General features: G+C 46.2%; 50 protein-coding genes and 1 tRNA gene (1 of these 51 running past the window's edge). 49 read left to right on the top strand and 2 right to left on the bottom strand.

Going from position 1 to position 57671, the window contains the following annotated elements:
- Positions 1 to 414 carry the 3' end of a diaminopimelate decarboxylase gene (locus ACLTOH_RS10860; protein WP_117467367.1) on the top strand. The gene continues 864 nt to the left of window position 1, outside the view, so only the last 414 of its 1278 coding nucleotides appear in the window; the start codon falls outside the window, past its left edge; its stop codon occupies positions 412 to 414.
- A 448-nt stretch (positions 415 to 862) separates the two neighbouring features.
- Complete coding sequence (locus ACLTOH_RS10855) at positions 863 to 1906, top strand: S66 peptidase family protein (protein WP_412224116.1); 1044 nt, start codon at positions 863 to 865, stop codon at positions 1904 to 1906.
- A 368-nt stretch (positions 1907 to 2274) separates the two neighbouring features.
- On the opposite strand, the gene ACLTOH_RS10850 is transcribed toward ACLTOH_RS10855, so the two are convergent.
- Positions 2275 to 2357, bottom strand: a tRNA-Leu gene (locus ACLTOH_RS10850).
- Positions 2358 to 2532: 175 nt separating this feature from the next.
- Between ACLTOH_RS10850 and ACLTOH_RS10845 the strand changes: the two genes are divergently transcribed.
- The 7 genes from ACLTOH_RS10845 (at position 2533) to ACLTOH_RS10815 (ending at position 11274) form a co-directional block, all read left to right on the top strand.
- A complete protein-coding gene (locus ACLTOH_RS10845; RefSeq protein WP_022311862.1) occupies positions 2533 to 2853 on the top strand; it encodes an anti-sigma factor family protein in 321 nt (106 codons plus the stop codon).
- A 50-nt stretch (positions 2854 to 2903) separates the two neighbouring features.
- Positions 2904 to 5621 carry a DNA polymerase I gene (gene polA / locus ACLTOH_RS10840; protein WP_118731461.1) on the top strand — a complete coding sequence of 906 codons (2718 nt, stop codon included), beginning with the start codon at positions 2904 to 2906 and terminating at the stop codon, positions 5619 to 5621.
- A complete protein-coding gene (coaE, locus tag ACLTOH_RS10835; protein WP_022311864.1) occupies positions 5622 to 6227 on the top strand; it encodes a dephospho-CoA kinase in 606 nt (201 codons plus the stop codon).
- Positions 6215 to 8455 carry a cell division protein FtsA gene (locus ACLTOH_RS10830; RefSeq protein ID WP_022311865.1) on the top strand — a complete coding sequence of 747 codons (2241 nt, stop codon included), beginning with the start codon at positions 6215 to 6217 and terminating at the stop codon, positions 8453 to 8455. Before coaE ends, ACLTOH_RS10830 begins: the two co-directional genes overlap by 13 nt.
- A gap of 73 nt (positions 8456 to 8528) precedes the next feature.
- A complete protein-coding gene (locus ACLTOH_RS10825; protein WP_022311866.1) occupies positions 8529 to 9329 on the top strand; it encodes an MBL fold metallo-hydrolase in 801 nt (266 codons plus the stop codon).
- 253 nt (positions 9330 to 9582) lie between these two features.
- A complete protein-coding gene (locus ACLTOH_RS10820) occupies positions 9583 to 9855 on the top strand; it encodes an ACT domain-containing protein (RefSeq protein ID WP_412224115.1) in 273 nt (90 codons plus the stop codon).
- A 54-nt stretch (positions 9856 to 9909) separates the two neighbouring features.
- The gene (locus ACLTOH_RS10815) at positions 9910 to 11274 is read left to right on the top strand and encodes a PFL family protein (protein ID WP_412224114.1); all 1365 of its coding nucleotides are present in this window, start codon (positions 9910 to 9912) and stop codon (positions 11272 to 11274) included.
- A gap of 464 nt (positions 11275 to 11738) precedes the next feature.
- Here the strand turns inward: ACLTOH_RS10815 and ACLTOH_RS10810 are convergent, their stop codons facing one another.
- Positions 11739 to 12974, bottom strand: coding sequence for a nucleotidyltransferase (locus tag ACLTOH_RS10810; RefSeq protein ID WP_182427189.1), 1236 nt, complete (start codon positions 12972 to 12974; stop codon positions 11739 to 11741).
- A 297-nt stretch (positions 12975 to 13271) separates the two neighbouring features.
- On the opposite strand from ACLTOH_RS10810, the gene pta reads away from it, so the two are divergent.
- The 40 genes from pta to ACLTOH_RS10610 all read left to right on the top strand — a co-directional run bounded on the left by pta (position 13272) and on the right by ACLTOH_RS10610 (position 57600).
- On the top strand, positions 13272 to 14273 hold the full coding sequence (gene pta, locus ACLTOH_RS10805) for a phosphate acetyltransferase (protein ID WP_117467447.1): 1002 nt from the start codon (positions 13272 to 13274) through the stop codon (positions 14271 to 14273).
- A 116-nt stretch (positions 14274 to 14389) separates the two neighbouring features.
- Complete coding sequence (locus ACLTOH_RS10800) at positions 14390 to 15586, top strand: acetate kinase (RefSeq protein ID WP_117467445.1); 1197 nt, start codon at positions 14390 to 14392, stop codon at positions 15584 to 15586.
- 132 nt (positions 15587 to 15718) lie between these two features.
- Positions 15719 to 16948 (top strand): 6-phosphofructokinase, encoded by a 1230-nt coding sequence (locus ACLTOH_RS10795; RefSeq protein ID WP_022312761.1) that lies wholly within the window; start codon positions 15719 to 15721, stop codon positions 16946 to 16948.
- A gap of 53 nt (positions 16949 to 17001) precedes the next feature.
- The gene (locus tag ACLTOH_RS10790) at positions 17002 to 18150 is read left to right on the top strand and encodes an FG-GAP repeat protein (protein ID WP_022312760.1); all 1149 of its coding nucleotides are present in this window, start codon (positions 17002 to 17004) and stop codon (positions 18148 to 18150) included.
- Positions 18150 to 18806: a response regulator transcription factor gene (locus ACLTOH_RS10785; protein WP_227733333.1), complete on the top strand. Its 657-nt coding sequence runs from the start codon at positions 18150 to 18152 to the stop codon at positions 18804 to 18806. The genes ACLTOH_RS10790 and ACLTOH_RS10785 overlap by 1 nt, the downstream gene beginning before the upstream one ends.
- 43 nt (positions 18807 to 18849) lie before the next feature.
- Positions 18850 to 20280 (top strand): sensor histidine kinase, encoded by a 1431-nt coding sequence (locus tag ACLTOH_RS10780; protein WP_022312758.1) that lies wholly within the window; start codon positions 18850 to 18852, stop codon positions 20278 to 20280.
- The gene (locus tag ACLTOH_RS10775; protein WP_117467433.1) at positions 20273 to 21100 is read left to right on the top strand and encodes a hypothetical protein; all 828 of its coding nucleotides are present in this window, start codon (positions 20273 to 20275) and stop codon (positions 21098 to 21100) included. The genes ACLTOH_RS10780 and ACLTOH_RS10775 overlap by 8 nt, the downstream gene beginning before the upstream one ends.
- A 514-nt stretch (positions 21101 to 21614) precedes the next feature.
- Positions 21615 to 23093, top strand: a complete 1479-nt coding sequence (gene trpE / locus ACLTOH_RS10770; protein ID WP_337545189.1) for an anthranilate synthase component I — start codon at positions 21615 to 21617, stop codon at positions 23091 to 23093.
- The gene (gene trpD / locus ACLTOH_RS10765; protein WP_412224113.1) at positions 23090 to 24685 is read left to right on the top strand and encodes an anthranilate phosphoribosyltransferase; all 1596 of its coding nucleotides are present in this window, start codon (positions 23090 to 23092) and stop codon (positions 24683 to 24685) included. The genes trpE and trpD overlap by 4 nt, the downstream gene beginning before the upstream one ends.
- 15 nt (positions 24686 to 24700) lie before the next feature.
- Complete coding sequence (trpC, locus tag ACLTOH_RS10760; protein ID WP_118539986.1) at positions 24701 to 25477, top strand: indole-3-glycerol phosphate synthase TrpC; 777 nt, start codon at positions 24701 to 24703, stop codon at positions 25475 to 25477.
- 79 nt (positions 25478 to 25556) lie between these two features.
- The gene (locus tag ACLTOH_RS10755; protein ID WP_412224112.1) at positions 25557 to 26168 is read left to right on the top strand and encodes a phosphoribosylanthranilate isomerase; all 612 of its coding nucleotides are present in this window, start codon (positions 25557 to 25559) and stop codon (positions 26166 to 26168) included.
- A 56-nt stretch (positions 26169 to 26224) separates the two neighbouring features.
- Positions 26225 to 27409, top strand: coding sequence for a tryptophan synthase subunit beta (gene trpB / locus ACLTOH_RS10750; protein ID WP_119623648.1), 1185 nt, complete (start codon positions 26225 to 26227; stop codon positions 27407 to 27409).
- Between the two features lie 126 nt (positions 27410 to 27535).
- Entirely contained in the window at positions 27536 to 28315 is a 780-nt protein-coding gene (gene trpA, locus ACLTOH_RS10745; RefSeq protein ID WP_227733339.1) for a tryptophan synthase subunit alpha, read from the top strand.
- Between the two features lie 232 nt (positions 28316 to 28547).
- Positions 28548 to 29219, top strand: coding sequence for a helix-turn-helix domain-containing protein (locus ACLTOH_RS10740; protein ID WP_118539988.1), 672 nt, complete (start codon positions 28548 to 28550; stop codon positions 29217 to 29219).
- 16 nt (positions 29220 to 29235) lie between these two features.
- A complete protein-coding gene (locus ACLTOH_RS10735) occupies positions 29236 to 29589 on the top strand; it encodes a hypothetical protein (protein WP_118539989.1) in 354 nt (117 codons plus the stop codon).
- A gap of 487 nt (positions 29590 to 30076) precedes the next feature.
- A complete protein-coding gene (locus ACLTOH_RS10730; RefSeq protein ID WP_262594958.1) occupies positions 30077 to 31372 on the top strand; it encodes a hypothetical protein in 1296 nt (431 codons plus the stop codon).
- 13 nt (positions 31373 to 31385) lie between these two features.
- On the top strand, positions 31386 to 33452 hold the full coding sequence (locus tag ACLTOH_RS10725) for a hypothetical protein (RefSeq protein ID WP_412224111.1): 2067 nt from the start codon (positions 31386 to 31388) through the stop codon (positions 33450 to 33452).
- 10 nt (positions 33453 to 33462) lie between these two features.
- Positions 33463 to 34338: an ATP-binding cassette domain-containing protein gene (locus ACLTOH_RS10720; protein WP_227733341.1), complete on the top strand. Its 876-nt coding sequence runs from the start codon at positions 33463 to 33465 to the stop codon at positions 34336 to 34338.
- Between the two features lie 502 nt (positions 34339 to 34840).
- Complete coding sequence (locus tag ACLTOH_RS10715; RefSeq protein ID WP_412224110.1) at positions 34841 to 35686, top strand: hypothetical protein; 846 nt, start codon at positions 34841 to 34843, stop codon at positions 35684 to 35686.
- 1 nt (position 35687) lies between these two features.
- A complete protein-coding gene (locus ACLTOH_RS10710; protein ID WP_118539882.1) occupies positions 35688 to 36512 on the top strand; it encodes a hypothetical protein in 825 nt (274 codons plus the stop codon).
- A gap of 1 nt (position 36513) precedes the next feature.
- Complete coding sequence (locus ACLTOH_RS10705; RefSeq protein WP_118539883.1) at positions 36514 to 37158, top strand: ATP-binding cassette domain-containing protein; 645 nt, start codon at positions 36514 to 36516, stop codon at positions 37156 to 37158.
- Positions 37155 to 37820, top strand: coding sequence for a hypothetical protein (locus tag ACLTOH_RS10700; protein ID WP_412224109.1), 666 nt, complete (start codon positions 37155 to 37157; stop codon positions 37818 to 37820). The genes ACLTOH_RS10705 and ACLTOH_RS10700 overlap by 4 nt, the downstream gene beginning before the upstream one ends.
- Positions 37810 to 38094, top strand: a complete 285-nt coding sequence (locus ACLTOH_RS10695; protein WP_412224108.1) for a type II toxin-antitoxin system antitoxin SocA domain-containing protein — start codon at positions 37810 to 37812, stop codon at positions 38092 to 38094. Before ACLTOH_RS10700 ends, ACLTOH_RS10695 begins: the two co-directional genes overlap by 11 nt.
- A gap of 73 nt (positions 38095 to 38167) precedes the next feature.
- A complete protein-coding gene (locus tag ACLTOH_RS10690; protein WP_412224107.1) occupies positions 38168 to 39187 on the top strand; it encodes a hypothetical protein in 1020 nt (339 codons plus the stop codon).
- A 146-nt stretch (positions 39188 to 39333) separates the two neighbouring features.
- Positions 39334 to 39858 (top strand): YceD family protein, encoded by a 525-nt coding sequence (locus tag ACLTOH_RS10685; RefSeq protein WP_412224106.1) that lies wholly within the window; start codon positions 39334 to 39336, stop codon positions 39856 to 39858.
- A gap of 2 nt (positions 39859 to 39860) precedes the next feature.
- A complete protein-coding gene (rpmF, locus tag ACLTOH_RS10680; RefSeq protein ID WP_022154380.1) occupies positions 39861 to 40040 on the top strand; it encodes a 50S ribosomal protein L32 in 180 nt (59 codons plus the stop codon).
- Positions 40041 to 40248: 208 nt separating this feature from the next.
- Positions 40249 to 41277, top strand: coding sequence for a phosphate acyltransferase PlsX (gene plsX, locus ACLTOH_RS10675; protein ID WP_337414879.1), 1029 nt, complete (start codon positions 40249 to 40251; stop codon positions 41275 to 41277).
- Between the two features lie 32 nt (positions 41278 to 41309).
- A complete protein-coding gene (gene acpP, locus ACLTOH_RS10670; RefSeq protein WP_117466971.1) occupies positions 41310 to 41540 on the top strand; it encodes an acyl carrier protein in 231 nt (76 codons plus the stop codon).
- 357 nt (positions 41541 to 41897) lie between these two features.
- Positions 41898 to 42611, top strand: a complete 714-nt coding sequence (gene rnc, locus ACLTOH_RS10665; RefSeq protein ID WP_022154377.1) for a ribonuclease III — start codon at positions 41898 to 41900, stop codon at positions 42609 to 42611.
- A complete protein-coding gene (gene smc, locus ACLTOH_RS10660; RefSeq protein ID WP_118539888.1) occupies positions 42592 to 46152 on the top strand; it encodes a chromosome segregation protein SMC in 3561 nt (1186 codons plus the stop codon). Before rnc ends, smc begins: the two co-directional genes overlap by 20 nt.
- 118 nt (positions 46153 to 46270) lie before the next feature.
- The gene (ftsY, locus tag ACLTOH_RS10655; RefSeq protein ID WP_337545584.1) at positions 46271 to 47263 is read left to right on the top strand and encodes a signal recognition particle-docking protein FtsY; all 993 of its coding nucleotides are present in this window, start codon (positions 46271 to 46273) and stop codon (positions 47261 to 47263) included.
- Positions 47264 to 47323: 60 nt separating this feature from the next.
- Entirely contained in the window at positions 47324 to 48535 is a 1212-nt protein-coding gene (ilvA, locus tag ACLTOH_RS10650; RefSeq protein ID WP_117569170.1) for a threonine ammonia-lyase, read from the top strand.
- 90 nt (positions 48536 to 48625) lie between these two features.
- A complete protein-coding gene (locus ACLTOH_RS10645) occupies positions 48626 to 49531 on the top strand; it encodes a YitT family protein (RefSeq protein ID WP_242993723.1) in 906 nt (301 codons plus the stop codon).
- A 239-nt stretch (positions 49532 to 49770) separates the two neighbouring features.
- A complete protein-coding gene (locus ACLTOH_RS10640) occupies positions 49771 to 51135 on the top strand; it encodes an MATE family efflux transporter (RefSeq protein WP_412224105.1) in 1365 nt (454 codons plus the stop codon).
- 187 nt (positions 51136 to 51322) lie between these two features.
- Positions 51323 to 51616, top strand: a complete 294-nt coding sequence (locus ACLTOH_RS10635) for an autorepressor SdpR family transcription factor (RefSeq protein ID WP_412224103.1) — start codon at positions 51323 to 51325, stop codon at positions 51614 to 51616.
- Complete coding sequence (locus ACLTOH_RS10630) at positions 51591 to 52616, top strand: SdpI family protein (RefSeq protein WP_412224102.1); 1026 nt, start codon at positions 51591 to 51593, stop codon at positions 52614 to 52616. Before ACLTOH_RS10635 ends, ACLTOH_RS10630 begins: the two co-directional genes overlap by 26 nt.
- 105 nt (positions 52617 to 52721) lie before the next feature.
- Positions 52722 to 54191 (top strand): polyphosphate:AMP phosphotransferase, encoded by a 1470-nt coding sequence (gene pap / locus ACLTOH_RS10625; RefSeq protein WP_412224101.1) that lies wholly within the window; start codon positions 52722 to 52724, stop codon positions 54189 to 54191.
- Between the two features lie 129 nt (positions 54192 to 54320).
- A complete protein-coding gene (locus ACLTOH_RS10620) occupies positions 54321 to 55421 on the top strand; it encodes a type IV toxin-antitoxin system AbiEi family antitoxin (protein ID WP_412224100.1) in 1101 nt (366 codons plus the stop codon).
- On the top strand, positions 55393 to 56226 hold the full coding sequence (locus ACLTOH_RS10615; RefSeq protein ID WP_337418365.1) for a hypothetical protein: 834 nt from the start codon (positions 55393 to 55395) through the stop codon (positions 56224 to 56226). The genes ACLTOH_RS10620 and ACLTOH_RS10615 overlap by 29 nt, the downstream gene beginning before the upstream one ends.
- Before the next feature lie 87 nt (positions 56227 to 56313).
- Positions 56314 to 57600, top strand: a complete 1287-nt coding sequence (locus ACLTOH_RS10610; RefSeq protein WP_118505306.1) for a homoserine dehydrogenase — start codon at positions 56314 to 56316, stop codon at positions 57598 to 57600.
- Positions 57601 to 57671: the final 71 nt, after the last annotated feature.

Below are 57671 nucleotides of genomic sequence, written 5' to 3'. Positions count from 1 at the left end.
GTCATCCATGAGAAGCATACTCATAAGGAATACATCGGTGTGGATGCCTGTGCCGTGAATCTGATGCGTCCCGCCATGTACGGCGCTTACCATCACATCACTGTACTGGGCAAGGAAAACGAGCCCTGCGACCACAAGTACGATGTGACCGGTTCCCTGTGCGAGAACAACGACAAATTCGCCATCGACCGGATGCTGCCGAAGATCGATATCGGTGACTATATTGCCATCCACGATACCGGTGCACACGGTTTTGCCATGGGTTACAATTACAACGGTAAGCTGAAATCCGCAGAGCTTCTGCTGAAGGAGGACGGCAGCGTGGAACTGATCCGCCGTGCCGAGACACCGAAGGATTATTTTGCAACCTTTGACTGTTTCGATATTTATAATAAGATTAATTTTGACGCATAACACTTACCCATAGGAGGTTGGCGTGACTGCTTGCAGGCAAAGCAGACCTCCTATGAGGGAAGTGAACGAACATGAGCAAGAAGGGCGATAGCCCGGAATGCGAATGGGAGTACCCATAGGAGGTTGGCGTGACTGCTTGCAGGCAAAGCAGACCTCCTATGAGGGAAGTGAACGAACATGAGCAAGAAGGGCGATAGCCCGGAATGCGAATGGGAGTACCCATAGGAGGTTGGCGTGACTGCTTGCAGGCAAAGCAGACCTCCTATGAGGGAAGTGAACGAACATGAGCAAGAAGGGCGATAGCCCGGAATGCGAATGGGAGTACCCATAGGAGGTTGGCGTGACTGCTTGCAGGCAAAGCAGACCTCCTATGAGGGAAGTGAACGAACATGAGCAAGAAGGGCGATAGCCCGGAATGCGAATGGGCGATATAGGAGGATACGAAGCAATGAAATATCCGAAACATATACAGCGGGGAGGGACCATTGGATTTGTGGCCCCTTCTTTTGGCTGTCAGATAGAACCTTATTACACTGCCTTTGGCAATGCCCAGAAGAAATTCCGGGAAATGGGCTATCAGTTACAATTAGGCCCCAACTGTTATGCCGGAGAGGGCATCGGTATCAGTAACACCCCCGAAAAATGCGGGCAGGAGCTGACGGATTACTATTGCAGCCCGGAAAATGACTGTCTGATCTCCTGCGGTGGCGGAGAACTGATGTGCGAGACCATGAGCCATGTGGATTTTGAGCGTCTGCAGGCAGCAGAGCCCAAGTGGTATCTGGGGTATTCTGACAATACCAACATGACCTATCTGCTGGCAACCATCTGTGATACCGCCTCCGTCTACGGCCCCTGCGCGGCCGCTTTTGGCATGGAGCCCTGGCATGCATCCCTGAAAGATGCCTTCGGAATATTGACCGGAGAGACCAAAGAGGTGCATGGATATGACAAGTGGGAAAAGGAGTCTCTGAAAAATGAAGAACAGCCTCTGTTGCCCTATAACACCACGGAATCCAGAGTGCTGAAAAAGTATCTTGGCAGACAGACAGCAGAAGAGGAACCGGAGATCCGCTTTTCAGGTCGGTTGCTGGGCGGCTGTATGGATTGTCTGGTGAATCTACTGGGAACCCGGTTTGATAAAACACAGGATTTTCTGGAAAAGTATAAAGAGGACGGAATCATCTGGTTCCTGGAAGCCTGTGACCTGAATGTTTTTGCCATCCGCAGAGCCATGTGGCAGATGGAGGAAGCCGGATGGTTTCAGTATGTCAAAGGTTTTCTCATCGGAAGACCGTTGTGTTTCGGACAGGAGATGATGAGACTGGATCAGTACCAGGCAGTTCTGGACGTGGCGGGAGAGAAGAATGTTCCCGTGATCATGGATGTGGATCTGGGACATCTGGCACCCATGATGCCGATTGTCACCGGAAGCTGTGCGGAAGTACAGGTACAGGGCAATGATGTCACCCTCCGTTATGACTATCGGTAAAATGTATAAATTCATAGAAAAAGTGTAGAAATAAGAAAAGGCTCATCCCAAACGGGAGAGCCTTTTCGTGCGTCTATGGAACGCTCTATTCGTCGAAAACGATATTAGCAGCCAAAATTGAAGTAGCCGCAGAATGCATTCAACCACTGAGAACAGTTAATGAATTTGAAACACATACTTTCTTCCTCCTTTTCCTGTTGCCTGGTGTTCGGTTACGTCTGTGTTAGCTAAGCACAAATGAATTGTAACAATTTTGTAACAATTAATCCATAGGAGATGATTGGAAAAAAATTAGAAAAAGCAGGAAATGCGATGTGGTTATAAAAATACAAAAAGAAAGCGCAGAACCGATTTGATTCTGCACTAACTGCCGGCAATGGGACTTGAACCCATACGGTGTTGCCACCAACAGATTTTGAGTCTGCCTCGTCTGCCATTCCGACACGCCGGCATTCAAACACTCACAACAGAGATTATCTTATCATAGATTAAAAAAGTTGACAAGAGTTTTTTTCTGGAATCTTGCTACTATTTTTCTAGTCTTTTTACACAAGATGTTGTATAGTAGAAGTGTATGAGTATATGGGAACGCAATCTGTAGAACTGTTTTGGAATAGGGTGGAAGCATGAATTGCAAAGAATTTGAAAAGAATATTCCTGATTTCATTGCAGGAAAACTGGATTTTCAGACCTTGCAGGAATTCGGGGAGCATATGCGGGAATGCCCGGGCTGCAAGGAGGAATTGGTGATTCAGTTCCTTGTAACGGAAGGTATGCAGCGTCTGGAAGACGGCGATGCTTTTGACCTGCAGAGAGAACTGGAACTGAGACTTGCGGAAGCAAAGCGCAAGGTAAGATTTCATATGGCTTTTCTGAAGACAGGGGCCGTACTGGAAGTGCTGACGGTGATTTTTCTTATGGGATTTCTGGGATGGATCATCTCTTAGCGACACCTGATAGAATCAAGAGGACAGAATTAAGATAGGATAGACAGAGTATGAGTCAGAAACTGGTATTGATCGACGGACACAGTATATTGAACCGGGCATTCTACGGAGTGCCGGATCTGAGTAATGCAGAGGGACTGCACACAAATGCCATTTATGGTTTTTTGAATATTATGTTTAAAATTCTGGAGGAGGAAAAGCCGGAATATCTGGCAGTGGCTTTTGATGTTCATGCACCGACTTTCCGCCACAAAATGTATGAGGCTTACAAGGGAACGAGAAAGCCTATGCCGGAGGAATTGCGGGAGCAGGTGCCCGTCATGAAGGAAATCCTGAAGGCCATGCATATTACCATTATGGAGCAGGCGGGACTGGAAGCAGATGACATTCTTGGAACGCTGGCCAAAAAAGCAGAGCAGGCCGGATTGGAAGTATCACTGGTCTCCGGTGACAGAGATCTGCTGCAGATTGCCACGGATCATATCAAGATCCGGATTCCGAAGACGAAGCAGGGCAGAACGGAGATCGAGGATTATTATGCCGCAGATGTACTGGCTGCCTATCAGGTGACTCCGTTACAGTTTATCGAACTGAAAGCCCTGATGGGAGATACCGCCGATAATATTCCAGGAGTGCCGAAGGTGGGGGAGAAAACCGCACAGGCACTGATGGTGGAGTACGGTTCTCTGGATAATATTTATGCCCATGTGGAAGAAATCTCGAAAAAAAGTATCCGGGAATCCCTGATCGAGCATAAGGATCTGGCAGATCTGAGCAAGACGCTGGCAACGATCAAGACCGACTGCGAATTGCAGTTGGATTACGAACAGGCCAGAGCAGAGGGGTTCTATACCCCGGAAGCCTATACCTTGTGCAAACGTCTGGAATTCAAAAATCTGTTGGGAAGATTTGAAAAAGATGCCGCCGCCAATGACAGCAAGATCGCAGAAAGCTTCCGACAGATTGAAGATAAAAAAGAATTTTTACAATATCTGAAAAAAGCGCAGAAACAGAAGGAGATCGGCCTGTGGCTGATCACGGAACCAGTGGATGCTACTACGAAAAAAGAAGAATTGCTGGGGGTGGCATTGTCTATGTCCGATGAGGAGACGGTATTTTATGCCCTGACACATGAAAAGGAACCGGAAGGGCAGTTAAGTCTGTTTGCGGAAGCGGTGGAATCTGTGGATGACACCGCAGAGATCACGGAAGCTCTACAGGAACTTTCCGCAGGTACGGATACACAGATCGCTACCTTTGATGTGAAGCACCAGTATGACTATCTGGACCGCAGCAGTACAGAACAGTATTTTGACGTATTGATCGCGGCGTATCTGCTGAATCCTCTGAAGAATGATTATGACATGGAGGCCATTGCTTCGGAGCATCTGGGAATTCTGATCCCGGGCAGAGCGGAAGTATTCGGCAAGAGAGATTTTCGGACACTGCTTTCCGAGGACGCCGGGAAAGCCATGGAGTATGCGTGCTACGGAGCCTATGTCTCCCGGAAAGGCAAAAAAGTCCTGAAGGACAAGCTGGAGGCAGCAGGCATGAAATGTCTCATGGAGGAGATGGAGATGCCTCTTTCACTGGTACTGTATGACATGCAGAAAGAAGGTGTGGCTGTAAAGCGGGAGGAACTGAAGGCTTATGGGGATGCACTGGTGGCCCGCATTGAGGAACTGGAACAGTCCATTCACACACAGGCAGGAACAGAGTTCAATATCAATTCCCCCAAGCAGCTGGGCGAGGTACTGTTTGAGACCATGCAGATCCCCGGCGGCAAGAAGACCAAGACCGGATATTCCACAGCTGCGGATGTGCTGGAAAAGCTGTCGGCGGATTACCCTATTGTAAGAGATATCCTGGAATACAGAGGTCTGACCAAGTTAAAGTCCACCTATGCAGACGGACTGGCAGCTTTTATTGAAGAGGACGGCAGGATCCATACGAATTTCAATCAGACCATTACTGCCACGGGGCGTATCAGCTCTACAGAGCCGAATCTGCAGAACATTCCCATGCGTATGGAACTGGGCAGACAGATCCGCAAGGTATTTATCCCCAGAGAAGGCTATGAATTCATGGATGCGGACTATTCCCAGATCGAACTGCGTGTGCTGGCTCATATGTCCGGAGACGAACAGCTGATTGATGCTTACAGACAGGAAGAGGATATTCACCGGATCACGGCATCCAAGGTATTCCATACTCCTTTCGAGCAAGTCACGGATCTGCAGCGCCGGAATGCCAAGGCAGTCAATTTCGGTATCGTCTACGGTATCAGTTCCTTTGGACTGAGTCAGGATCTGAGTATCAGCAAAAAGGAAGCGGCACAGTACATTGAACAGTATTTTGCCACTTACCCGAAGGTGAAGGAATTCATCGACAAACTGGTGGCGGATGCAAAGGAAAAGGGCTATACGGAGACCATGTTTGGCAGAAGACGCCCTATCCCGGAACTGTCGTCCTCCAATTTCATGCAACGGTCCTTCGGCGAGCGAGTGGCCATGAATGCCCCTATTCAGGGAACGGCGGCGGATATTATCAAGATCGCCATGATCAAGGTATGGAAAGCATTGAAAGAGGAAGGGTTAAAATCCCGTCTGATCCTGCAGGTGCATGACGAACTGTTGATCGAGACCGCACAGGAGGAAGAGGCAAGAGTCCGTGAGATCCTTACGGAAAATATGAAGTCCGCGGCAGATCTGGCGGTGACGCTGGAAATCGATCTGCACACGGGCAATAACTGGTATGAGGCGAAATAAATGCGTTTTATAGGTATTACCGGCGGTGTGGGTGCCGGAAAAACAGAGATTTTAAAATATATCGGACAGCATTATAAATGTGAGATCTATCTGGCGGATGAGATCGGGCATAAAGTCAAGGAACCGGGAACCGAAGGCTATCATGCGCTGGTAGCGCTGATGGGAGACGGAATCCTTGCACCGGACGGACAGATCGATAAGCCGGCAATGGCGGCAAAGATTTTTGCAGATCCGACACTGTTGGAGCAGGTGAATGCCATCATTCATCCTGCGGTAAAAAAATATCTGGCGGATCGTCTGGCAGAGGCAAAGAATAAGGGCGATGTGGAACTGTTTTTTGTGGAAGCGGCACTTTTGATCGAGAGCGGGTATGAACATATAGTGGATGAAATGTGGTATATCTACGCCAGAGAAGATGTACGCAGAAGAAGACTTTCGGAAAGCCGCGGTTACACACCGGAGAAGATAGAAAAGATCATAGCATCACAGCTTTCGGAGGAAGAATTCCGGCAGCATTGTGATTTTGTCATTGATAACAGTGACAGTCTGGAAGACAGCTACAGACAGATCAGACAGAAACTGGAGGCATATTCATGGAAGGAGTAAAAGAAAAACAGGGACAGTTGGTATTCGGACTGGATATCGGTACGAGAAGCATCGTAGGTACGGTAGGATACTTAAATGGCGGGAAGTTCCATGTGCTGGCACAGCGCTCCAAGGAGCATGAGACCAGAGCCATGCTGGACGGACAGATCCATGACATCGGCAAGGTGGGAGAGACTATTTCTCAGGTAAAGGAACAGCTGGAAGCGGATCTGGGCAGAGAACTTACGGAAGTATGTATCGCAGCTGCAGGCCGTGTGTTGCGTACCGTCACTACCTATGTGGAGCACAGCTTTGAGAGTGACCGGGAGATCACGCAGGAAGATGTGTATTCCTTGTGTACCATGGGCGTGGAGAAGGCTTACGAGGAATTCCAGAACAGCAATACGGATACAGATATGAAATTCTACTGTGTGGGTTATACGGCCATGCGGTATTACATGAATGGCTACCAGATGGGTAATCTGGAGGGACATAAGGCAAAAAACATTGCAGTGGATCTGATCGCCACGTTTCTGCCGGATGATGTAGTGGACGGTCTGTATAAGGCAGTAGAACTGGCGGGCCTGCATGTGGCGAATCTGACACTGGAGCCTATTGCTGCCATTCAGGTAGCAATTCCGGAGAAGTTCCGTATGTTAAATATGGCATTGGTGGACGTGGGTGCAGGCACCAGTGATATTTCCATTACCAAAGAGGGAACCATCACAGCCTATGGCATGATCCCCGTAGCAGGAGACAGCCTGACGGATATTCTGGTACAGCATTGTCTCGTGGAATTCGAGGTGGCCGAGCAGATCAAGAGAAAATGCAGAACCCAGGAGACTATCGAATACGAAGATATCATGGGACTGCCCCAGACCATCAAAGCCAGCGAAGTGCTGGAACTGCTGGATCCGGAGATCGAACGTATGACCCAGCTGGTATCCGATACCATCAAAGAACTGAACGGGGACAAACCGGTCAGTGCCGTGTTCGTGGTAGGCGGCGGTGGAATGGTGCCCGGTTACACGGAGAAGCTGGCAGAAAAGCTGGGCATCGTGAAGGAACGTGTGGCAATCCGGGGACAGGAAGTCATGCAGACCATTACATTTGAACTGGAAAATGCCAGAAAGGATGCCATGATGGTAACACCTATCGGTATCTGTTTAAGCTATTATGTACAGAGCAATAATTTTATTTTCGTGGAATTCAACGGAGAGCGGGTAAAGCTCTATGATAACGGCAAATTATCCGTGACAGATGCCGCTATGCAGATGCAGTTCCCCAATGACCAGCTGTTCCCCAGAAAAGGGGAAGCCCTTCTGTTTACTGTCAATGGTAAGACCCGTATGGTGCGGGGCGAACAGGGAGAGGCAGCAGTCATCCGGGTCAACGGAGACGAGGCGGATATGTATACCCAGGTACATAATGGGGACCGCATTGTGGTAACACCTTCCACGGAGGGCGAACCGGCGGTGTTGGAGCTGGGAAAACTCTCTGAACTGGGGGATGCACTGCAGGTCTATGTGAACGGTAAACAGATCAGTCTGCCGAAGACAGCGGAAGTCAACGGTCACAGAGAGAATGAATTCTACCGGATCGGCCAGAACGATGATATTCGGATTCGGAATTCTTATACTGTAAAGGAAATCGCAGAATTTCTGGATGTGCCTCTCGGTGCGGATATCAGGGTCAATGATACAGCGGCGCAGCCGGATACCAGAGTTTATGAGCATTTCACCGTAAGCTGGGATATGAAGAACCCGCTGCCGGAAGGGAGTTATGCAGACCTGCCGGATGAGGACACAGAAGAGGATGCCTATAGAGAAGAGCCTGTTTATGGAGAAGGGCCTGTGATGCAGAAGGCAGAGGCTGTGGCAGGAGAAGCGGCGATGACACAGGGGACAGAGACTGCAGCAGAAAACGGGACGGCTTCCGTGACAACGCAGGGGACTTCCGGGAAGCAGGACGAAAAGTACGAAAGCGTGGAACAGACGGCACAGAGCCAAAGCGTGTCACCACAGGGGCCGCATCCATTAACAGTGATCGTGAACCATTCCCCCATCACCATGCAGGGTAAGGCTTCCTATGTATTTGTGGATGTGTTTGATTATATTGATTTTGATCTGGGATCCTCCGCATCCGCAGGCAGATCCATTGTGACGAACTTAAATGGACGCCCGGCACAGTTCATGGAACCTTTGAAAGAGGGAGATGTGATCGAGATCTACTGGAAAAGCATGCACTAGTATGCATTAATGCCGAAGATGGAAAACGGAAAAGAGTAAGACAGAAGTAAGATAGAAAAGAGATTAAGAAGTTATGAGATTATGTAGTATTGCCAGCGGCAGCAGCGGCAACTGTATTTATGTGGGATCAGAGGCCACGCATCTGCTGGTGGACGTGGGAATCAGCGGCAAAAAGGCGGAGGCCGGGCTGAACAGTCTGGGACTCACCGGAAGAGATCTGGATGGCATCCTGGTGACCCACGAACATATGGATCATGTGGCGGGACTGGGTGTCATGGCGAGAAAATATGAAGTGCCGATCTATGCCACAACGGGAACCCTGGAAGAAATCCAGAAGATGGGGAATCTGGGCAAGATCAATCCAGCCCTGTTTCGGGAAGTGAAGGAAGATGTGAAACTGACTATCAAGGATCTGACTGTCAATCCCATGAAAATCTCCCATGATGCGGCACAGCCGGTGGGCTATCGTATTGCTTACGGAGATAAAAAGGTAGGAATCTGTACGGATTTAGGAGTCTATAATGATTACACCGTGGAGTGCCTGAAGGGAATGGATGCCTTGCTGCTGGAAGCGAATCATGATGTGAAGATGTTGCAGGTAGGACCTTATCCCTATTATCTCAAACAGAGAATTCTGGGGGACAGAGGACACCTTTCCAATGAAAATTCCGGCAAGCTGCTCTGTCGAATCCTGCATGACAAGCTGCAGGCTATCGTGCTGGGACATCTCAGCAAGGAGAATAATCTTCCGGAGCTGGCCTATGAAGCGGTCCGGATGGAAATCACCATGGGAGAGAACCCTTACCGGGCGGAAGACTTCCGGATGATGGTGGCAGACAGGAGCAATGTATCTCCGGTGATCAATATTGCGTAGCGGATGCGCAGCGCATCAGCCAGCATTATTCGTTGGAGCCGCATCATAGCACGCTTTTGCGTCATTTCATGACTAGCTTTGCTCCATAGTTTGGCGCTCGGTGCCTGAAACATATTCGCTCACAAAATGATGCAAGTATGATTTCTGTGTCTGAATATGTTCATAGGCTGAACTTGAGGTTGCAAATTGTAGTAAAGTGTAGTTTAATAGATAAAAATAATAGCATGATTTCATGCAGAAAATGAGGGCGATTATGAAAAGAACAATTATTACGGTAGTTGGTAAGGACACAGTAGGCATTATCGCAAAGGTATGTACCTATCTTGCGGGAAACGGCATCAATATCCTGGATATTTCCCAGACCATCGTACAGGGATATTTTAACATGATGATGATCGTTGACACCAATCAGATGCAGAAAACTTTTGGTGATATGGCAGATGAACTGGCTGCTCTCGGAGAAGAAATTGGCGTAGTGATCAAGTGCCAGAAGGAAGAGATCTTTGACAAGATGCACCGCATCTGATAAGCCCCACGATTTCGAAATAAATAAGACCCGAAGGGGCAGATAGGAGCCGTAATGATCAATTTATATGAAGTAACAGAGACCAACAAAATGATCGAGGAAGAGAACCTGGACGTGCGTACCATCACACTGGGTATCAGCCTGTTAGACTGTATCGATTCCGATCTGGACAGATTAAATGAGAAGATTTATAACAAAATCTACGAAGCAGCCAAGGATCTGGTGAAGACCGGAGAGGAGATCTCCAGAGAATTTGGCATCCCCATTGTAAATAAGAGAATTTCCGTAACTCCCATTGCACTGATCGGTGGTGCGGCATGTCATACGATAGAAGACTTTGCAAGTATTGCAAAGACATTGGATAAGGTAGCACATGAGGTTGGTGTGAACTTCCTGGGCGGTTATTCCGCATTGGTCAGCAAGGGAATGACCCCGGCAGATGAACTGTTGATCCGTTCCATTCCGCTGGCATTGTCTACTACAGAGCGTGTGTGCAGTTCTGTAAACTTAGGTTCCACCAAGACCGGTATCAACATGGATGCGGTAAAGCTGATGGGTGAGATGGTGAAGGAGACCGCAGAGTACACGAAGGAAGATGATTCCCTGGGCTGTGCAAAGCTGGTAGTATTCTGTAATGCACCGGATGATAATCCTTTCATGGCAGGTGCCTTTCATGGTGTGACCGAAGCAGACAAGATCATCAATGTCGGTGTCAGCGGCCCCGGCGTTGTAAAGACCGCACTGGAAAAGGTGCGCGGCGAGAACTTCGAGGTTCTCTGTGAGACTATCAAGAAGACTGCTTTTAAGGTAACCCGTGTAGGTCAGCTGGTAGCACAGGAGGCATCCCGGATGTTAAATGTTCCCTTTGGCATCGTGGATCTGTCTCTGGCACCGACCCCGGCCATCGGCGACAGCGTAGCGGATATCCTGTGTGAGATCGGTCTGGAACATGCCGGAGCTCCCGGAACCACTGCAGCCCTGGCGTTGTTGAATGATCAGGTGAAAAAGGGCGGTGTTATGGCATCTTCCTACGTCGGCGGTTTAAGTGGTGCATTCATTCCTGTCAGTGAAGATCAGGGAATGATCGATGCCGTGAATGCCGGAGCCCTCACCATCGAGAAGCTGGAAGCCATGACTTGTGTCTGCTCCGTAGGTCTGGATATGATCGCCATTCCCGGAGACACCAAGGCAACCACCATTTCCGGTATCATTGCGGATGAAATGGCCATCGGTATGGTGAACCAGAAGACCACCGCAGTCAGAATCATCCCCGTAATCGGAAAAGGCGTGGGAGAGACCGTGGAGTTCGGCGGCCTGTTAGGTTATGCACCCATCATGCCCGTGAATACCTTCTCCTGTGATGCTTTCGTCAACCGCGGCGGCCGCATCCCCGCACCTATTCATAGCTTTAAGAACTAACTGGAAAGTTAGTTTGGTGTAAATAGTCCAAAAACGATGAATTCCGTACAAAAAAAGTTCCTAAATCAGGAATTTTTGTACGGAATTTCTTTATTTTGCTTATGTAGCGAAAATAGAGACTTTTTACATATCAAAATTTCATATTTTTGTATTTTTTTCGCAGAAATTGGCGTTTTAAATACAAACAGAACTCCCGGAGTAGCAGAAGGTCCTCAGGCAGATGTCTGTCGGAGCGTGTTGATATTTTCTTAAGCAGTGGTGAGCCATCAGGGTGGAGCAAACACGATGTTTGCGACAGGCGGCCGGCGACATGGATGTCGCCTAGAGCCGTGCCCGTTCGGATGAGATACACTTTATCCACTGCTTTAGAAAATTCACACTCGGAGACCGATATCTGCCTGAGGGCCTTCTGCCGCTTCGGGAGTTCATCTGGTTTGCCAATATTTATTTCATTAACTTTCCATTTATACAATCACAATCGGTGTCCGATATTCATTCACCATTTCCGTCTGGTTCTTTAAGGCCAGATTCCCCAGATAGATCTGATTGCGGAGGATATCCAGATCCAGCATCCGCAGAGATTCGGGAGAAAGCGTCTGTCTGGCATCAGCCAGGCTGGTGACGAGAGGAATGGAACTGTTCTTTTTGATCTCGGCAAGCAGTGGCGTCGCATTCTTGCGGAAACCCAACACTCTGGCGTAAGAGATATAGTCTTCCGACTTGCAGGTCTCGAATTCTTCCTTGGTCATATTCAGCAAAATATGAAGCAGACATCTGCTGATGCGGGTGTAGGTCATATCCTTACTCTTGAGCAGATCACAGAAAGAAGTGTAACCTGCGAAGGAAGGCAGGGTATTGCGGATCCGGTCGGACAGATCCGAAGAAATATCCTGATACTTGTCGTAGCCCACAGAGTATTCCGTCAGCAGCTTGTATTGCAGTGCTGCGGAAAAATCATCGGCAAACAGAGGCTTTTTGTGAGACAGAGAATCCGTCATCAATGCATAGGCACTTTCCGGCATCTGGGCAGCCAGATAGGATAGATCATGCCCGGCGGCCACCGACTGGCGGATAGCAATGGCGGAACACTGATTGGTGCCGAGACGTTTGTCGTGATAATCCGCACCGACTCTGGTGGTAGTGAACGGTGAGATCTTGCTGTTTCTGGACATCAGAGCTTTGAGATATTCAATTCCCAATATATTATTAGGAGAGGAAAGAACGTCCTTATCATCGCTTAAGGAAGGCGCGTATTGCAATAACGCCCAGGTCCTGGCGATGGGGAAGGACATTCCCTTACGCATATTGCAGCGCAAGGATTCCACGTAAGGTTCCGGTTCCGTATAGAAAATCTCAGCGATCCGTGACAAGACTTCAATGTTGCCGCACTCACTGCCAAAGCACAGATTTGTGGTCACTCCCAGTTTGTCGAACAAGGCAACCGAGCCCTTGGCAAAAAATTCCGCACTGGAGGCAGCATAGCGGGTGGGCAGTTCCAGCACCAGATCTGCACCGTTCTCCAGAGCCATTTTTGTACGGGTGAACTTATCTAAGAGGGCAGGAGCACCCCGCTGCATGAAATTACCGCTCATGACAATGATCGTATAATTGGCATCATTGGCCTCTTTGGCATGCTGTAACTGGTAAGCATGACCATTATGGAAGGGATTATACTCTGCGACAATACCATTGACCTTCATAATGTGGCTCCTTTCGTGAAAAGAAATATACGTTATAACGAACACAAACCCTGACAAGGAATGTGAAAAAAATAACATACACTGAAAGCGTTTACATATGCATGGTTATCAGCTTATTTTATTCTGAAAAAATAGTGGTTGTATCTGAAAATATACAATTTTGCGAACATTATGCCCTTGTGTACTCCAGATGTATTTAGTATAATATAAATACATCGGTTTGTTAAGATAAAACCAAAACTTTACAGAAGTTATTTGGGAGGAAGCGGGTATCCCCCGCCGGAAAGGAGAATGGATATGTCATACATTGACATGATTAAAGAGAGAGCAAGACTCGACAAAAAGACTATTGTATTACCGGAATCTAATGATAAGAGAACATTACTGGCTGCTGCCCGTATCGTGGAAGAGGGCATCGCAGACATCATTATGATCGGTGATGAAGAGAAGATCATGGATGGTGCAGGCTGGCTGGAAGTTGACCTGTCCAAAGTTAAGGTAGTTAACCCTAAAACAACTCCCAAGTTGGATGACTATGTGAATTTATTATATGAAACCAGAAAAGCAAAGGGAATGACCCCCGAGAAGGCAAGAGAGATCCTGCTGAATGATTACCTGACCTTCGGTATCGTAATGGTTAAGGCTAATGATGCAGACGGTATGGTAGCAGGTGCATGCCACTCTACCGCAGATACTTTAAGACCTGCACTGCAGATCCTGAAGACTGCACCCGGCGTTAAACTGGTATCCGCATTCTTCGTTATGGATACCGTATTCAAGGATCAGGGTGAGAACGGAACCTTCCTGTTCGCTGACTGTGGTCTGAACCAGGATCCTACTCCCGAAGAACTGGCTGCTATCGCAGATACTTCTTCCAGAAGCTTCAAGTCTCTGATCGGACCTAAGCCCGTGATCGCCATGCTGAGCCACTCCACCAAGGGAAGTGCAAAGCACGCACTGGTTGACAAAGTAGTAGAAGCTACCCGTATCGCACATGAGGAGTATCCTCATCTGACTCTGGACGGCGAACTGCAGTTGGATGCAGCTCTGGTTCCCAGCGTTGCCAAGTCCAAGGCTCCCGGAAGCCCTGTAAACGGACATGCCAATGTCCTGATCTTCCCGAACCTGGATGCAGGTAACATCGGTTACAAGCTGGTACAGAGACTGGGTGGAGCAGAAGCTTACGGCCCTATGTTACAGGGTATCGCAAAGCCTGTTAACGATCTGTCCAGAGGATGTTCCTGGCAGGATATCGTCGGTGTCGTAGCACTGACCGCTGTACAGGCACAGTTAGTATAATCACTGGTAACGAACATAAACGTGTGCGGGATATCTGTCCCGCACCGTATTCATGTATTGCCCGCACGGGTAACATGACCTCATAGAGTAACAGATTTGAAAGAAAGGAATTCATCATGAATATTTTAGTTATTAACTGCGGAAGCTCTTCCCTGAAGTTCCAGCTCATTGATTCCGAGACCGAGAAATGCATCGCAAAGGGTCTTTGTGAGAGAATCGGTATCGAAGGAAGCCAGATCACCTATACCCCCGATGGTGGTGAGAAAGAGCAGACTGTAACTCCCATGCCGGATCATACCGAAGCTATCCGTCTGGTGCTGGAAGCTCTGACCAATGAAAAGACAGGTGTGGTAAAGAGTCTGGATGAGATCGGTGCCGTAGGACATCGTATCGTACACGGCGGCGAGAAGTTCGCAGCATCCACCATTATCACCGATGAAGTTATGAAAGCCATCGAGGAATGCAACGACCTGGCTCCTTTACATAACCCTGCTAACCTGATCGGTATCAATGCATGCAAGAAGCTGATGCCCACCACTCCCATGGTAGCTGTATTTGACACCGCTTTCCATCAGACCATGCCTGAGGAAGCTTATATGTACGGTCTGCCTTACGAGTATTATGAGAAATACAAGATCAGACGTTACGGCTTCCACGGAACCAGCCACTCTTATGTATCCAAGAAGGCTGCTGAGGTTCTGGGCAAAAAGTACGAAGATCTGAAGATCATCGTTTGCCACCTGGGCAATGGTGCCAGCGTATCCGCTGTTAAGAACGGCAAGTGTGTAGACACCTCCATGGGTCTGACACCTCTGGAAGGTCTGATCATGGGAACCCGTTCCGGTGATATCGATCCTGCCATCATGGAGTTCATCGCTCACAAAGAGGGCAAGAACATCGACGAGATCATGACCGTTCTGAACAAGAAGTCCGGTGTATATGGTCTGTCCAACAATCTGTCTTCCGATTTCCGTGATCTGGAAGCAGGTTACAACAACGGCGATGCACACTGCATCCGTACCATGAACACTTACTGCTACCGTGTGGCAAAATATATCGGCTCTTATGTAGCAGCCATGAACGGTGTAGATGTGATCTGCTTTACCGCAGGTATCGGCGAGAACGCACCTTTAGTTCGTTCCCTGGTATGCGAGCATCTAGGCTTCTTGGGAGTATCCATCGATGAGGAGGCAAACCACAAGCGTGGCGAGGAGATCGCTATTTCCACTCCTGACAGCAAGACCACTGTTATGGTAATTCCTACGAATGAGGAACTTGCTATTGCCAGAGAGACTGTAAGTTTGGTAAAATAGGTTCGACGGAACCTTAAGAATGAGAACACCCATCAACCGGAGGATCCGATTGGTGGGTGTTTTACGTATGCAAATCGAGCATGAGAAATCCCCGTCGATGTATGGTAACGAATCAACAGAGGGAGAAAAATTATGAAAAAAAATGTGATCGTAGGACAGTCCGGAGGCCCCACAGCGGTGATCAATGCCAGTCTGGCAGGTGTCTACAAGACAGCAAAGGATATGGGAGCGGATACCATATACGGTATGCGCTATGGCATTCAGGGTTTGTTGGAGAAAAAGATCGTGGATCTGGGGGAAAAGATCCGCAACGACATGGATGTGGAACTTTTGAAGAGAACACCGGCTTCCTTTCTGGGATCCTGCCGCTATAAGCTGCCGGAGATCAGTGAAGATAAAGCTATTTACGAGAAAATATTTGCAATTCTGGAAGAACTGGGGATCATGGCATTTTTCTATATCGGCGGCAATGACTCCATGGATACCATCAAAAAGCTTTCCGATTATGCAGAGACAGTGGGCAACCCGATCCGTTTTATCGGCGTACCCAAGACCATTGATAACGACTTAGAGGGTACGGATCATACGCCTGGTTACGGAAGTGCGGCAAAATATATTGCTACCGTTACCAAGGAACTGGTACGTGACGGCCTGATCTATGAGATGCAGAGCGTGACGGTCATCGAGATCATGGGAAGAAATGCGGGATGGCTCACCGGAGCAGCAGTACTGGCCAAGAGTGAAGACTGTGAAGGCCCGGATCTGATCTACCTGCCGGAAGTAGCCTTTGATGTGGATGATTTTCTGAAAAAGGTCAAGAAACTGGTCAGCGAGAAACAGTCCATTGTCATTGCCGTGTCCGAAGGAATCAAGACGGCAGACGGAAGATATGTCTGCGAATTGTCTGCACCTTCCGACAAGACGGATTCTTTCGGCCATGTACAGTTATCCGGTACGGGCAAATATTTGTCTGACCTGATCATTGAAAAGCTGGGCTGCAAATCCAGAGCTATTGAACTGTCTACTCTGCAGCGCTGTGCCGGACATCTGACCTCCCGCGTGGATATCACCGAGGCTTATCAGGTAGGTGGAACTGCGGTAAAGGCAGCTTTTGAAGGCAAGACCGGTCAGATGGTGATCTTAAAGAGAGTATCTCAGGATCCCTATATTTGCACTACGGATCTCTATGATGTGCATAAGGTGGCAAATCTGGAGAAAAAGGTTCCCCGTTCCTGGATCACGGAAGAGGGAGATTATGTGACCGCAGAGATGAAGAACTATATCGAGCCTCTGATCCAGGCGGAACTGACTCCGATCATGATCACAGGCCAGCCCAGACACATTATTATTGACGATCTGTAAAAGAAAATGGAATAAAACAACAAATCAAATAACGATACAAAGGAGGTGGAAAGATGCCGAAACACAGGAAGAGAAGAATCATGCTCAGCATAGTGAGTATTGTGCTTTTTGTAGTTTTATCTGCGCAGCTTTCCACCGTTTCTTTTTCTGTGACTGCGGCCGGGGAACACGGAGAACTGGTGGCGGAGGAGTACGAACGATACCGGGAACGCTTTGACAGGATAGAAAAGATTGGAGATTTGGAGAACCAGGGATTCCGCCTGCTGGAGGATCAGATCTTTGCGATGCCGTTGCAAAAACTTCCGGAGGAAGCCGTAGATACGACAGAGGAACCCGGGAATGAAGTCTGGTTCTATGCGGCACTGGATACAAGGTACCACAGACTGGCGGTATTTATCGCGGATGCTTCCGGGCAGATTCTGTACAAGACGGACCAGCTGGAAGCAAATTACTGCTATCCGGGAGAAATGCGGCAGCCGGTGAAAAAACTGGCTTCGGTTTCTTTTCAGGATGTAGACAATGACAGAGATACGGATATCATCCTGATCGTCCAGTGCCATAATGACAGGGGGGATTATCAGGAAGAATCCTACAAAGTAGGAGATGTTCTGTTCCAGGACGATGGAAACTTTTACCGTGATTATCGGATCTCAGACAAGATCAACCGCTTTGATATGAACAAGAACCCTGCCTGTATTTTAAATTTTGTAAGAGACGGGCGTTCTACGGAATTCCTCTATACGGCGGAGACACTGGCAGATCTTCTGAACCACAATTTCAATGTCATCGAGGAACAGTCTTATACCCGTAATTTTGAAAAGCTGGGAAAATTAAAGGTGGTTCCGGGCACCTACCGGATGGCGGAATATGACGTGTTCATGATCTATCTGATCGATGAACAGGGAAATATTGTGTGGAGTTTTCAACCCATGGAGGATTACGACAATCTCTATGCGCTGAAGGGAATCCAGGGAAAGGACCTGGACGGTGACGGCCTGAAGGATCTGGTGGTGTTTGCAAAATACAGCTATGAAGGAGAAAACGGGGAATTGCTGGTGGACACCGTGTGCACCATTTATTACCAACGGACGGCCGGATTTGAGAAGGATACTGATTTTACAGAAAATTATGAATGTACGGAGGAGGATACTCTGGAGGCACTGGTGACGAAGATCCGTGCCTATTGGGGGTGGCAGACATAATGATAAAAATATTAATCGTGGATGATGAAAAGCCAATCTGTGACCTGATCGACCTGAATCTGTCGGCAGCAGGATATTTTTGCAAAAGTGTACAGGATGGCATGAAAGCCATTGAACTGATCGAGAAGGAAACCTTTGATCTGATCTTACTGGATATTATGCTTCCGGGAGTGGACGGTTTTGATATTATGGAATATATCAGACCTTTAAAGATCCCGGTGATCTTCATTACCGCCAAGGGAGATGTAAAGGACCGGGTAAAAGGCTTGCGTCTGGGGGCGGAGGATTATCTGGTGAAGCCCTTTGATGTGGTGGAACTGCTGGCAAGGGTAGAAGTGGTACTGCGCAGATTCCACAAACGGGGAGCGCAGCTGTCCGCAGGAGATGTAGTGGTGGATATGGAAGCCAGAATGGTGATGAAAGCGGGCGTACCTGTGGTACTTACCAACAAGGAATACGGACTTCTGGTGTTATTTATTCAGAATAAAAATATTGCCTTATTCAAGGAAAGCCTGTACGAAAAGGTATGGGGAGAAGAATATGACGGGGACAGCAGGACTCTGGAGCTGCATGTGCAGCGCCTGCGCAAAAAAATGGGATGGGAGAATCAGCTGGTAGCGGTATATAAGGTAGGATACCGGCTGGAGATTGCCTGAGAACGAGGAATTCTTGTAGGAAAGTGGACAAGAGGAGAAAAGAATGAAATTTTCCTGGAAAATTCTGCTGTGCACCATGCTGATCATGGCAGCGGCATGCGGAGCAAGCGGTTATTTTTTTGTAAATTATGTGTTTCAGACCTCCATGGAGCGTGAGACCAGACAGGCACTGGATGAAAGTAGTATTTTGAGGTTCGCTTTTGAGACGGCAGCTTTAAATATTCCGTCCAAATATGATGTACTTCCGGACGGAACGGTGGAACAGATCGGAGTATACCTGGAGAACAGTGGACAGCACGGCAACAGATTGCTGCGGATCAGCGATGAGAACGGTAAGGTGCTGTATGTCAGTGAAGGGTTTACCGGGGATACTTCTCTGTGGGAAGAACGCGGAGAAAATACGAGAGTGTACCGGGTAGTGCAGTCGGGGGATTCCTATTATATCCAGACACAGACAAGGATCAATGTGTCCGACCGTCTGCTGACGTTAGAGACCATGAAAAATGTAACTGCGGTATATACGGAGAGGACGGAAGGATTTCGGATGTATCGTCAGGTTACGGTGATCGTATTGTTATGCAGTGGCGCTGTGATGACGCTGATCGCCTGCTGGCTGACCCGACCGATCCGGCTTCTGACGCAGGCTACCGGCAAAATGGCGGAGGGAGAATACAGCTATCGCGCGGAGCAGATCAGTAATGATGAAATGGGACAGCTGACTGCGGATTTCAACCATATGGCAGAAGCACTGGAGCAGAATATTCAGAATTTGGAAAATGAAGTCAGAGCCAGAGAAGATTTTATTGCCGCATTTTCCCATGAACTGAAGACACCGCTGACAGCTATAATCGGTTACGCGGATATGCTGCGTTCCCGCAAACTGGACGAGGAGAAGCATTTTCTCTGTGCCAATTATATTTATACAGAGGGAAAACGCCTGGAGACTATGGCACTCAGACTGCTGGACATCATTGTGACCAGACGTAAGGAGATCGATCGTAAGACCACAAATGTCTCCGGTATTTTCTCGTATCTGCAGGAAATCTATGATGAGACCAAGAACCCAGAAGACAGCAGGGTGAAGGTTGACATCTGCTGGGAAAAGGGAGAACTCTATGCCGAGGAGAACCTGTTGAAGACTGTTTTGATCAATCTGACCGATAATGCCATCAAAGCCTCCGAGGAGGGGCAGACCGTGGAGATCACAGGAAGGCACATGGAGAACGGTTATTATTTTCAGGTACGGGATGAAGGAATTGGCATCCCCAAGGAAGAACTTCATAAGATCACGGAAGCTTTTTATATGGTGGATAAATCCAGATCCAGGGCTCATAACGGAGCGGGACTGGGGCTTGCACTGTGCACCGCTATTCTGGAACTGCATCACAGCAGCCTGAAGATCGAGAGTACACAGGGCTTTGGAAGCTGCATGAGCTTTCTGATTCCGGATGAGGGGGTGAAGTCGGATGAATAGATGGAAGAGCTGTTCTTTGGGCTTTGCGGTATCAGTTGTGGTCATTCTTGCGGCTCTGTGGGGACCGGAATGGATCGCGGCCAAAAGTGATGAGAGACTCTTAAACAGTATTACCACAGAGGCGGTGGAAGGTGCGGAAGGATACCGTTACCGCATGAGCAGCAATCAGAAACTATATCTTTTGGGGAGATGTCTGAGCAGTCAGACCCTGCCGGAGAGTGAACTGCGTTTTTTGACCAGAGTGGACAGTGAGGCAGGAAACTACGGAGAAATGACGGGTACCTATGCGTTTGTAGAGAATCGTCAGCAACCGGGAGAGGGACAGATTCAGGAGGAAGCGGTATATGAGGCATGTAACAGAGAGATTCAGATCCTGAAGGAGCAGGGAATTCTTCCCGACGAAGTAAAGGAAGTTTCGGAAGACTCTTACGAAGCGGTGATCTGCTCTGCTATCGATGTTTTGGAGCCGAGAAATAATCTCTCTGTATGGAAAATCAGCCTGTCTACGGACGTAAGGAATGCGGATAAGAGTAACCGTTTTCTGGATATTTATCTGGATGCGGATACCGGCAAAATTTATGAATTCTATGTCCGGACCGGACTGCAATGGGAAGACATCAATACGGATGCCATGATTGGCCGGTATGCGGAATATCTGGAACTGACCGGTCTTGAAAAATATGAGGATCAAAATCCGCTGTTGGAGACGACGCCGTATTTTGCCAAGTATACTTTCCCGGGGGAGGAGGAAGACAGTACCACGGTGACCATTGGTTACTATGAAGGAATTCGTGAGCTTTTCCTCAAAGTAGGAAGATAGAAAAATAAAATACGCAAAGATTTTTTTGAAAAAAGATTAAAATCACTACTTGACGTTACCACACTAAAGCAGTAATATAAATAAAAATTAAATACAGCGGTAAGAAACCATTGATGTGGAGATAAAAACAGTTCGTGCACTTACAGAGAGACCGGATGCTGAGAAAGGTTGGAACGCAGGTTGTTAAATGGACCACGGAGGGCGCAGTCAAAGAGGACACACAGAATTTTAAGACCTCAAGTATTCTGCGACGTGAGGGCATACGTCAGTTGCCGGGGATATGTTGGTATCCTGTAAGAGCACAAGAAATTGTGAAGCAAGGTGGCACCGCGGGAAATGTATATGACCCGTCCTTGACAGAAGAAGATTCTGTCATGGGCGGTTTTTTTGTAACCTTTTCAGAGCCTATGGCGAGATAGCCTCAATGAGTAAAAGGAAGCCTCAAAGAGGCGATTTTACGAATGGAGGCGCTGAAAAGGTGTGGAAAGAAATAATTTTAAGGAGGAGTACCGGAATGAAGATCACACCCACACTGGAAGAATGTAAAAAGATCGCAGCGGAAGAAAGCTACGGAGTGATTCCCATCAGCACAGAGATGTATGCAGATATGACCACACCCATCGAAGTGCTGCGCATCTTAAAAAAGGTCAGCGGTCATGTCTATCTGCTGGAAAGCGCGGAGGCGGATAAGCGATGGGGACGATATTCCTTTTTAGGCTATGATCCATTGCTTGAGATCACCTGTTATAACGGTATGACTACAATAAAATCGGAACTGACCAGCCGAACGGATTCCGGAGATGTCAGAGGGATCATCCGCAACGTCATGGAAGAGAATAAAAGTCCCAAGCTTCCGGGACTGCCTTCCTTTACCGGAGGTCTGGTAGGATATTTTTCCTATGACTATATCAAATACAGCGAACCGACCCTGCGGCTGGATGCGAAGGACGAGGAAGGCTTCCAGGATGTGAACCTGATGCTGTTCCACAAAGTCATCGCTTTTGACAATTACAGACAGAAGCTGATCCTGATCCTGAATATCAAGACCGATGATCTGGAGATCAATTATCATAGAGCGGAGCGGGAGCTGAACAACATGAAGGAGCTCTTGCTGAATGGAGAAAAGGCAGAGCATATTCCCTGTAAGCTCCGGACAGATTTTCAACCACTGTTCAACGAAGCAGCCTATTGCAACATGGTGGAGAAAGCCAGGCATTACATCAGAGAGGGAGATATCTTCCAGGTGGTATTATCCAATCGCCTGGAGGCGGAGATGGAAGGAAGCCTCTTAGATGCTTACCGGGTACTCCGCACAACAAATCCTTCCCCGTACATGTTCTATTTCTCTGGAAGTGATGGTGAGATCGTGGGAGCCAGCCCGGAGACATTAGTAAAGTTAGAGGACGGCGTATTACATACCTTCCCCCTGGCAGGAACGAGACCCAGAGGAGCTACCGAGGAAGCGGACAAGGCGCTGGAGGCAGAGCTTTTAGCAGATGAGAAGGAACGCTCCGAACACAATATGCTGGTGGATCTGGGACGGAATGATATCGGCAAGATCAGCCGGATCGGCACCGTGGAAGTGGAAAAGTATATGTCCATCGAGCGTTACTCTCACGTGATGCACATCGGTTCTACAGTGAGGGGCGTGATCAGGGAAGATGCGGACGCACTGGATGCGGTGGATGCCATCCTTCCCGCAGGAACCCTGTCGGGAGCACCGAAGCTTCGGGCCTGTGAGATCATCAACGAACTGGAAGACAATAAGAGAGGCATCTATGGAGGAGCCATTGGCTATATTTCCTTTACCGGAAACCTGGATACCTGTATCGCTATAAGACTTGCTTTTTCCAAGAACGGAAAAGTATTCGTAAGATCCGGTGCCGGTATTGTGGCGGACAGTGTACCGGAGAAGGAATACAGGGAATGCATTCAGAAGGCAGCAGCTGTAAGACAGGCACTACAGAAAGCACAGGAGGGAATGGAAGCATGATATTACTGATGGACAATTATGACAGTTTTTCCTATAACGTATATCAGCTGGTAGGAAGCGTAAATCCGGATATTCGGGTGATCCGCAATGATGAATGCAGTGTGGATGAGATCCGCGCCATGAATCCCTCCCACATCATTTTATCGCCGGGACCCGGAAGGCCGGACAAAGCCGGTGTCTGTGAAAATGTGATCCGGGAACTGGGGGGCAGAATACCTATTTTGGGAATCTGTCTCGGGCATCAGGCGATCTGCGAAGTGGCAGGGGCTACCGTTACCTACGCATCCCATCTGATGCACGGTAAACAGTCCCTGGCGACTTTGGATACAGACAGTGTATTGTTCCGGGGTATGAAAAAAGTGATCACTGTGGCAAGATATCATTCTCTGGTGGCAGATCCACAGACGATTCCCACAGAATTGAAAGTTACCGCGGTCACCGAAGACGGAGAGGTCATGGCGGTAGAACAGACAGAAAAGCAGATCTACGGAGTACAGTTCCATCCGGAATCGGTACTGACACCGGATGGACGACAGATCATTGTTAATTTTTTACAGACACAGAAAGGAGCAGGCAGAAACATGATCAAAGAAGCGGTTGCTAAGTTGGTAAAGAATGAGGACATCGGATACGATATGGCAAAAACCGTTATGGATGAGATCATGAGCGGTGAGGCCAGCGATATTTTAAAGAGTGCTTATCTGACAGCATTAAGCCAGAAGGGTGAGACCATCGAAGAGATCACAGGCTCCGCAGAAGAAATGCGAAAGTTCGGCAGAAAACTTGGAGCGGACGTGGAAGCTTTAGAGATTGTGGGAACCGGCGGTGACGGATCTAATTCTTTCAATATCTCCACTACGGCATCTATCGTGATCTCTGCGGCAGGCGTACCGGTAGCCAAGCACGGCAACCGCGCAGCCAGTTCCAAATCCGGTGCAGCAGACTGTCTGGAAGCTCTGGGCGTAAATATCACCATAGAGCCGGAACAGAGCAAGACGTTGTTGGAAGAGATCGGCATCTGCTTCCTTTTCGCACAGAAATATCACACCGCCATGAAATATGTGGGACCCATCCGCAAGGAGTTGGGCATCCGTACTATTTTCAATATTTTAGGACCTCTGGCAAACCCCGCAGGACCGGTATATCAGATCATGGGTGCGTACGATGAAAGCCTGCTGCCCTCTATGGCAAAGGTATTGTCCAATCTGGGTGTAAAACGTGGCATGGTAGTCTATGGACAGGACAGACTGGACGAGATCTCCGCCAGTGCACCCACTACAGTCTGCGAGATTGATAACGGTACCTTTAAAAATTATGTGATCACACCGGAAGAATTTGGCATGGAAAGATGCACGAAGGAAGATCTGGTGGGCGGAACTCCCCAGGAGAACGCAGAGATCACCAGAGCTATCTTAAATGGCGAAAAGGGTCCCAAGCGCAATGCGGTACTGCTGAATGCAGCAGCAGCCCTATATGTGGCAGGCAAGGCAGACAGTATGGCAGGCGGTGTGAAGCTGGCAGAGAAGGTCATCGACACAGGCCTTGCAAAGGCACAGCTGGAGCGTTTCATTAAGTTAAGTAATGAAGTATAAGCGGGAGGCAGAAAAATGATATTGGATACCATAGCGGCTTCCACTTTAGAACGGGTGGCTGCAGCAAAAGAAGCACTGCCCCTTGCAGAACAGATTGCCAGAGCAAGAGATTTGGACAGCAACACGGGATTTCCCTTTGAACAGGCACTGGCGAAGCCGTGGATGAGCTTTATCTGTGAGGTGAAAAAAGCATCGCCCTCCAAGGGACTGATCGCGGCGGAATTTCCCTATGTGCAGATTGCGAGGGAATACGAGGCAGCAGGAGCGGATGCAATTTCCGTACTGACGGAACCGGCGTACTTTCAAGGGAAGAATGAATATCTGACCGAGATCCGTCAGGCAGTGAAAATTCCACTGCTTCGGAAAGATTTTACGGTAGATGAATACATGATCTATGAGGCAAAAAATATCGGAGCAAATGCAGTGCTTTTAATCTGTGCCATCCTGTCACCGATGCAGTTGTCAGAGTATGCGGGAATCGCAGGAGAACTTGGACTGTCGGCACTGGTGGAAGCCCATGATGAGAAGGAAGTAGAGATGGCATTGAAAGCCGGTGCCAGGATCGTCGGTGTCAATAACCGGAATCTGAAAGACTTTACGGTGGATATCAATAACTCCGTGCGGTTGAGGGAAATGGTGCCGGAGAATATTCTCTTCGTATCCGAAAGTGGTATGAAGACGAGACAGGATATCGAGCGGTTGGAGCAGAACGGTACCAATGCCGTACTCATCGGAGAGACATTGATGCGTAGTGCAGATAAGAAAGCGGCTTTGCAGGAACTCCGCGGATAGTGTGAAAAATAAATTTTTCACACGCAACTTTGTGCCTACGGCCCAAAGTTTGCAGTCTATAGAAAGGTCGTAAATTATTATGAAAGTAAAAATGTGTGGTCTCTATCGTCCGGAGGACATTGATTATGCCAATGAGGTGCAGCCGGATTACGTGGGATTTGTATTTTACCCGAAGAGCCACAGGGTGGTCACAAAGGAGCAGGCAGCGGAATACCGTAAGAAGCTTTCACCTGGAATCCGGACAGTTGGGGTATTCGTGAATGAGGATCCGAAGACCATCATAGAATTGCTGGAGGAAGGCATTCTGGACGTGGCACAGCTCCACGGAGATGAGACGGAGGAGGATATCCAGTATCTTCAGGCAGTCTGCCACAAACCGGTGATCAAGGCGGTCAAAGTAAGAGACCGGTACGATGTGGAAGCCTGGCTGGACAGCAGTGCGGACTATCTGTTATTTGACAACGGAATGGGAACGGGTCAGGCTTTTGACTGGAGTGTCCTTGGCGGAATCGACAGAGAATTTTTCCTGGCGGGCGGATTGCAGTCGGAGAATCTGACGGAAGCCATGGAAGTGGTGAGACCCTATGCGTTGGATATCAGCTCCGGCATCGAGAGCAACCGGAAAAAAGATCCGGAGAAGATGCGCCGGATCATGGAACTGGTAGAACAGTATCGGAACAATACAGATTGAAAATACAGAATAAAAGAAGAATTAAAAATCAGGAAGAAAGAAGAGAGGATAAACATATGAGCAAAGGACGTTACGGAATCCACGGAGGACAATATATCTCCGAGACATTGATGAATGAACTGATCCATCTGGAAGAGTGCTATGAGCATTATAAGAAGGATCCGGAATTCAATGCGGAGCTGAACAAGCTGTTGAATGAATACGCGGGGCGCCCCTCTCTGCTGTACTATGCAGGGAAAATGACGAAGGATCTGGGCGGCGCGAAGATCTATCTCAAGAGAGAGGATCTGAACCATACCGGTTCCCATAAGATCAATAATGCCCTGGGACAGGCACTGCTTGCCAAGAAGATGGGCAAGACCCGCCTGATCGCAGAGACCGGTGCCGGACAGCACGGTGTGGCTACCGCAACGGCAGCAGCCTTCCTGGGGATGGAATGCGAAATCTTCATGGGAAAAGAAGATACCAACAGACAGGCATTGAATGTCTACCGTATGGAACTTCTGGGAGCCAAGGTACATCCCGTAACTTCCGGTACCATGACCTTAAAGGATGCTGTCAATGAGACCATGAGAGAATGGTCCAATCGTGTGGAGGATACCCATTATGTGCTGGGATCCGTTATGGGACCGCATCCCTTCCCAATGATCGTAAGAGATTTTCAGAGTGTGATCAGCCAGGAAGCAAAGGAACAGATTCTGAAGAAGGAAGGAAAGCTTCCGGCAGCCGTGGTAGCCTGCGTAGGCGGCGGCAGCAATGCCATGGGTGCGTTCTATAACTTTATTGAGGACAAGGATGTGGAACTCATCGGTTGTGAGGCAGCAGGCAAGGGTGTGGATACGGCACTGACCGCAGCTACCATTGCTACCGGCTCTCTGGGAATTTTCCATGGAATGAAATCTTATTTCTGCCAGGATGAATATGGACAGATTGCTCCTGTATATTCCATTTCTGCGGGACTGGATTATCCCGGCATCGGACCGGAGCATGCTTATCTGCATGACATCGGCAGAGCACAGTATGTGCCCATCACGGATGACGAGGCAGTGGATGCTTTTGAATATCTGGCAAGAACTGAAGGAATCATCTGCGCTATTGAGAGTGCCCATGCGGTAGCACAGGTACGTAAGATCGCGAAGAACTACAGCCCGGACCAGAGCATTATCATATGTCTGTCCGGCAGAGGCGACAAGGATGTGGCCGCTATTGCGAGATACCGCGGTGTGGATATTCATGACTGATGACCGACCTACGTGCAGGGGCTGTGAAATGCTTTGGGCAGTCCGTTCTCCTGCAGACAGAAGATGAAAACAGGAAAGATAGAAGAAATTAGAATAGAAGAGATAGAAGAAATGGAGACAGATACGATGAGTAAATTAGAAAAAGTATTTGATACACCGAATAAAAAAGCATTCATCGGCTTCCTTACCGCAGGAGACCCGGATGCGGACAGCACTGTACAATTCATCCTGGAGATGGAGAAAGCAGGAGCGGATCTCATAGAGATTGGTATTCCCTTTTCCGATCCTACAGCAGAAGGTGTGGTGATCCAGGAAGCAAATATCCGCTCTCTTGGTAACGGCATGACAACGGACGGCGTGTTCGAAATTGTGAAGAGAGTACGGGAGCAGTCACAGATTCCGCTGGCATTTATGACGTATGTGAATCCGGTATTCCATTACGGATATGAGAAATTTTTTACCAAATGTGAAGAACTGGGTATCAGCGCCATCATTATTCCCGATGTACCTTATGAAGAGAAGGCAGAGGTGGAAGCTCCCGCCAAAACCCATGGCGTGAAGGTAATCTCCATGATCGCTCCTACCTCCGAGAGCCGTATCCGCCAGATTGCATCGGAAGCAGAAGGTTTTATCTATGTGGTAAGTTCCATGGGGGTCACCGGTGTGCGCAGCGAGATCAAGACCAATCTGCCTGCTATCGTGGAAAGCATCCGCACCGTGACCGACGTTCCCTGTGCTATCGGCTTCGGCATCAGCACCCCCGAGCAGGCGAAAGCTATGGCATCTATATCCGACGGAGCCATTGTCGGAAGCGCCATCGTGAAGATCATTGCAAAGTATGGCAAAGATGCAGCTCCTTATATCGGAGAATATGTGAAGAGCATGAAAGAGGCTGTAGCAGAGTAGACAACGATAGGGAGGTATGACACAATAATCTAGGAAACGGTTATTGCTGTAACTACTTGAGCAAAAGGAAATTCATAAGATTAAAATGGAAAGTTTCCAAATGCTCAATTGATTTAGACGTATCATTGTGGTAAATGTGAATTGTCAAGTATGTTCATTCTTGCTTCATTGCTTTTTAGATAACTTAATCGTATAATTGTATCATTGCTAGTACAATTAAAGGGGTAAAGTTATGCAAAAGGAAGCATTTGGTAAACTACTGGTAATTTTAAGGAAGAAGAATGGATTAAGTCAGAAGGAACTGGCAGAGAGGTTATCGGTTTCTACGTCTGCGGTAAGCAAATGGGAGAATGGAAAGAACCTTCCGGATATGATGATGCTTAGTCGTATAGCAGATATACTTCAGGTATCGTGTGACGAATTACATAATCCGGAAAAGACATTGGAGAAGCTGGACAATCCTGAATTTCAAAAAAGGAATGTGGAGGAGGGAGATAAGGAGAATACGGATAACACAGGGGAAAATGAGGAATCAGAACCTGAACCCCAAAAGAAAAACTATGGACGAATTGTAAGAATGTCCTTTTTGATTGGAATATTGGCGATAGCTGCAGGAATGTTTCTGATATATATGGCAGGACATAGAAAACCTGCTTTTCAGCAGATAGGAACAAGGTATATTGATGATCCGTTATGGGGAAGGGTATATGAAATTGCGTATGTAGTAGATGGTGAAATGACGAATGATAGTATTAATGTGCATTTGGATGAAGTGAGAGCTACATTGAATCAAGAAGTAATAGATACCAATATTGTAAAGACAACTTATTATGATAATAAGGAAGACGCTACAGCATGGAAGGAAACAGATGTAGGAGGATATGTATTTCTGAGTGGAGAATGAAAGTTGAGGATAGGATATGAACAAAGGTATATTTGCCATATTTTTTGTAGTAGCTGTTTTAAGTATTTCATTCCCGGTTAATGCGCAGAAAACTGCACAGCGGGTAGGAGGGGGATATACATCAGAAGGTATATATTATGAAGTATATGTTGCAGAAGATTTGGCGGAAAACGACATTGTCCTTTGCGGAGCAAGTGTTAGTGTGACGAGGGAAGTGATATATTCAGGGGTTGTAAAACCACAGAAAGAAATTTCATGGAGAGAAAAAATTAATGGAAGCTATTACTCAGGGGTTCTTACAATAAGTAAATATTCATATACTACAAGTCAAACAGTAGCTACGTATACTGGTGTACTTTATAAAGAATAGTTTAAGTTAAAGAGTAGGTTGCATCTATAGAAAAATTACGGATGCAACCTACTCTTTTTGCTATGAAATCTTTTATTAAGGGACTTGAGCAAAAGGAAATTAATACGATTAATGGGAAGTTTCCATCTGCTCAATTGAGTTAGAGAGATAATTTGTGGTAAATATGAATTATCAAGCATGTTTGATTGACAAGTAAAAGAAATATTTTAGAAAATGGAGGAAGGTAAGAAAAAACAAGTACAATAGAGCAGACGGATGTGCAGATATTAAGAATATGGTTTATAATACACATTTAGCAAATTAGGAGGCGGAGCAACTGCAAGGGTAGACATCTCTGTAATCGAACAGCCAACGGCGGCATTTTTGGATGTAAGAGGTGTACACGAGGTTTCTGTGACACAATTCCCTTCTGGATACTGGATGGATATTACAAGATGGACCAGATAATCAATTGATGACCAACGGAATGGACAAAACAGGAGATGCTATGCGGAGAATAAAAACCTATCTTATAATAGTAAACTTGATCTTTCTGACAGGCTGTGCCAACAAGGCAATGCCGGACACTTATGTAGAAAACTATGACTATCAATACAGACAATGGTCGGATAGCATAGCATTTCCTAAAGTCCAGCAGGGAAGCGATAACATCGTATATATATACAAGAATGGTTTTATCTATTACATGGAAGAAGGTAATGATGTTTTAGTTCCGCTGTGTAATAAGGTGGACTGCTTACATGACAGAGAGACGGATCAGCAGAAAATAAAAGAGTGTAATGCCTCTGTCGATTTGGAGGAACTGGCAAATATTAATCCGGATAAAGATATCGCAATTGCAAAATGCGGAGATTATCTTTATTGTATTCCGTTGAGCTGTTACGAAACGGATGAAAGGATATTATACCGCTATGCTCTGGACGGAACAGCGAAAGATGTTGTGTACAAATGGGATGGAAAATCCAGCATTATTGTGAACTGGATCATACATAGGAACAACTTATATTATGCGGAAAAAAGGTATTATGAGGAAGATGAAGAGATAAAGGTTGAATGTACGATAAAACGGTTATCATTAAATACCTTTTTTCATAGACCGGAGACCGTCTATACTGCGGAGGAGAATCTGAGAGTGCTTACTTGGGGAAATCTTCAGGCTTATGGAAATTATGTGTATTTTGAAATTATTTCTATGCTGCCCAAAGAGGGAGATTCCCAGAAGGAAGAAAATAATGGTTACGATTACGACAGGTTATATAATAAAACCTTTGTATATGATATACAGGCGGACAAAATTGAGGAATTACAGATTCCGGATATGCCGAAATCGGTGCATATTTTAGGGGTACAATTCTGGCAGGATCAGATCATTCTGGATCCCTATGATGATGAAAAAAGAGGTGATGAACCGATGCCGGTATATATTGCTGATCTGGATGGATCCAATCTGAAGGTGTTATTGGAAGATGTACCTCAGGCAGGTTATTTTTTGAGTGATGGCGAATATTTATATTTTTTTGATGACTGGATGGAGGACATTGATGATTGGCTTCGGAATCCGGGAAAATATGTTGTGTATGACAAGGACATGCAGATCGTAGATACCTTTATGACACCATTAAATGAAAACGGGAGAGCACAGAGATTTCCGGTAGGTGACAGAAACAGGATGTACTTTACTTATGAGAAAGAAGACGGTACATGGGGAGTAAAGTGCTGGGAGAAAAAAATTGGAGAGTACCGGGGGAAAACGATTACACTGACGGAGATCATGGATCGTTAAAGGGGCAATTTGCATGAGGTTGACAGGATATGAAATAAAAAAGCTGATGACGCAGATTCCGCTATGGATTGCATTTATTGGACTTTTTGTGGGGAATCTATTCCTGCTTTTTATGATTCAGAAAAAAGAAGCGGCCTATGTCTATGTATATCAGCAAAAAGATCAATATATTGCGTTTTGTGAAGGAAATGAACAGGCGGACGAGTTAGGCTTCTATGAGGCTGATCTGGAGGAACAGAAACGGTATCTGGACTCTTATCGGGAATTTATTTCACAGATGCAGGACAGGTCAAAGGCCATGGAAAATGTGATCTCCGAAGGAAATCATTATCTGACGGATAATATCCGCAAGACTTGTCACGATTTTTCGGCAGTTGCGAAAGCTTCTGTGACAGTGGACAACTGTTTTGGAATAAAGGCATTGGCGGAGTATCAGTACGGTATTTTCTTTGCTATTTCTTTTCAGGGAGTATTGACGTGGTATTTATTATTTTATGAGAGAAATAGAAAGCTTTTTATTCTTATTAAAGGATGTAAAAACGGACATCATGTAACGGCGTATTCCAAGTTGTTTCTGCTATTATCGGGGGGAGTACTGTATACCTTGTTACAGGAAACCAGTGTTGTTTTGTTCCTGAAATGGATGTATGGATATGGCAATATGAACAGACACGTACAGTCGGTTTCTCTTTTCCGCAACTGCCCGTATGTATTAAGCGTAGGGCAGGCCATAGGACTGCTTATTTTTCTTCGTGTGGGACTGTCCCTGCTGACAGGGTCTGTTCTTTTTATGGCGGGCATGCTGGTGAAATCGGAAACGGGAGCTTTCATTGTCATGATGCTTCCTATGATATGCGAATATGCAGCGTACCATTTCATTGCTGTCACGGGAACCCTGCGGGTATGTAAGATTATAAATCCTTTTTTCTATTGGGATATGAGACAGGCGCTGGGAAGCTATGTTAATTTCAATTTTGGGGGACATGCCATAGGAAAAAATGAAGTTGCGGTCAGTGTCTTCCTGATTATTTATGTGGTATGCTGTGCCAGCGGAATAAACCTTTTCCATAGAACCTGCCAGATCAGTGACAGTGACCGGCTGGAAACGCTGATTATCAGGTTACGAAAAAAATGGAGCGTACTAGGGCATAGAAGGAATCTTGTATATTATGAATTTTATAAACTATTGATCCAACAGAAAAAAGGAATTGTGATCATAATTGCCCTGTGGCTTATGATGCAGAATGTTTTTGCTGTATATGCGCCACAATACTATGCGACGGCGAAAGATGCCGCCTACCATATGTACCTGAAAAATCTTTCCGGACAGCTGACGGAGGAGACCCTGGAGCAGGTGGAAAACGAAAAAAGGCGGTTGGAGCAGTTACAGGAGTCCAGTCGGGAATCAGCTGAAATGTCAGGGACGGATGAAATAGATCGGTTACTGATGCAGTTGGAATGGCAGCGTTTGCATGAGGGCTTTCAGGAGCTGACAGATCAGATCCGGGGACTATCAGAAAAAGAGGGTAAACTTTCGGAAAAATATTTACTGGATGAAAAAGCTTACCTGGATATATGGGGAAATGTTACCCATGAAGTGCTTACCTGGTACGTAGGTGCGGTTCTGTTGCTGTTTTTACTGGGAGGGATTTACGGAGCAGGAGAGGAGAGCAACCTGATACCGCTGATCCGTTCTACCCGGAGAGGAAGAGAAGTTCTGGAGAGAAGTAAGGATCTGGCAGCGATCATATGCGTAGTATTTGTCTATCTGGTAATGGCTGCACCATTGTTTTTAAAGCTGCAGAATATTGATGGATTTGCCACAGCAGGGCAGAAAATGTGTAATCTGGTAAATTGGAACTGCGAAAGCAGCATAACACTGGGATGGTATGAGACTTTCGTATTTGTCCTGAAATTCGGAAGCTTTCTGGCAGTAGGAATCCTGGGGCGGACATTGTACAAAAAGTTGAAACAGAGAATTCCGGCACTGCTGATGGGAAGCGGCATATTGATTATTGTTGTATTGCTGCTTTTGTATTTTAAACGAAGCAGCCACATGATTCTGTTGAATATGATATAAAGGGTACATTATGGAATTAAAAATAAAAGATCTATACAAAAGCTATGATCATGGGAAAACGTATGCAATAAATGACGTATCTGCAGATTTTACACCGGGGATATATGGGATTCTGGGTCCCAACGGCGCAGGGAAAAGTACAATGTTTGGTATGCTGACGGATAATTTGCGCCCGGATAAGGGAAGCATAACGGCAGACGGAGAAGATATTTATAAGATGGGAGCGGATTACCGGGCGAAGATCGGGTATATGCCACAGCAGCAGAGTCTTTATGAAGCATTTACTGCAGAAAAGTTCCTTTGGTATATGGCTGCTTTAAAAGGAATGAACAGAAAAGATGCCAGAGAACAGATTGAAAATTTATTAGAGGTCGTCAATCTGAAAGAGGAACGGTATAAAAAGCTGAAATACTTTTCAGGTGGTATGAAACAGAGAATCCTGCTGGCACAGGCGCTATTAAATGATCCGGAGATATTGATTCTGGATGAACCAACGGCTGGGATGGATCCGGAGGAAAGAATCCGGATACGAAATTTTATCAGTGGCTGTGCAAAGGATAAGATTGTCCTTTTAGCCACACATGTAGTAGCGGATGTGGAAAACATGGCCAGAGAGATACTGCTGATAAAGAATGGGAAGATTGTCCGGAGGGATACTCCGCAGAAATTTTTGGCTGAATTGGAACATAAAGTTTATAATGTGTTGGTTACAGAGAGGGAAGGGGAAGAATACCAGAACAGTGGAGCCAGGATCATAAGTGTTACATTAACAGAAAAAGGACATCGACTGAGGATCATCAGTGCCGATGCCTTGAAAACAGGTAATGTGGAAGAAGTTTATCCCTGCTTGGAAGATGTATATTTATATTGGATAGATAGGGAATGATCTACGGTAGTTGTAAAACAACTGATACATTTCCTTTAAGGAGAAGTTCTAAAATTCAATAGCAGACAGACTTGTCTTAAAACTGCCAGAAAATGGAATGATGCTGCGATAATAAAAATTGTATGAAAATCTAGTACTCAGCGGTCAGTCAGCATGGTAAACTCAAAGATATTTTCAATCTCTTTTTCTGTCAGGTACAGCGCATCCAGATAAGATTGGTGACAACGAAAGACATGGAGAAAATGGAAACGGTTATTGCTGTAACTACTTGAGCAAAAGGAAATTAATACGATTAATGGGAAGTTTCCAAATGCTCAATTGTATTTCTAAAGAAAATCTGTTATATGTTAAGGCATCAAACATATTTGTGGGTTTTGAATTTAGAGGTAACTCAAGTGCAGCCGCATATGCAACTGTTTCTTACGATGGAAGATAAGTTGTAAAAATTTGGGATTAAGTGCATAATAAAGCATCTAATCCCAAGTTATATGAGGGAAATTGTATGTTAATAAAAGTGATTAAGAAGCAAACCATTTTTTTATTAAAACAAAAAGAAGCAAGTCTGACATTTATATTACTTCTAGCGGTAGTGCTGGGGAATTATATAACGAATGTTCTCACATTTAGAGGTACTGATATTTCACAAATGTATCAGCCAATGAAGTTATTAGCGCTCAGCCTGAATAAAGTATATTTTAGTGCAAACATTCAATTATTAATTGTGATGATTTACCCTATCCTGGTTGCTGTACCTGCTGGTTTTTCTTATACTAAAGAACAGCAGACAAAAGAAGAAGTATACATGATTTATCGTTTAGGGAAAAATCGTTATTTACAAAGTAAATTGTGGGCATCTTTTTTTACAACAACAACAATAGTTTTTACGGTTCCATTTATGCTAGAAATACTAATGAATATGCTATCTTTTCCCATGAATGCAATAAGAGATTTATCAAATTTAAGCATTTACAATACAGATTATGCCACAATGGTTCATAATTACATAGGCAGCGCAATCTATATAGCATCTCCTGGTTTGTATGCAATTCTTACAACACTATTTTTTGGTGTCGTATCAGGAATCCTTGGTACGCTTCCCGTAGCAATCTCATTTGCTTTGACGGTTAAATATCGCACGTTGCTGATCTTACCGACTTTTGTTCTATTGAATGCGACTACATATCTTAATATTCTGGATAGAAATAAGAGTTCATTAAGCTGGTATAAGTATTTGCTTCTTTTTGATGATACCCCTAAAAATATTATCGTTCCACTGATGGGGGTAGGAATTATAATAATAACAATATTCGGTTTTTACCTTTATGGAAGGAATAAGGATAAATGGTAATATGCATCATGAAAAAAGAGTAGTAATTTTAATTGGAATACTTTCCGGAATTTGCATATCGCTTGGTTTTATCAGACCGTTTGACGGAGTAATAACGCTATCAGAACTGGTATTACAATTAAGTGGATCCAGAGGTGAACTCAGCATGAGTTGCAATTTAGTGGAGTTAATTGGATTTATGCTTCGTATGATGCCAAACTATATTATGATATTGGTTTTTGGGAATAAGCTGTATGGTCATTTCTGCACAGCCAGTATCTATGTGTTTAGTCGGTGCCCGAATCGAATGAAATGGTATGGAAAGGAAATGTTACAGTTAATTAATTTCATATGCATATTTGAACTGGTATTTCTAAGCACAACCGCTATTGCTTCTGTATTGCGATATCAGGTGATTTTTAGCGTAGGTGGATTTATTTTATTGGGATGCCATGCTCTGATTTTTATGTTATGGAATTTTACCCTGGTGCTGTTAGTTAATTTACTTGCGATCAATATTGGAAGCAGTGCTGCATTCACATTGGTTATGGTTGTGCAAATGACTTGTACCGCAGCACTCAGTATCATAAATATATTGACGAAAATGCAAATCAAACAAGACATCATATATGTTTTTTTGTGGTTGAATCCAGTAGCACATACCGTTTTAGGATGGCATCGCAGCACATTGTTAGAAGTTGAGTTAGCCAACAGCCGATATTCTTTGAATTTAGTTACTTCGATATTGATTCCGGCTCTATTCTGTATAGTTACTGTATTGATGGGAGGACAATTGATACAGAAGAAGGATTTACTGGCAGAGGACATGGAAATGGAGACAATTTGATATGAAATTAATTGCAAACAATATTCATAAAAAAATAAAGGGTAAGACAATACTCAATGACATCAGTCTGGAAATGGAAACAGGAAATATATATGGATTTTGGGGTAGAAATGGATCTGGAAAAACCATGTTGTTTCGGGCATTATCGGGTCTGATGAAGATTGATTCAGGTAATATTTATTGGAATGATAAAGAACTGCACAAAGACTTTGCTGTTTTACCAAGTCAGGGGATTGTTTTGGAGCATGCCGGCTTGTATCCCAATAAGACAGGAGTGGAAAATTTATTATATCTTGCGCAGTTAAAGGGAGTGATTGGTAAGCGGGAAGTAGAAGAAGCAATACAACGGGTTGGACTTGACCCGGCTGACAAAAGGGTATTTGGTAAATACTCAATGGGAATGAAGCAGAGACTGGTGATTGCACAGGCCATCATGGAGAAGCCAGATGTTATCATGCTGGATGAGCCTACAAACGGACTGGATGAAGCAGGAATAAAGGAAATAAGACAATTAATTGAACAGGAAAAAGAAAGAGGAGCCTTAATTCTTTTAGCCAGTCATAATCAGGAGGATATGAAGATATTGGCAGACCAGGTATATAAAATTGCAGATGGCCGCATTGAAAGAAAGGGGACAGAACTGTGAAATGCAAATGGGGTTCATGCTTTATCTTATTAATTGTTATAGTGATAACTGTATTTGGTATATTTGAAAAAAGAACGTATACTAATATAGCAGAAGATAAGTCATATTTAGATGAGCTTTACGTAGCACAGCTTCCAGAAAATATATGTCTTGAAGAGACAGAGAATTTATCGGTAAATTTACCGCAGGTCCCAGTTATTATACGGGTATCTGTACTGGGAGATGTGGAGCATATAGGAGGAACAAGCAGGCAACTGGTCAAAGTGGAAGATGTTTATAAGGGAACAGAGCCTGCGGTGGGACAAGATATATATCTTACTTGCAGCCGTTGGTCACTTAGTTTATATTCAGAGCCATATTCCATCGAAAGAGGATTTGTTAATATAATGGAAGTGGGAGGGGAATATTTAGTTTTTATCGAAAATCAGGTAGATGGTCTTGGAGAGAAGATTCCTGTATATCAGGTGTATGTGGAAAATGCATTCACACCAATATTTTCATATCAAGAGCATGAAAATAATATTTGTGAAACAGGTGGTGAATCCACATATGTAAAATATAATCAAGTTTGTGAAAATGAATTTTTTGCTACAACCCAGAAAGGAATGGATGCGTTAGTTGACCTAAAAAAAGAAATGATAGAAAAATATAATGAAAAGTGAAAACTATAGTTTGATGAATCTGGAGAAACTGAATATTCAGGAAGAAATGAACTATAGCTGTGATACCATGCTTCATATCTATCCGACTGTCAATATGGACTATTCCGTATTGACTGACAGAGAAAAGAGCATTCTTGACAAGGTGATTATGAAGTTTAGTGCTTACAGAGCAAAAGATATTGTAGAGTATATGCATAAGGAAAAGGCATATACTGAGACAAGACCGGGAGAAATCATCCCGTTTAGTCTGGCAAAAGAAATAAGAAAATTTTAATGGATTCCCATGTGCATTTGTTCATAGAAATTTGATGCAGCAGTATGATAATTACAGGTTGGGGGATGGCAATATGAAGACAAGCAAAAAATATTGGCAGATGAAAAGTCTGACCGGAGTGATTTTAGTATGTATATTTCTTACAGCCTGCGGCGGAGAAACGCAGGAAGCTGAGAGGAAAAGCAATGTGCAGGAAAATGAAACGGTAAGTACCACTACCATTGAACAAACAGCCGAACAGACGCAGGAGACAACGCAGGAAGCGGAAGAGTTTGTGCAGACAGATACTATCCTGGAAAATTTGAAGGGGAATAGAGAACCACAGACGATTTTGCAGGAACTGTCTGAACTTCCATTAAGTATAGAAGAGCTGAGGGCTTATCCGGTATATGTGTTAAGTACTCAATTCGAGGAGTGTAGTGGGGTAGAACTGCTGGATGAATTCTATGAGCAGTCCACACAGGGGAATCCGGCACAATTGTTGATGGCAAATTACCTCTATAATGAAAAATGGATCCTTTCTTATATTGAATTTGACGGAAGTACATATTATATGCTTAGGGGTGATGTGGATGCCGGGACTGCAGAGGAAGACTATACGGAAATGTATTTTCGTTCCCTGAATATTATCGAAAAGAAAGATATAGAACCGGACATGGCACTCATCATGATCGTATTTACCAATCAGGAAGATGTTTCCGATGAACAGGCGGAGCAGTATGTGAAATGGTCGGAAGAGGGAAAACGGCCTGATGACATAGAAATATATTATTTCTTAAATCTGAGATACGGTCTTATGAGCGGTGATGATGAACTGAAAATACTGGATGAAGTGGAGAGAACAGCAGACAGAATGGCTGTGTACCGGATCGCAAAGGATTTCACAAATACATATTTTCAGGAGGAATACACAGGCGAAGTTGAGATCATGGGCATCAAGGGACTTTCCGGGGTGGATACGGACAGCAAGGGTAACTGTACGGTGGAAGTAGAGTTCCGGCCGGTACAGGAGGACTCGTTATCTTATCTGTTTATGACATTTGGATATGATGAGATGGGATGGACGATCAGCAGTTATGGAGTGGAAAAGTAGGCGGACATAGGATACAAAAATTGTATGAAAATCCTACAAAATTTTGTTGACAAAACAGTATTGCCTATGTATAATAAATCAGTGTGTGAATCAACACATCGTAGGAGACTTGTGTTTTCTACGCAACATATTGCATAGGAGTCGCTATGTTAGTAAGTTTATCTGATGTATTAACATCCGAAGGCAAGGTAGAAACTGTTGCCATTCCGCTTGAGATGACAAGCTTTAAGAGCCGCCAGGGAGAATTCCCCATTACGGAGAAGACACCCGTTACCCTTACTTTTACCAACATCGGTGTGAACAAGGCAAAAGTAACCGGTACTGCAGAGCTTACCTTTGATACGAAATGTGACAGGTGCCTTACTGAAGTACCTACAGCAATGAAGCTTAAGTTTGACAGAATCGTTTATTCTCCGGAAGCGGAAGTAAGTGAGGAAGAAGATACCGAGCAGAGCTTTATGGATGGATGGCAGTTGGATGTAGAGGCTTTTGTGTACGATGAAATTCTGGTGAATTGGCCGGCAAAGATCCTGTGTAAGGAAGACTGCAAGGGTATCTGCCCTGTATGTGGTCAGAACAGGAATCGGAAGGAATGTGGTTGCGATACTTTCGTACCGGATCCTCGTATGGCAGCAATCCAAGATATCTTCAACGCGAATAAGGAGGTGTAACGATGTCTATTTGTCCTAAGAATAAATCTTCCAAAGGTAGAAGAGATAAGAGAAGAGCAAACTGGAAAATGAGCGCTCCTACATTGGTAAAGTGCAGCAAATGTGGTGCACTGATGATGCCTCACAGAGTTTGCAAGGCTTGCGGTTCTTACAATAAGAAGCAGGTCGTAAGCGTTGATTAATTTATAAATCAATGAAGCGAAATTAAGTGAAAAGAAAAGAGGAGATTCCGAAAGGAGTCTCCTTTTGCTTTCACAAAAAAATCACTTGCTTTTTATATACGCCTTTAGTATAGTAAGAATGAATCTGCCATCATCAAACTGTTTGGTGCGATCCACGGAGCGGTTTGATGATAAGCGGATAAACACAAACAGGTAAAGGAACGACGAAATGGCAGAATGTGTAAATGTTGCTGTAGATGCGATGGGAGGAGATAATGCTCCCACCGAGATCGTAAAGGGCGCTGTAGAGGCTGTCAATGCGGACAAACGTGTCAAAGTATTTCTGGTAGGTAAGGAGCCGGTGATCCGGGAAGAATTAAAGGCATATACCTACGATGCAGAACAGCTGGAAGTCGTACATGCCGAAGAAGTCATCGAGACTGCAGAACCTCCGGTTATGGCGATCCGCCGTAAGAAGGATTCTTCCATTGTCAAAGCCATGTATATGGTGAAGAACGGTGAATGCGATGCTTTCGTATCCGCAGGAAGTACCGGTGCAGTACTGGTAGGCGGACAGGTGATCGTAGGCCGTATCCGTGGCGTGGAGAGACCTCCTTTGGCTCCCCTGATCCCTACGGAGAACGGTGTCAGCCTTTTGCTGGACTGTGGTGCCAATGTGGACGCAAGACCTTCCATGTTAGTACAGTTTGCCAAGATGGGCAGTGTCTATATGGAAAGCGTTATGGGCGTTAAGAATCCCAAAGTCGGTATTGTGAATATCGGTGCTGAGGAAGAGAAGGGTAATGCGCTGGTCAAGGAGACTTTCCCTCTGTTGAAGAATTGTCCCGAGATCAACTTTATTGGAAGCGTAGAAGCCAGAGATATTCCGGCAGGTGTGGCAGATGTCATCGTCTGTGAAGCGTTTGTCGGCAATGTGGTACTGAAAATGTACGAGGGCGTCAGCTCCGCACTGCTGCATCAGGTAAAGCAGGGAATGATGTCCACACTGCGCAGTAAGATCGGCGCACTGTTAGTAAAGCCCGCGCTGAAGAAGACCTTGAAGAGCTTCGATACCTCCCAGTACGGAGGAGCTCCGCTGCTTGGCTTAAACGGTCTGGTAGTGAAGACCCACGGAAGCAGCAAGGCTGTGGAAGTGAAGAACTCCATCCTGCAATGCATCGCATTTAAGGAAGAGAAGATCAACGAAAAGATCAAAGAGCAGATCGGTCTGGAAGATAAGGCTGCAGAAAATAATTAAAATTACAAAATATTTGGAAAGAAGGAACTGTTATGGAATTCGAAAAGTTAAAGAAAATTATTGCTGAGGTATTAAATGTAGATCCCGATGAGATCACCATGGAGACCACCTTCCAGGATGACCTGGGTGCTGATTCCCTGGATGTATACCAGATCATCATGGGTATCGAGGAAGAGTTCGATATCGAGATCCCTGCAGAGTCTGCAGAGCAGGTTACTACTGTAGAAGAAGCAGTAGAGATGATCAAGAACGCAGTGAACTAGTAAAGCTACGAGCCATGCAAAAATAGAGGGAATGACTCCGGTGAGAGCTTGCTCGCACAAGAGGTCATTCCCCTCTGTTTTTATACGATGTGTTCCGTAAAACGGGACACACTTGACAGCCATTTATGAATAGGCATGGTGAGGGTAATTATGTAGTCCAGTAGGCACGGCTATGGTTAAGAATAAGCGCGCCGTAAGCAGACGTCGGTACCATAGCGTCCCAAGGGACGCATTGCGTGGGTATTTTCCACGCCTATGTACCGTTACGCTCTGCGACATGAGTGCATCGTACTAAAGTACGAGCGTGCCGCGTTTCTTACCATAGCCGGGACTACGGAATATAGTGAGGACAAGAAAATGTTGGATGGTTATACAATGGACGTGCTGGAGCAGCGCATCGGCTATTGCTTTCACAACAAAGCATTGCTGAAGCAGGCTCTGACCCACAGCTCCTATACCAATGAACAAAAGATCAACAAGACAGAGAACTATGAGCGCATCGAATTCCTGGGAGATGCCGTACTGGAGCTGGTATCCAGCGACTTCCTGTTTCGGGAACACCCGGATGTTCCCGAGGGCGAGCTGACCAAGATGCGTGCCTCCATGGTGTGCGAGCCTTCCCTGGCATTCTGTGCCAGAGACCTGGAACTGGGACAGTTTATGCTTTTGGGAAAGGGCGAAGAGAATACCGGCGGCAGACGCAGAGACAGCATCACCTCTGACGGTATGGAAGCCATGATTGGTGCCATTTATCTGGACGGTGGCATGCAGCCTGCCAAGGCTTTTATTGACCGCTTCATTCTGTCGGATTTAGAGGACAAGCGTCTCTTCTACGACAGCAAGAGTAATCTCCAGGAACTGATTCAGGGGAAACTCAAAAAAGAGTTCGAGTACCGGCTGTTAGAGGAGAGCGGACCGGAACACGACAAGACTTTCGTGGTAGAGATCGACATGGAGGGAGAATGCCTTGGCCGTGGGCAGGGAAGAACAAAAAAAGCGGCAGAACAGCAGGCAGCTTATGAGGCGCTTCTGCTATTGAGGGATAGAGGATATGTATTTAAAAAGTATTGAGATCCACGGGTTCAAATCATTTGCCAATAAGATCGTATTTCAGTTCCACAACGGAATCACCGGTATCGTAGGACCTAACGGCAGCGGTAAGAGTAACGTTGCGGACGCGGTAAGATGGGTGCTGGGAGAACAACGCATCAAGCAGCTGCGTGGTGCCAGCATGCAGGATGTTATTTTCTCGGGAACAGAGACCAGAAAACCGTTGAGCTACGCCTATGTTGCCATTACTCTGGACAACAGCGATCACCAGCTGGCGATCGACTATGACGAAGTTACAGTGGCGAGACGGATCTACCGTTCCGGAGAAAGTGAATATCTGATCAATGGTACTCCCTGCAGATTAAAGGATGTCAATGAGCTGTTCTATGATACCGGTATCGGTAAGGAGGGCTATTCCATTATCGGACAGGGCCAGATCGACAAGATCTTAAGCGGTAAACCCGAGGAACGGCGTGAACTGTTCGACGAGGCTGCTGGAATCGTGAAATTCAAGCGCAGAAAAGCAGCAGCCCAGACAAAGCTGGAGAACGAAAAACAGAATCTGGTGCGTGTGAATGATATTCTGTCCGAACTGGAAAAGCAGGTAGGCCCTCTGGAGAAGCAATCCGAGGTGGCTAGGGTCTATCTGAGGAAAAAGGAAGAATTAAAGACTCTGGATATCAATGTCTTCTTATTGGAAAATAAGAAACTCAGAGAACAGCTGTCTTCCATGGAAGAAAAATATAATCTGGCCAGCAATGAACTGAACGAGACCAGTGAAAAGTACGAAGGTATCAAGGAAGAATACGAGCGGATCCAGCAGGAGATCGAAAGCCTGGATGCAGCCATTGAAGTCGCCAGAGAGCAACTGACGGATACCGGCCTGATGCGGGGCAAACTGGAAGGTGAGATCAATGTCTTAAAAGAGCAGATCAATTCCGCTCACGGCAGTGAGAACCATCTGAACAATCGTAAGGCAGCCCTGGAAGAAGAAATCGCCGGCAAAGAAAAAGAAAAACAGGATATTTTAACCGATAAAAAGGATACGGATACTCAGGTACAGGAGATCGCAGAGGCGGCAGCCATGGCAAAGGCCGACCTGGAAGCTATCCAGAACAAGATCACCGAACTCAATAATAATATTGAGGCCGGGAAAAATACCATCATCGGCGAGCTGAACCAGCGGGCTACCATCAAGTCCAAGATGGGACGTTTCGATACTATGATGGAGCAGATCAATATCCGCAAGGCAGAGTTGAATTCCAGACTGCTTCGTGCCAAATCCGATGAGGCTGCCAGAGAAGAGACAATCAAGAAGCTGGAAGAGACCTTCGAGACTGTGACCGAAGAACTGCGGCAGATGACAGAACAGGAAGCAGCATCCGAACTGGAGCTGGGCAATATCCGTGAGAATCTCACAGGCTTAGATGCGAAGCTGCGGGAGACACAGAACCGTTTCCATCAGGAGCAGTCCAAACTGGAAGCCCTGACCAATATCACCGAGCGGTATGACGGCTACGGTGGCAGCGTCAAGAAGGTCATGGAGCAGAAGGAAAAAGAAAAAGGTATCATCGGTGTTGTAGCGGATATTATTCAGGTAGAAGCCAAATATGAGACCGCTATCGAGACCGCTCTGGGTGGTAATATTCAGAATATCGTAACGGATAACGAAGAGACCGCCAAGCATATGATCGGATTCTTAAAGCAGAACCGCCTCGGAAGAGCCACATTCCTTCCCCTGACCAGTATTACCAAACCTCAGGAATTCAAAAATCCCGAGGCCCTGAAGGAAAAAGGTGTCATCGGTATGGCGGATGAACTGGTAAATACGGAAAAAGAATACCGCAATGTGGCCAAGGCCATGCTGGGACGTATCGTGGTCGTAGACAACGTGGACAATGCCGTGAAGATCGCAAGAAAATTCGATTACGGCATCCGTATGGTCACATTGGAAGGCGAACTCTTAGTTCCCGGCGGTGCCATCAGCGGTGGTGCATTTAAGAATAACAGTAATCTTCTGGGAAGACGTCGTGAGATGGATGAACTGGAGAAAAAGGTGAAAAAACTCTCCGATGACATCAAGACCTATAACCAGAAGATTGAAGGCGCCAAGAGCAAACGAAATAAGCTGCGTATGGATCTGGAAGCATTGAAGACCGAGATGCAGCGCAAGTCCATTGAGCAGAATACCGCAAGATTAAATATTTCCCAGGCCAGAGAACGTATGGAAGAAGAGGCAGAGAGTGCACAGTCCCTGAAGCTGGAGGAACAGGAGATCGAGACCAAGATCTTCGAGATCCGTTCCAGCAAGGAAACAATCGTACAGGAACTGGCTGCAAGTGAAGAACTGGAGAAAACCACTCAGGAACAGATTCTTGTCTTCCAGAAGGAACTGGAAGGCTGCAGACTGGAAGAGAGTGAAGCTTCCGCCCATGCCGGAGAATGGGAAGTAAAAGTCGAGAAGATGCGTCAGGCTCTGGATTACAAACAGGCCAATGTAGACCGTATAGGCGGCGAACTGGAGCGTGCACAGGCAGAACTGAATGAGATCTTACAGGCACTGACTGAAAACGCACAGGAAGTGGAACGCAAGAAAAACAACATTCTGGAGATTGAGAAGACCATCGCGGCTTCCCATGAGAATCAGGATGCTTCCAAGAAAAAGCTGGACGAGGATATTGCAAAGAAAGAAGAACTGTCTGCAAAGCAGAAAGGCTTCTTCCAGAGCAGAGAAGAAATGTCAGAGCGCATGAATGCTCTGGACAAAGAAGTCTATCGTCTGAGTGAACAGAAGAAAAAGCTGGAAGACAATATCGAAGGCCAGATCAATTACATGTGGGATGAGTATGAGATTACCCTGAGTGATGCGGCAGGCCTTCGCAATGAAGAGATGAATGATCTGCCCGCCATGAAGCGTGAGATCAGCGGTCTGAAAGATGAGATCCGGAAGTTAGGTAATGTCAATGTCAACGCCATTGAGGATTACAGGAATCTGATGGAGCGTTATACCTTCATGAAGACCCAGCATGATGATCTGGTAGAGGCGGAGAAGACCCTGGAAGGCATTATCGAGGAACTGGATACCGCCATGCGCAAACAGTTCACAGAGAAATTTGCGGAGATCAGCAGAGAGTTCGATAAAGTATTCAAAGAACTCTTTGGTGGTGGTAAGGGAACCCTGGAACTGATGGAGGATGAGGATATTCTGGAAGCAGGCATCCGCATCATCGCACAGCCCCCCGGAAAGAAGCTTCAGAACATGATGCAGCTCTCCGGTGGAGAAAAGGCATTGTCCGCTATTTCCCTGTTGTTTGCCATCCAGAACTTAAAGCCCTCTCCGTTCTGTCTGTTGGACGAGATCGAGGCAGCGTTGGATGACTCCAACGTAGGCCGTTTCGCTAAGTATTTACATAAGCTGACCAAGAACACTCAGTTCATTGTCATTACCCACAGACGCGGTACGATGGAACAGGTGGACAGACTGTATGGTATCACCATGCAGGAGAAGGGTGTATCTACTTTAGTCAGTGTTAACCTCATTGATAAAGATCTGGATGATTAGAGTATGAAAAGAACTTCTAATCACTCAGAGCAAAGGCTCTTTCGTGAAGAAGTTCTAAGTTTCATACAAGAAAAACGCAAGCGTTTTTCTGGATAGAATGCTGATTGGAGGAAATCGGATGAGTGAGGAAAAGAAAGGCTTTTTTGCCCGGTTAAAAGAAGGACTGACCAAGACCCGTGACAACATTGTCCGGGGAATTGATTCGGTCTTCAGCGGCTTCTCCGCTATTGATGATGATTTCTATGAAGAACTGGAAGAAATCCTCATTATGGGAGATATCGGTGTGAATGCCACCACCGCTATCGTGGAGAGACTGAAACAGCAGGTGAAGGAAAAACATATCAAGGAACCTTCCGAATGCAAACAGCTTCTGATTGAAAGTATCAAGGAGCAGATGCAGGTGGATGAGACTGCCTATAATTTTGAGAAGGAACAGTCCGTGATCATGGTCATCGGTGTCAACGGTGTGGGGAAGACCACTTCCGTCGGCAAGCTGGCCGGTAAATTAAAGGATGAGGGCAGGAAAGTCCTTATTGCCGCAGCGGATACTTTCCGTGCCGCAGCAGGAGACCAGCTGGCAGAGTGGGCATCCCGGGCGGATGTTCCCATGATCGGCGGAAAAGAAGGTGCGGATCCCGCCAGCGTGGTGTTTGATGCCGTGAATGCGGCGAAGGCACGAGGCGTGGATGTGCTTCTTGTAGATACCGCCGGCAGACTGCACAATAAAAAGAACCTGATGGAAGAACTTCGTAAGATGAACCGTATCATCGACAAGGAATTCCCCAATGCCCACAGAGAGAATCTGATCGTGCTGGACGGCACCACGGGACAGAATGCTCTGGTGCAGGCAAGAGAATTCGGTGAGGTGGCGGATCTTACGGGTATCATCCTGACCAAGATGGACGGAACGGCCAAGGGCGGTATCGCTGTGGCCATCCAGTCCGAACTGAAGGTTCCGGTAAAATATATCGGTGTGGGAGAGACCATCGAGGATCTCCAGAAATTCAATTCCGATGAATTTGTAAATGCGTTGTTTGATGTGAATATGGATGACATCGGAGAACTGCATCTGCCGGAGGAAGAAGCTGGAGAGACAGACGCGGAAGAATAATAAACAGGCAGACCAAAGAAAGTGTGACAGAAAGGCATGGGAAGAAAAATGCAGGAAGAAATGTTGACTTTAGAGAAATTTGAAGAAGCAAGTGAGATCGTTAAAAAAGTTACTTTAGAGACCAAACTGGTATACAGTGATTATTTCAGTGCCCAGACCGGCAACCGCGTATACTTAAAGCCCGAGAACTTACAGTTTACCGGAGCTTACAAGTTAAGAGGCGCTTATTACAAAATGAGCACTCTGACCGATGAAGAGCGCGCCAAGGGACTGATCACCGCCTCTGCAGGCAACCATGCCCAGGGCGTGGCTTATGCGGCAAAATGCTATGGAAGCAAGGCAACCATCGTAATGCCCACCACGACACCTCTGATCAAGGTAAACCGTACCAGAGGCTATGGAGCAGAGGTAGTACTGCATGGCGATGTCTATGATGAGGCCTGCGCAAAGGCATATGAGCTGGCAGAAGAGCACGGATATACTTTCATCCATCCTTTTGATGATCTGACCGTAGCTACCGGTCAGGGTACCATTGCCATGGAGATCTTCAAAGAGCTTCCACTGGTAGATTATATTCTGGTTCCTATCGGTGGCGGCGGACTGGCAACCGGTGTTTCCACACTGGCAAAACTGCTGAATCCGAAGATCAAGGTCATCGGCGTAGAGCCCGCAGGAGCTAACTGCATGCAGGTATCCTTAAAGAACGGCAAGGTTACCACATTGCCCAAGGTCAACACCATCGCAGACGGTACCGCGGTAAAGACTCCTGGCAGCAAGATCTTCCCGTACTTACAGAAGAATCTGGACGATGTGATCACCGTAGAGGATGAGGATCTGGTAGTAGCTTTTCTGGATATGGTAGAGAATCACAAGATGATCGTGGAGAATTCCGGTTTGCTGACGGTAGCAGCCTTAAAGCAGTTAAATGTGAAGGATAAGCGTATTGTATCTATCCTGAGTGGCGGTAACATGGATGTCATCACCATGTCTTCCGTAGTACAGCAGGGTCTGATCTTAAGAGACCGTATCTTCACCGTATCCGTACTGCTTCCCGACAAGCCCGGTGAGCTGTGCAGAGTATCCGGTATTATTGCCGGAGTCAACGGTAATGTCATCAAGCTGGAGCACAACCAGTTTGTATCCATCAACCGCAGTGCTGCTGTGGAGCTGCGTATCACACTGGAAGCATTCGGCACCGAGCATAAGAATGAGATCATTGCCGCTCTGGAAAAAGAAGGCTATCAGCCCAAAGTGGTAAGAGCCAATATCTAAGTTTTAAGATTTGAAAAGAAGTGAATGTATCACCGATAAAAGCCGCATATTATAGATATGCGGCTTTTGTATGGAATGGAGAAAAAAGTTATGGCAAAGAAGACAGAAAAAGAACTGGAAATACAGAGACTGGACAAAAAGACACCCTTACAGATGCTCTGGGATTATGTGATGATCACGGTGGCATCCTTTGTCTATGCGGTATCCGTCAGCTTATTTTTGGATCCGAACTCCCTGGCACCCGGTGGAATCACCGGTATCGCTATTATCTTAAATCGTCTGTTCGGCATTGAGACCGGTACCTGGATGCTGCTCATCAATATACCGATCCTTTTGATCGGTATCTGGAAATTCGGACTGCGGTTTATTCTGTCTACAATCTATTGTACGGCAATGACCTCTCTGTTTACGAACCTGCTGACACCGGTAGGAGCAGTGACCACAGATCCTTTGCTTGCCTCTCTGACCGGAAGTGCCTTGATGGCAGTATCCATGGGCTGGGTGTTCAAGGCCGGATCCACTACGGGAGGAACAGATATTATTATCAAGCTGCTGCGACTAAAGTTCCCGTACCTCAAGACAGGAGCATTGTTTTTCCTGACAGATGTGGTTATCGTCATAGCATCGGCGTTTGTATTCCGGAACATTGACAAGGCATTGTATGCCGGTATCGTGGTCATTATCACATCAGTGGTGCTGGATGTGGTATTGTACGGTCGTGATGAGGCGAAGCTGATCTATATTATCAGCGACCATGCGGAAAAAATCGCAGGGAGACTTTTGGAGGAGCTGGACATTGGTGTAACTTATGTACAGGGCAGCGGTGCCTACAGCGGCAAGGAGAAGAGCGTCATCATGTGTGCCATGAAGAAAAACATTTCTCCCAAGGCGGAAGAGATCGTAAAGGAAGAGGATCCCCTGGCATTTATGATCGTCACCAGTGCCACGGAGATCTTCGGGGAGGGCTATAAGAGCTATTTTAGTGAGAAACTGTAAAAGGTCAATTATTAAATTTCAGGAAAAAATTTTGAAAGGGCTTACATTTTTTAAAAGAATCTTCTATAATAGCGTCGTGTCCGAACGGACAGACGCTATTTTGGGGATACGATGAATGGGTACGGATTATGATTTCAAACCGGGCAGAAGCAGCCTGCGGATTACTGTGGCATAGAATAGTGTAAAACCATAGAGAGAACCGAATGGAAACTGTGGTAATGATATAGGAGCTATGTGATATGAGTGATACAACATTGTCAAAAGAGGAGAAACAATATAAACGGCTCACCGGGGAACCGGTAGCACGGTTGGTCCTGGAACTGGGACTGCCGACTACCATCAGTATGCTGATCACGAATCTGTATAATATGGTGGATACCTGGTTCGTCAGCCAGTTAGGCACCAGTGCCACCGGAGCGGTAGGCGTGGTGTTCGGTCTGATGGCAATTATTCAGGCGTTCGGATTCATGTTCGGTCATGGCGCCGGAAGCAATATCAGCCGGTTGTTAGGAGCTCATAAAAAGGAGCGAGCGAAAGCTTTTTCCGCTACTGGATTTTATCTGGCGGTGGGAGCCGGAGTGTTGATCGCAATTATCGGTATTTTGGATCTGAACGGATTGTGCAGATTGCTTGGAAGTACGGAGACCATCCTTCCCTATGCGAGAATCTATGCTTTCTATATTCTGGTGTCGGCACCGGCAATGGCATCCAGCTGTGTGATGAACAATGTGCTCCGGTATGAAGGCTATGCCAATCTTGCGATGGTGGGACTGGTCTCCGGCGGTATCTTAAATATGGCGGGAGATGCCATCCTTATGTGGGGCTTAAATCTTGGCATCCGGGGAGCGGCGCTTTCCACTATGATCTCTCAGTACATATCCTTCGGAATCCTGTTATTCTTTTTCCTGCGTGGAAAGACACAGAGCAGCCTGGCACCGAAATATTTTACCTGGGAATTTGCCGTGCATAAGAATATTCTTACAGCAGGCTTCCCCAGTATGATGCGGCAGGGACTGAATAGCGTGTCCACCATGGTGTTGAATGCACAGGCAGCTGTCTACGGAGATATTGCCATCGCCGCTATGAGCGTGGTGTCCCGTATTTTCAATTTCGTATTTAGTGTGGCACTGGGCATCGGCCAGGGATTCCAGCCGGTATCGTCCTTCAATTACGGGGCAAAGAAGTATTCCCGTGTGAAGAAAGCGTTCTGGTTCACATTGTGTGCCAGCCTGGTGACCATGGCAGTGTTTGCAGGGGTGGTGTATGTGTTCCGCAGAGAGCTGTTGCTGGAATTCCTTACGGATATGGATGCCTATGAGATTGCATTTTATGCGTTGCAGATCCAATGTCTGACGCTACCGTTTATTCCGGTATGTATCTGCGGCAACATGCTGTTTCAGTCCATCGGAAAGGGCGGCAGGGCGACGATCTTAGCCTCCTTCCGAAGTGGCACTATCTATATCCCGGCTCTCCTGATCCTGACAGCCTTCTTCGGACTTCGAGGCATCCAGTGGTCACAGCCGGTGTCCGATATTTTATCTGCGGTTTTGTCATTGCCGGTGGCAGTGGTGTTCTTAAGGGGACTGCCGGAAGATGGTACGTAAGTATAGAGAAGAATGAGATCCCTTCGTCATAAGACGGAGGGATTTTTATGTACAGATGTATCCATACGCAGGAATAAGTATCTGCCTTGATCTGTGAAGCTGTTGACATTAAATAATCCGCATGATACAATATATTTAACGATTAGGTTAAATGTTAAACGATTGGATGAAAGGATGTGATTCATTTTTGGGAATACAGGATACATTGAAAGCGCTGGCAGATCCTATAAGGCGTGAAATACTAAATCTTCTGAAAAACGGTCGATTGTCGGCAGGAGAGATCTGCGAACATTTTCTGGTGACGGGGGCTTCCATATCGAGGCATTTGTCGGTGCTAAAGGAGGCAGATCTGATCCGGGACAAGCGGGAAGGAAAGTTTATTTATTATGAACTGAATGCTTCCGTGCTGGAAGAAATCATGTTATGGATCACAGATTTGAAAGGAGCATCGGATAATGAAAGAAATGATACAGAAAAATAAAGGCAGGCTGATCTGCTCGGCATTTGTTATGTGCGTGGGCATTATATTGGGATATACCTTTGAGAACAGTCTGTGGATAAACGGCATTTTTGCAGTGACTTATGTGGTAATAATGGCAGTAACTTTTTACGACAACAGAAACAGGCAGCAGAGTGACAAGGTCATAAGAATGGTTACGTGGATCGTGCCGGGAATGACATTGCTCTATAACGGCATCGCCAGATGGATCGATATGGGTGTAACGAAAGAGAATCTGCTCATGGCAATTTTGTATGTCGGAATGGGATTGCTATTTGTTATTGTGGGCAATTATCTGCCCAAGGTGAAACCGAACCGCACCATCGGCATCCGCGTCGTATGGGCATTGCAGGATGAGGAGAACTGGAATGCCACGCACCGCTTCAGTGGAAAAATATGGGTGGCAGCAGGACTGTTGAGCATGAGCTGTGGACTGTTCAGTGACAGCATGGCTGCATTATTTCTGTTTATTGTCGCTATCACGGCAGCAGCTTTTGGCAGCATCCTGTATTCTTATCTCTATTATAGAAAGAAGTTGTGCACCGGAAAAGGGCTGGCAGTACACTACAACCATAAAGTGGTTGCGGTCTATGTGTTTATAATGCTCGCGTGTGTGCTATTTACGGTATGGACGTTATATACGGGAAAAATCGAGATCTGTTACGGAGAAAATGAATTTACTGTTCAGGCGGAGGGCTGGCAGGATTACACAGTGAAATATGACGCTATCGAAAGCATTGCTTACGAAGAGAATATGTTCCGGGATACGAATACAATCCGGACGAACGGTTTTGGCAACTTGAAATACTCCATGGGACATTTTCGCGATGAAATCCACGCAGATTACATCCGCTATACTCATAACGACTGTGATACTTATGTAGTCATGGAAGTAGAGGGGAGCACCGTTATTCTAAACGGTGCGGATGATGTGCAGACCTGGGAAATCTACAATAATATCAGAGAACGGATGGAAAAATAATATTTGTAAATATATTTCCCAATTGCTTTTATATTTTTTAAAAATGGTATACACTAAACTTATGTAAGTTAGTAAACGAGGATTTCGGGAAAGGGTGGTTACAGTATGCTGAAACAGTGGATTCCGGCGGTGAAGCCGGAAAAAGAGGAACTGGAAAAACGACTGAATGCGGCGCAGGAGGAGCTTGGTAGACTCCAGATGCAGATCAAGGAGCATAAGCTCCCGGTGCTGGTGCTGATCGAAGGCTGGGGTGCGGCCGGTAAGGGCAGCACTATCGGCGGAATTATTAAAAATATCGATCCCAGATTCTTCAAGGTGGCTTCCATGTCTGCACCGACAGAGGAAGAGAAGCGGAAGCCTTTTTTGTATCGGTATTTTGTGAAAATTCCGGAAGCCGGGAAGTTCGAATTTCTGGATTCCGGCTGGATGGATGAGGTGACGAAGGGAAGACTTCGGGGCGAACTGTCGGATAAGCAGTATGCGGAGCGTATTGAGAGCATAAAGCGTTTCGAACGACAGTTGACGGACAACGGTTATCTGGTGTTGAAGCTCTTTTTCCAGATTGGAAAAAAGGAACAGAAGAAGCGGCTGGAAGAACTGGAAGGCAACAAGGACACTGCATGGCGTGTGGGTGAGAACGACTGGTGGCAGAACAAGCATTATGACAAATGCGAGGAAGTCTTCGATAAATATCTCACCGACACCAATGCTTCCGTAGCACCCTGGTACATCATAGATTCCGGGGACAAAAAGTGGGCGGAGTTACAGGTGTTGGAGACGCTGTGCAGCGGTATCCATGTGGCTTTACAGAACGAAAGCCTGGCAGTGCCTATTTTACAGAACGTATTCCCTCTGGTGAAGATGCCGAAGCTGTCCGAGGTGGAACTGGACAAGGAGATTTCCGAGGAAGAATACAAGCGGGAACTGCGCCATCTGCAAAAGAAGCTGAATGCCCTGCATTACCGCCTGTATCGCAAGAAGATCCCGGTAGTCATCGCCTACGAAGGCTGGGATGCCGCAGGCAAGGGCGGTAATATCAAGCGGATCGCCGGAGCACTGGATCCCAGAGGCTATGAGGTGCATCCTATCGCCAGCCCGGAACCCCACGAGAAAGCCAGACATTACCTCTGGCGCTTCTGGACGAGACTGCCCAAGACCGGACACATCGCCATTTTTGACCGTACCTGGTACGGGCGCGTTATGGTGGAGCGCCTGGAAGGCTTCTGCAGCACCAACGACTGGCAGCGGGCTTACAATGAGATCAATGAGTTCGAGAAGGAATTGTCCCAGTGGGGTGCAGTGATCATCAAATTCTGGGTGCAGATCGACAAGGACACCCAGCTGGAACGCTTTACGGAACGGCAGAACACCCCGGAGAAGCAGTGGAAGATCACGGACGAAGACTGGCGTAACCGCGACAAATGGGATCAGTACGAAGAGGCTGTGAACGAAATGCTTCAAAAGACCAGCACGGAGTATGCACCCTGGCATATTCTGGAATCCGTAGATAAAAAATATGCCAGGATCAAAGCATTGAAGATTGTCATTGCCGAACTGGAAAAGGCTCTGGGATAGGAAAAGAAAGTAGAGAACGTAAACACCGTCTTGTAAAAAGGCGGTGTTTCTATATGTGATGAAACCGTTGACAATGTAAGATTCATAAAATATAATTATTTCATCGAAACGGTGAAAAGGGGTGAATTGATGAAACAAAATTTATCACAAATACAATATGAGCAACTGGCCAGAGAACAATTTTGCAACCGGCTGAAAGAAATTCCGTTTGTTTCGGATATCGAGGTGTTATTGGAAAAGAAGAATGCACCGTTGGGGGATTTCAAGGCAAAGGTGTATTTGGAGGACAGCGATGAGCCTCTTTTATTTGTGATTGAAGTCAGGTCTAACGGAGAAAAGAGATTCGTTAATCATTTTATGGAAATCGTGATGCGGCAGGATGATAAAACGCATTATATTTTTATGGCACCATATATTTCGGAGCAGTCAGCCAGAGCGATGAAAGAGGAAAAATGCAGTTATATGGATCTGTCCGGAAATTGTTATATCTTAACGAAAAGATTTCTGCTCTATGTCAGTGGACAGGATAACAAGTTCATAACCCACAGGGAAAAGAAAAATTACTTATCCAAATCGTCAAGTGCTGCATCAGCAATTATTCGTACCATGCTGAATGAACCGGAGCGAAAATGGCAGGTGAAAACGCTGGCTCAGGAGAGCAATACGGCATTGGGAACAGTATCTAATGTGAAAAGTTTTTTGCTTGCCAGAGACTGGATAGATAAGAGTACTACGGAATTCCGTTTGCAGAACATTAGGGAACTGTTTTATACATGGGCAAAGGATTATCATCAAAAAGAAGCGAGAAAATTACAGTTTTATTCTTTGGATACGGTTCCGGAGATAGAACAATCAGCCGCTGAATGGAGTAAAACACATGATAATGGAGCTATATTAGGTGGCTTTTCGGCTGCGGCACGATATGCGCCGACAGTACGTTATCAAAAAGCCGAAATATATGTAGAACCTCAATTTGTTCAGGAATTTGTAAAAGATCTGGAATTGCAGCCGGTCAATGCCGGAGGAAATGTTGTGATAACGATACCGCATGACGAAACCCCCTGTATGTACGCAAAGCCTGTTCATGATACATTAGTAACTTCTCCGGCACAAACGGTAATTGATCTGCTGGGGGATGCCGGAAGAGGGGAAGAGGCTGCGGAGGCAATCCTGCGCAGAGAATACCCGGAGAGGACAGAGGATGAAAGAAGAACTGAAAAAGGCAACTGACTATTCAGAGGGACAAAAGACAGCCGCATACATGGTACTCGGAGAGATCGTAAATCTTTTGAATGAGTTTTCAGATAATATCAGAATCATAGGAGGATGGGTTCCGACACTTTTATACCCGGACGGTGGTCATATAGGTTCTATTGATGTAGATGTTCTGCTGAATCAACTGGAGATCAAAAAGGCAGAAAGCTATCGGACGATTAAACGGATACTGACACAAAATGGGTATAGAAGACATGAAGAAAAATATTTTACATTTATAAAAACAATAGTTTTAGATGGAGTTTCCTATGACGTAGACGTGGATTTCCTGTCCGGAAAATATGGCGGCGATGGCGGAAATGTAAGCAAACATGTGGATGGTATTAAAACCTTACCGGCTACGGGAGGAAATTTTGCATTTGATTTTCCGCCAACGGATGTGAAAATAGAATATATGCGGGAGGATGGAGCAAAGGACAGTGGATATGTGAAAGTGATTTCTGTGGTACCTTATCTGGTCATGAAGACAGCAGCACTGGGGAGGGGAAAACCGAAGGATGCGTATGATATATATTACATGGTTGACAAATATGAGGGAGGCGTAAGAACACTTGTTAAAGAATTTATGCCTTATACAGACAGAGAGTTGATCAGAGAAATGTGTCAGAAGCTGGATGAAAAATTTGCTTCGCCACAGCATGCCGGACCAACAGATGTAGTGACATTCATGGGAATAACAGAGGAAGAAGAAAAAGAACAGATCCGACAGGATGTTTACCAGAAGATACACTATTTAACAAATAAATTGAAAACAATGTAAGCAAAATCTTGTGTTGGCAGACAGGTCTGTTATAATGATACATAGTTGTATTTCCCAGATAGTATTTACAGAACGAGAGGAGAAATCATGGGCGAGAACCGTAAGATATATGCAGCATTATTGGGAGCAGGAACCGTGGGCAGCGGTGTGTATAAGCTGGCAGGAATGCAGGAAGAAGATATCTGCCTGAAAACAGGAGCACAGCTGGAGATCAAAAAGATCCTGGTGCGGAATCCGGGAAAGGTAAGAGAGGGAATCCCACAGGAACTATTTACAGATAGCTGGCAGGAGATTTTAGAAGATCCTGAGATTCAGATCGTTATCGAAGTCATGGGCGGCATCGAACCGGCCAGAACCTATGTGGAAGAAGCAATGAAGGCCGGCAAACAGGTGGTCACCGCCAACAAGGATCTGCTGGCGGAATATGGGGATCCGTTGTTTGAGATCGCCACGGAGAATAAATGCGACTTACAATTCGAGGCGGCAGTAGCAGGCGCCATTCCCATCATCCGCCCTTTGCGGCAGAGCCTGGCGGGAAGCCAATTGACGGAGATCATGGGAATCGTCAACGGTACGACAAACTATATTTTGACCAAAATGTCCGAGGAAGGTATGGGGTATCAAGAAGCTCTGGATATGGCTACGAGACTGGGCTATGCGGAAGCAGATCCCACAGCAGACGTGGAAGGCTATGATGCGGGACGCAAGATCGCCATTATGGCATCCATCGCTTTCAGCTCCCGCGTGACGTTCCCTCAGGTTTATACGGAAGGCATCACGAAGATTACAGCAGAGGATATCCGGTATGCGAAAGAATTCGGCTATGTGATTAAACTGTTGGGTATTACAAAGCTTACAGGTAAAGGAATTGAAGTAAAAGTACATCCCACATTGATCCCGGACAGCCATCCTCTTGCCACGGTCAGAGATTCCTTCAATGCCGTATTTGTTCATGGTCAGGCTTGTGATGATGCCATGTTCATGGGACGGGGCGCCGGACAGATGCCCACTGCCAGTGCGGTATTGGGAGATGTCATCGATGTGATGCGTAATATTATCCATGGAAGTTGCGGCAAGATTGGCAGTGACAGCCACAAGAAACTTCTCGTACTGGATGTGGAGGAGACGAAGAGCCGTTTCTTCCTGCGCCTGCAGGTAGAGAACCGTGCCGGAGCATTGGCCAATATCGCCGGAGTTCTTGGTAACAACGATGTCAGCATCGCCCAGATGGTACAGAAACGCAGCCACGACGGTATTGCCGAGATCGTGGTCATCACCGATCTTGTGACCGAGAGACATTTCAACGACGCCATCCGCATCATGGAAGGCATGTCTGTTGTGAGAGAAATCTCAGGCATAATCCGGGTCTACTAAAGTTTGTAGAATTGAAAGTTAGTGAAACAAATCCACGAACGCCCATGGCGGACGGAATGTCCTTCCTCGAT

It is taken from the genome of Waltera sp. (assembly GCF_046969025.1).
In the GTDB taxonomy this organism is placed as follows: Bacteria; Bacillota; Clostridia; order Lachnospirales; family Lachnospiraceae; genus Acetatifactor; species Acetatifactor acetigignens.
Note: the sequence above shows the minus strand (reverse complement) of the source record. Positions and strands in the feature narration are given on the sequence as shown.

Bases quoted from the DNA above. Each gene is read 5' to 3' on its own strand.
- ACLTOH_RS10855 (WP_412224116.1), top strand. From the start codon at position 863: ATGAAATATCCGAAACATATACAGCGGGGAGGGACCATTGGATTTGTG.
- ACLTOH_RS10845 (WP_022311862.1), top strand. From the start codon at position 2,533: ATGAATTGCAAAGAATTTGAAAAGAATATTCCTGATTTCATTGCAGGA.
- polA (WP_118731461.1), top strand. From the start codon at position 2,904: ATGAGTCAGAAACTGGTATTGATCGACGGACACAGTATATTGAACCGG.
- coaE (WP_022311864.1), top strand. From the start codon at position 5,622: ATGCGTTTTATAGGTATTACCGGCGGTGTGGGTGCCGGAAAAACAGAG.
- ACLTOH_RS10830 (WP_022311865.1), top strand. From the start codon at position 6,215: ATGGAAGGAGTAAAAGAAAAACAGGGACAGTTGGTATTCGGACTGGAT.
- ACLTOH_RS10825 (WP_022311866.1), top strand. From the start codon at position 8,529: ATGAGATTATGTAGTATTGCCAGCGGCAGCAGCGGCAACTGTATTTAT.
- ACLTOH_RS10820 (WP_412224115.1), top strand. From the start codon at position 9,583: ATGAAAAGAACAATTATTACGGTAGTTGGTAAGGACACAGTAGGCATT.
- ACLTOH_RS10815 (WP_412224114.1), top strand. From the start codon at position 9,910: ATGATCAATTTATATGAAGTAACAGAGACCAACAAAATGATCGAGGAA.
- ACLTOH_RS10810 (WP_182427189.1), bottom strand. From the start codon at position 12,974: ATGAAGGTCAATGGTATTGTCGCAGAGTATAATCCCTTCCATAATGGT.
- pta (WP_117467447.1), top strand. From the start codon at position 13,272: ATGTCATACATTGACATGATTAAAGAGAGAGCAAGACTCGACAAAAAG.
- ACLTOH_RS10800 (WP_117467445.1), top strand. From the start codon at position 14,390: ATGAATATTTTAGTTATTAACTGCGGAAGCTCTTCCCTGAAGTTCCAG.
- ACLTOH_RS10795 (WP_022312761.1), top strand. From the start codon at position 15,719: ATGAAAAAAAATGTGATCGTAGGACAGTCCGGAGGCCCCACAGCGGTG.
- ACLTOH_RS10790 (WP_022312760.1), top strand. From the start codon at position 17,002: ATGCCGAAACACAGGAAGAGAAGAATCATGCTCAGCATAGTGAGTATT.
- ACLTOH_RS10785 (WP_227733333.1), top strand. From the start codon at position 18,150: ATGATAAAAATATTAATCGTGGATGATGAAAAGCCAATCTGTGACCTG.
- ACLTOH_RS10780 (WP_022312758.1), top strand. From the start codon at position 18,850: ATGAAATTTTCCTGGAAAATTCTGCTGTGCACCATGCTGATCATGGCA.
- ACLTOH_RS10775 (WP_117467433.1), top strand. From the start codon at position 20,273: ATGAATAGATGGAAGAGCTGTTCTTTGGGCTTTGCGGTATCAGTTGTG.
- trpE (WP_337545189.1), top strand. From the start codon at position 21,615: ATGAAGATCACACCCACACTGGAAGAATGTAAAAAGATCGCAGCGGAA.
- trpD (WP_412224113.1), top strand. From the start codon at position 23,090: ATGATATTACTGATGGACAATTATGACAGTTTTTCCTATAACGTATAT.
- trpC (WP_118539986.1), top strand. From the start codon at position 24,701: ATGATATTGGATACCATAGCGGCTTCCACTTTAGAACGGGTGGCTGCA.
- ACLTOH_RS10755 (WP_412224112.1), top strand. From the start codon at position 25,557: ATGAAAGTAAAAATGTGTGGTCTCTATCGTCCGGAGGACATTGATTAT.
- trpB (WP_119623648.1), top strand. From the start codon at position 26,225: ATGAGCAAAGGACGTTACGGAATCCACGGAGGACAATATATCTCCGAG.
- trpA (WP_227733339.1), top strand. From the start codon at position 27,536: ATGAGTAAATTAGAAAAAGTATTTGATACACCGAATAAAAAAGCATTC.
- ACLTOH_RS10740 (WP_118539988.1), top strand. From the start codon at position 28,548: ATGCAAAAGGAAGCATTTGGTAAACTACTGGTAATTTTAAGGAAGAAG.
- ACLTOH_RS10735 (WP_118539989.1), top strand. From the start codon at position 29,236: ATGAACAAAGGTATATTTGCCATATTTTTTGTAGTAGCTGTTTTAAGT.
- ACLTOH_RS10730 (WP_262594958.1), top strand. From the start codon at position 30,077: ATGCGGAGAATAAAAACCTATCTTATAATAGTAAACTTGATCTTTCTG.
- ACLTOH_RS10725 (WP_412224111.1), top strand. From the start codon at position 31,386: ATGAGGTTGACAGGATATGAAATAAAAAAGCTGATGACGCAGATTCCG.
- ACLTOH_RS10720 (WP_227733341.1), top strand. From the start codon at position 33,463: ATGGAATTAAAAATAAAAGATCTATACAAAAGCTATGATCATGGGAAA.
- ACLTOH_RS10715 (WP_412224110.1), top strand. From the start codon at position 34,841: ATGTTAATAAAAGTGATTAAGAAGCAAACCATTTTTTTATTAAAACAA.
- ACLTOH_RS10710 (WP_118539882.1), top strand. From the start codon at position 35,688: ATGCATCATGAAAAAAGAGTAGTAATTTTAATTGGAATACTTTCCGGA.
- ACLTOH_RS10705 (WP_118539883.1), top strand. From the start codon at position 36,514: ATGAAATTAATTGCAAACAATATTCATAAAAAAATAAAGGGTAAGACA.
- ACLTOH_RS10695 (WP_412224108.1), top strand. From the start codon at position 37,810: ATGAAAAGTGAAAACTATAGTTTGATGAATCTGGAGAAACTGAATATT.
- ACLTOH_RS10690 (WP_412224107.1), top strand. From the start codon at position 38,168: ATGAAGACAAGCAAAAAATATTGGCAGATGAAAAGTCTGACCGGAGTG.
- ACLTOH_RS10685 (WP_412224106.1), top strand. From the start codon at position 39,334: ATGTTAGTAAGTTTATCTGATGTATTAACATCCGAAGGCAAGGTAGAA.
- rpmF (WP_022154380.1), top strand. From the start codon at position 39,861: ATGTCTATTTGTCCTAAGAATAAATCTTCCAAAGGTAGAAGAGATAAG.
- plsX (WP_337414879.1), top strand. From the start codon at position 40,249: ATGGCAGAATGTGTAAATGTTGCTGTAGATGCGATGGGAGGAGATAAT.
- acpP (WP_117466971.1), top strand. From the start codon at position 41,310: ATGGAATTCGAAAAGTTAAAGAAAATTATTGCTGAGGTATTAAATGTA.
- rnc (WP_022154377.1), top strand. From the start codon at position 41,898: ATGTTGGATGGTTATACAATGGACGTGCTGGAGCAGCGCATCGGCTAT.
- smc (WP_118539888.1), top strand. From the start codon at position 42,592: ATGTATTTAAAAAGTATTGAGATCCACGGGTTCAAATCATTTGCCAAT.
- ftsY (WP_337545584.1), top strand. From the start codon at position 46,271: ATGAGTGAGGAAAAGAAAGGCTTTTTTGCCCGGTTAAAAGAAGGACTG.
- ilvA (WP_117569170.1), top strand. From the start codon at position 47,324: ATGTTGACTTTAGAGAAATTTGAAGAAGCAAGTGAGATCGTTAAAAAA.
- ACLTOH_RS10645 (WP_242993723.1), top strand. From the start codon at position 48,626: ATGGCAAAGAAGACAGAAAAAGAACTGGAAATACAGAGACTGGACAAA.
- ACLTOH_RS10640 (WP_412224105.1), top strand. From the start codon at position 49,771: ATGAGTGATACAACATTGTCAAAAGAGGAGAAACAATATAAACGGCTC.
- ACLTOH_RS10630 (WP_412224102.1), top strand. From the start codon at position 51,591: ATGAAAGAAATGATACAGAAAAATAAAGGCAGGCTGATCTGCTCGGCA.
- pap (WP_412224101.1), top strand. From the start codon at position 52,722: ATGCTGAAACAGTGGATTCCGGCGGTGAAGCCGGAAAAAGAGGAACTG.
- ACLTOH_RS10620 (WP_412224100.1), top strand. From the start codon at position 54,321: ATGAAACAAAATTTATCACAAATACAATATGAGCAACTGGCCAGAGAA.
- ACLTOH_RS10615 (WP_337418365.1), top strand. From the start codon at position 55,393: ATGAAAGAAGAACTGAAAAAGGCAACTGACTATTCAGAGGGACAAAAG.
- ACLTOH_RS10610 (WP_118505306.1), top strand. From the start codon at position 56,314: ATGGGCGAGAACCGTAAGATATATGCAGCATTATTGGGAGCAGGAACC.